The organism is Cellvibrio sp. ATLC23 (assembly GCF_057196725.1).
On sequence record NZ_JBXUOS010000009.1, the window covers coordinates 1 to 57,671 of the forward strand.

General features: G+C 47.7%; 48 protein-coding genes (1 of these 48 running past the window's edge). 35 read left to right on the forward strand and 13 right to left on the reverse strand.

All coding sequences use genetic code 11. The features are described from left to right. Positions 1-129 precede the first annotated feature (129 nt). The gene (locus AC2CG4_RS14350; protein WP_484486917.1) at positions 130-990 is read right to left on the reverse strand and encodes an SDR family oxidoreductase; all 861 of its coding nucleotides are present in this window, start codon (positions 988-990) and stop codon (positions 130-132) included. Between the two features lie 66 nt (positions 991-1,056). Between AC2CG4_RS14350 and AC2CG4_RS14355 the strand changes: the two genes are divergently transcribed. The 5 genes from AC2CG4_RS14355 (at position 1,057) to AC2CG4_RS14375 (ending at position 7,133) form a co-directional block, all read left to right on the forward strand. After that, the gene (locus AC2CG4_RS14355; RefSeq protein WP_062058364.1) at positions 1,057-1,971 is read left to right on the forward strand and encodes a hydrogen peroxide-inducible genes activator; all 915 of its coding nucleotides are present in this window, start codon (positions 1,057-1,059) and stop codon (positions 1,969-1,971) included. A 12-nt stretch (positions 1,972-1,983) separates the two neighbouring features. Beyond that, positions 1,984-4,107 carry an ATP-dependent DNA helicase RecG gene (gene recG, locus AC2CG4_RS14360; RefSeq protein ID WP_484486918.1) on the forward strand — a complete coding sequence of 708 codons (2,124 nt, stop codon included), beginning with the start codon at positions 1,984-1,986 and terminating at the stop codon, positions 4,105-4,107. Between the two features lie 280 nt (positions 4,108-4,387). After that, positions 4,388-5,791 carry an HDOD domain-containing protein gene (locus AC2CG4_RS14365; protein WP_484486919.1) on the forward strand — a complete coding sequence of 468 codons (1,404 nt, stop codon included), beginning with the start codon at positions 4,388-4,390 and terminating at the stop codon, positions 5,789-5,791. Positions 5,792-5,920: 129 nt separating this feature from the next. Then, the gene (locus AC2CG4_RS14370) at positions 5,921-6,709 is read left to right on the forward strand and encodes a 2-keto-4-pentenoate hydratase (RefSeq protein WP_484486920.1); all 789 of its coding nucleotides are present in this window, start codon (positions 5,921-5,923) and stop codon (positions 6,707-6,709) included. Positions 6,710-6,722: 13 nt separating this feature from the next. Then, positions 6,723-7,133 (forward strand): acyl-CoA thioesterase, encoded by a 411-nt coding sequence (locus tag AC2CG4_RS14375; protein WP_062058375.1) that lies wholly within the window; start codon positions 6,723-6,725, stop codon positions 7,131-7,133. Positions 7,134-7,179: 46 nt separating this feature from the next. Here the strand turns inward: AC2CG4_RS14375 and AC2CG4_RS14380 are convergent, their stop codons facing one another. The 5 genes from AC2CG4_RS14380 to AC2CG4_RS14400 all read right to left on the reverse strand — a co-directional run bounded on the left by AC2CG4_RS14380 (position 7,180) and on the right by AC2CG4_RS14400 (position 10,608). Then, positions 7,180-8,043, reverse strand: coding sequence for a UDP-2,3-diacylglucosamine diphosphatase (locus tag AC2CG4_RS14380; protein ID WP_484486921.1), 864 nt, complete (start codon positions 8,041-8,043; stop codon positions 7,180-7,182). A gap of 83 nt (positions 8,044-8,126) precedes the next feature. After that, a complete protein-coding gene (locus AC2CG4_RS14385) occupies positions 8,127-8,360 on the reverse strand; it encodes a hypothetical protein (protein WP_484486922.1) in 234 nt (77 codons plus the stop codon). A gap of 164 nt (positions 8,361-8,524) precedes the next feature. Further along, positions 8,525-9,310 carry a zinc ABC transporter permease subunit ZnuB gene (gene znuB / locus AC2CG4_RS14390; RefSeq protein ID WP_484486923.1) on the reverse strand — a complete coding sequence of 262 codons (786 nt, stop codon included), beginning with the start codon at positions 9,308-9,310 and terminating at the stop codon, positions 8,525-8,527. After that, entirely contained in the window at positions 9,303-10,106 is an 804-nt protein-coding gene (znuC, locus tag AC2CG4_RS14395) for a zinc ABC transporter ATP-binding protein ZnuC (protein ID WP_484486924.1), read from the reverse strand. The genes znuB and znuC overlap by 8 nt, the downstream gene beginning before the upstream one ends. Continuing rightward, on the reverse strand, positions 10,099-10,608 hold the full coding sequence (locus tag AC2CG4_RS14400) for a Fur family transcriptional regulator (protein ID WP_484486925.1): 510 nt from the start codon (positions 10,606-10,608) through the stop codon (positions 10,099-10,101). The genes znuC and AC2CG4_RS14400 overlap by 8 nt, the downstream gene beginning before the upstream one ends. Before the next feature lie 147 nt (positions 10,609-10,755). On the opposite strand from AC2CG4_RS14400, the gene AC2CG4_RS14405 reads away from it, so the two are divergent. Continuing rightward, positions 10,756-11,631 carry a zinc ABC transporter substrate-binding protein gene (locus AC2CG4_RS14405; protein WP_484486926.1) on the forward strand — a complete coding sequence of 292 codons (876 nt, stop codon included), beginning with the start codon at positions 10,756-10,758 and terminating at the stop codon, positions 11,629-11,631. On the opposite strand, the gene AC2CG4_RS14410 is transcribed toward AC2CG4_RS14405, so the two are convergent. Both AC2CG4_RS14410 and AC2CG4_RS14415 read right to left on the reverse strand, forming a co-directional pair. Beyond that, positions 11,599-11,883: a hypothetical protein gene (locus tag AC2CG4_RS14410; RefSeq protein WP_062058393.1), complete on the reverse strand. Its 285-nt coding sequence runs from the start codon at positions 11,881-11,883 to the stop codon at positions 11,599-11,601. The genes AC2CG4_RS14405 and AC2CG4_RS14410 overlap by 33 nt on opposite strands. A 302-nt stretch (positions 11,884-12,185) precedes the next feature. Then, a complete protein-coding gene (locus AC2CG4_RS14415) occupies positions 12,186-12,443 on the reverse strand; it encodes a hypothetical protein (RefSeq protein WP_484486927.1) in 258 nt (85 codons plus the stop codon). Between the two features lie 399 nt (positions 12,444-12,842). Between AC2CG4_RS14415 and polA the strand changes: the two genes are divergently transcribed. Further along, on the forward strand, positions 12,843-15,617 hold the full coding sequence (gene polA, locus AC2CG4_RS14420) for a DNA polymerase I (RefSeq protein ID WP_484486928.1): 2,775 nt from the start codon (positions 12,843-12,845) through the stop codon (positions 15,615-15,617). 70 nt (positions 15,618-15,687) lie between these two features. Next, on the forward strand, positions 15,688-16,587 hold the full coding sequence (locus tag AC2CG4_RS14425; protein ID WP_484486929.1) for a hypothetical protein: 900 nt from the start codon (positions 15,688-15,690) through the stop codon (positions 16,585-16,587). 474 nt (positions 16,588-17,061) lie between these two features. On the opposite strand, the gene yihA is transcribed toward AC2CG4_RS14425, so the two are convergent. After that, the gene (gene yihA / locus AC2CG4_RS14430) at positions 17,062-17,709 is read right to left on the reverse strand and encodes a ribosome biogenesis GTP-binding protein YihA/YsxC (RefSeq protein ID WP_484486930.1); all 648 of its coding nucleotides are present in this window, start codon (positions 17,707-17,709) and stop codon (positions 17,062-17,064) included. Between the two features lie 230 nt (positions 17,710-17,939). Here yihA and AC2CG4_RS14435 point away from each other — a divergent pair, with 230 nt between their 5' ends. The 8 genes from AC2CG4_RS14435 to AC2CG4_RS14470 all read left to right on the forward strand — a co-directional run bounded on the left by AC2CG4_RS14435 (position 17,940) and on the right by AC2CG4_RS14470 (position 28,357). Beyond that, positions 17,940-18,623: a c-type cytochrome gene (locus AC2CG4_RS14435; protein WP_484486931.1), complete on the forward strand. Its 684-nt coding sequence runs from the start codon at positions 17,940-17,942 to the stop codon at positions 18,621-18,623. Positions 18,624-18,837: 214 nt separating this feature from the next. Continuing rightward, entirely contained in the window at positions 18,838-19,488 is a 651-nt protein-coding gene (locus AC2CG4_RS14440) for a thiol:disulfide interchange protein DsbA/DsbL (RefSeq protein ID WP_484486932.1), read from the forward strand. 186 nt (positions 19,489-19,674) lie between these two features. Then, positions 19,675-21,366, forward strand: coding sequence for a GGDEF domain-containing protein (locus tag AC2CG4_RS14445; protein ID WP_484486933.1), 1,692 nt, complete (start codon positions 19,675-19,677; stop codon positions 21,364-21,366). A 13-nt stretch (positions 21,367-21,379) separates the two neighbouring features. Beyond that, the gene (locus tag AC2CG4_RS14450) at positions 21,380-22,012 is read left to right on the forward strand and encodes a methylamine utilization protein (RefSeq protein ID WP_484486934.1); all 633 of its coding nucleotides are present in this window, start codon (positions 21,380-21,382) and stop codon (positions 22,010-22,012) included. 12 nt (positions 22,013-22,024) lie between these two features. Next, positions 22,025-24,349 carry a bifunctional diguanylate cyclase/phosphodiesterase gene (locus tag AC2CG4_RS14455; protein WP_484486935.1) on the forward strand — a complete coding sequence of 775 codons (2,325 nt, stop codon included), beginning with the start codon at positions 22,025-22,027 and terminating at the stop codon, positions 24,347-24,349. Beyond that, on the forward strand, positions 24,349-25,257 hold the full coding sequence (locus tag AC2CG4_RS14460; RefSeq protein ID WP_484486936.1) for a DUF3034 family protein: 909 nt from the start codon (positions 24,349-24,351) through the stop codon (positions 25,255-25,257). The genes AC2CG4_RS14455 and AC2CG4_RS14460 overlap by 1 nt, the downstream gene beginning before the upstream one ends. 2 nt (positions 25,258-25,259) lie before the next feature. Further along, positions 25,260-25,694, forward strand: a complete 435-nt coding sequence (locus AC2CG4_RS14465) for a group I truncated hemoglobin (RefSeq protein ID WP_484486937.1) — start codon at positions 25,260-25,262, stop codon at positions 25,692-25,694. A gap of 167 nt (positions 25,695-25,861) precedes the next feature. Next, positions 25,862-28,357: a glycoside hydrolase family 9 protein gene (locus AC2CG4_RS14470; protein WP_484486938.1), complete on the forward strand. Its 2,496-nt coding sequence runs from the start codon at positions 25,862-25,864 to the stop codon at positions 28,355-28,357. Positions 28,358-28,426: 69 nt separating this feature from the next. On the opposite strand, the gene AC2CG4_RS14475 is transcribed toward AC2CG4_RS14470, so the two are convergent. Further along, positions 28,427-29,932, reverse strand: a complete 1,506-nt coding sequence (locus AC2CG4_RS14475; protein ID WP_484486939.1) for a tryptophan halogenase family protein — start codon at positions 29,930-29,932, stop codon at positions 28,427-28,429. A 205-nt stretch (positions 29,933-30,137) separates the two neighbouring features. Next, positions 30,138-33,149, reverse strand: coding sequence for a TonB-dependent receptor (locus AC2CG4_RS14480; RefSeq protein WP_484486940.1), 3,012 nt, complete (start codon positions 33,147-33,149; stop codon positions 30,138-30,140). 631 nt (positions 33,150-33,780) lie between these two features. Here AC2CG4_RS14480 and AC2CG4_RS14485 point away from each other — a divergent pair. Both AC2CG4_RS14485 and AC2CG4_RS14490 read left to right on the forward strand, forming a co-directional pair. Beyond that, positions 33,781-34,872, forward strand: coding sequence for a CobW family GTP-binding protein (locus tag AC2CG4_RS14485; RefSeq protein ID WP_484486941.1), 1,092 nt, complete (start codon positions 33,781-33,783; stop codon positions 34,870-34,872). Positions 34,873-35,011: 139 nt separating this feature from the next. Next, a complete protein-coding gene (locus AC2CG4_RS14490) occupies positions 35,012-37,432 on the forward strand; it encodes an acyl-CoA dehydrogenase (RefSeq protein WP_484486942.1) in 2,421 nt (806 codons plus the stop codon). Positions 37,433-37,654: 222 nt separating this feature from the next. Here the strand turns inward: AC2CG4_RS14490 and AC2CG4_RS14495 are convergent, their stop codons facing one another. Both AC2CG4_RS14495 and AC2CG4_RS14500 read right to left on the reverse strand, forming a co-directional pair. Continuing rightward, complete coding sequence (locus AC2CG4_RS14495; RefSeq protein WP_484486943.1) at positions 37,655-38,989, reverse strand: GGDEF domain-containing protein; 1,335 nt, start codon at positions 38,987-38,989, stop codon at positions 37,655-37,657. A gap of 80 nt (positions 38,990-39,069) precedes the next feature. After that, the gene (locus tag AC2CG4_RS14500; protein WP_484486944.1) at positions 39,070-39,969 is read right to left on the reverse strand and encodes a glycosyltransferase family 2 protein; all 900 of its coding nucleotides are present in this window, start codon (positions 39,967-39,969) and stop codon (positions 39,070-39,072) included. Positions 39,970-40,190: 221 nt separating this feature from the next. On the opposite strand from AC2CG4_RS14500, the gene AC2CG4_RS14505 reads away from it, so the two are divergent. From AC2CG4_RS14505 to rfbD, 17 genes are all read left to right on the forward strand, one after another. Then, a complete protein-coding gene (locus AC2CG4_RS14505; protein WP_484486945.1) occupies positions 40,191-41,858 on the forward strand; it encodes a GspE/PulE family protein in 1,668 nt (555 codons plus the stop codon). A gap of 2 nt (positions 41,859-41,860) precedes the next feature. Beyond that, the gene (locus tag AC2CG4_RS14510; RefSeq protein WP_484486946.1) at positions 41,861-43,060 is read left to right on the forward strand and encodes a type II secretion system F family protein; all 1,200 of its coding nucleotides are present in this window, start codon (positions 41,861-41,863) and stop codon (positions 43,058-43,060) included. A 26-nt stretch (positions 43,061-43,086) separates the two neighbouring features. Further along, the gene (gspG, locus tag AC2CG4_RS14515; RefSeq protein WP_484486947.1) at positions 43,087-43,521 is read left to right on the forward strand and encodes a type II secretion system major pseudopilin GspG; all 435 of its coding nucleotides are present in this window, start codon (positions 43,087-43,089) and stop codon (positions 43,519-43,521) included. Positions 43,522-43,542: 21 nt separating this feature from the next. Next, positions 43,543-43,941, forward strand: coding sequence for a prepilin-type N-terminal cleavage/methylation domain-containing protein (locus AC2CG4_RS14520; RefSeq protein WP_484486948.1), 399 nt, complete (start codon positions 43,543-43,545; stop codon positions 43,939-43,941). Positions 43,942-43,949: 8 nt separating this feature from the next. Then, complete coding sequence (locus AC2CG4_RS14525) at positions 43,950-44,363, forward strand: PulJ/GspJ family protein (protein ID WP_484486949.1); 414 nt, start codon at positions 43,950-43,952, stop codon at positions 44,361-44,363. Continuing rightward, a complete protein-coding gene (locus AC2CG4_RS14530) occupies positions 44,363-44,992 on the forward strand; it encodes a PulJ/GspJ family protein (protein WP_484486950.1) in 630 nt (209 codons plus the stop codon). The genes AC2CG4_RS14525 and AC2CG4_RS14530 overlap by 1 nt, the downstream gene beginning before the upstream one ends. Next, positions 44,989-46,035, forward strand: coding sequence for a hypothetical protein (locus AC2CG4_RS14535; protein ID WP_484486951.1), 1,047 nt, complete (start codon positions 44,989-44,991; stop codon positions 46,033-46,035). The genes AC2CG4_RS14530 and AC2CG4_RS14535 overlap by 4 nt, the downstream gene beginning before the upstream one ends. Next, positions 45,941-47,068 carry a hypothetical protein gene (locus tag AC2CG4_RS14540; protein ID WP_484486952.1) on the forward strand — a complete coding sequence of 376 codons (1,128 nt, stop codon included), beginning with the start codon at positions 45,941-45,943 and terminating at the stop codon, positions 47,066-47,068. The genes AC2CG4_RS14535 and AC2CG4_RS14540 overlap by 95 nt, the downstream gene beginning before the upstream one ends. A gap of 53 nt (positions 47,069-47,121) precedes the next feature. Then, positions 47,122-47,685 (forward strand): hypothetical protein, encoded by a 564-nt coding sequence (locus tag AC2CG4_RS14545; RefSeq protein WP_484486953.1) that lies wholly within the window; start codon positions 47,122-47,124, stop codon positions 47,683-47,685. 32 nt (positions 47,686-47,717) lie between these two features. Beyond that, a complete protein-coding gene (locus tag AC2CG4_RS14550) occupies positions 47,718-48,161 on the forward strand; it encodes a hypothetical protein (protein ID WP_484486954.1) in 444 nt (147 codons plus the stop codon). Positions 48,162-48,243: 82 nt separating this feature from the next. Beyond that, positions 48,244-50,466, forward strand: a complete 2,223-nt coding sequence (locus tag AC2CG4_RS14555) for a secretin N-terminal domain-containing protein (RefSeq protein ID WP_484486955.1) — start codon at positions 48,244-48,246, stop codon at positions 50,464-50,466. Between the two features lie 427 nt (positions 50,467-50,893). Beyond that, the gene (locus AC2CG4_RS14560) at positions 50,894-52,504 is read left to right on the forward strand and encodes a hypothetical protein (RefSeq protein WP_484486956.1); all 1,611 of its coding nucleotides are present in this window, start codon (positions 50,894-50,896) and stop codon (positions 52,502-52,504) included. Positions 52,505-52,632: 128 nt separating this feature from the next. Further along, entirely contained in the window at positions 52,633-53,442 is an 810-nt protein-coding gene (locus tag AC2CG4_RS14565; RefSeq protein WP_484486957.1) for an ABC transporter permease, read from the forward strand. A gap of 21 nt (positions 53,443-53,463) precedes the next feature. Continuing rightward, positions 53,464-54,717: an ABC transporter ATP-binding protein gene (locus AC2CG4_RS14570; protein WP_484486958.1), complete on the forward strand. Its 1,254-nt coding sequence runs from the start codon at positions 53,464-53,466 to the stop codon at positions 54,715-54,717. Beyond that, positions 54,714-56,381: a sulfotransferase domain-containing protein gene (locus AC2CG4_RS14575; RefSeq protein ID WP_484486959.1), complete on the forward strand. Its 1,668-nt coding sequence runs from the start codon at positions 54,714-54,716 to the stop codon at positions 56,379-56,381. Before AC2CG4_RS14570 ends, AC2CG4_RS14575 begins: the two co-directional genes overlap by 4 nt. 21 nt (positions 56,382-56,402) lie before the next feature. Next, on the forward strand, positions 56,403-57,470 hold the full coding sequence (rfbB, locus tag AC2CG4_RS14580) for a dTDP-glucose 4,6-dehydratase (protein ID WP_484486960.1): 1,068 nt from the start codon (positions 56,403-56,405) through the stop codon (positions 57,468-57,470). Then, a protein-coding gene (rfbD, locus tag AC2CG4_RS14585) for a dTDP-4-dehydrorhamnose reductase (RefSeq protein ID WP_484486961.1) crosses the window boundary here: on the forward strand, positions 57,467-57,671 show its 5' end (the start). It continues 683 nt past the right edge of the window; only the first 205 of its 888 coding nucleotides appear in the window; the start codon lies at positions 57,467-57,469; its stop codon lies off the right edge, out of view. Before rfbB ends, rfbD begins: the two co-directional genes overlap by 4 nt.

The following is a 57,671-nucleotide window of genomic DNA, read 5'->3' on the forward strand; positions in this document are numbered from 1 at the left end:
TGCTCATCGTGGAGCGGGATTCGATCCCAATAGGACTCCGAATACATTAGCGCAAACCACCTCATTGTCACAAAAGTGATTGCAACAATGAGGGGAACCATACATTTTTATCGCTGCTGAATAGGGCAGTTATTGTTTGCTAAGTAGTGTTGCATAGCCGCTGCGAAAATCCGGATAGCGAAAGCGATACCCTGATGCCAGTAGTCGCTGGTTGCTAATCCGTTTATTGCCGCGCTCATTAACTGCATCCACTGCTAGAAAATCCTCAACTCCCAGCTGCTCAGCTATCCAACTCACCACCTCTATCATAGGGGTGGGTGACGAGTCGCTGGCGAGATAAAGCGAATCCAGCGTTTGCTGTTTGCTCTGTTCAATGAAATGAGCCAGCACACCCGCGCAGTCATCCGCATGAATACGATTGGTGAAATACGGGCTGGCAGAGGCGCGCTGCTGTGCGACTTGGTCGATCAAGCGGCGTCTGCCAGGGCCGTAAATTCCGCTAAAACGCAGGATGATATGAGCATAGCCGCTTTGCATGATCAACTGTTCCGCCTGCAAGAGGCGTTTGCCACTGAAACCCTCCGGGGCGGTGGGCGATGTTTCATCTACCCAGCTGCCATCTTGCTGCCCATAGACGGCGGTGCTGGAGACAAACAGGATCAGGCGTGGCTTCTGTTGTTGTAAATCTAAGGCCTGCAGTAGCACTTGGCAGCTATCCACATAGGCCTGTTTATAGCCTGCATCGCTTCGCTCCCCGGGTGTCATGCTGATAACGATGATGTTAAATCCTTCTGCCAACAGCGCGCGCATCTGCTCGAGATTGGTGGCATCACCTGAGCGATAGTTTAGGTAGGGTAAGTGATCACATACCGAGCGGCGCAGGCCGGTGACTTGATAGTCAAATGGGTGCAATTGCTGTGCGAGGCGCTGGCCAATATCGCCACAGCCGATAATCAGGCATTTTTCTGGTGAAGATAGGTTAATTGTCATTTGATAAATGCCTTATATCTGATAGTTTTAGGCTATTCATAAAAGCCAAGCTAATGGAGCTGCATTATGACCCTTACCGAGTTGCGCTATATAGTCACACTTGCTCAAGAACAACATTTTGGCCGCGCGGCGGATCGCTGTTATGTGAGCCAGCCCACCCTGAGTATCGCGGTCAAAAAACTGGAAGACGAGCTGGGGGTAGCCTTGTTTGAGCGCACCAAGTCTCGCGTGCAGCCAACCCCCTTGGGTGAGCAGATTGTGGCTCAGGCGCATTTGGTGCTGGAGCAAACGGCGGCGATTAAAGACCTGGCCGACGCCGGTAAAGACCAGCTCAGTAGTCCCTTATCGGTGGGGGCGATTTTTACTATAGGGCCTTATCTGCTGCCGAAGTTTATCCCTCATTTACAGCAGTTGGCGAGCAAAATGCCGCTCTATGTGGAGGAGGGCTATACCCACAACCTGCGCAAAAAACTGCGCAATGGCGAGTTGGATGTGATTATCGTCGCGCTGCCCTTTGTGGAGCCGGATGTGGTGACCCAAGCGCTGTATGAAGAACCTTTTGTGGTGCTTATGCCGAAGGATCACCCGCTCGCCGCCAAAGAGCAGGTAGATCAAGCGGATCTCAGTCATGAGCAGCTGCTGTTGCTGGGTGAGGGGCACTGCTTCCGCGATCAGGTGTTAACCACTTGCCCCAGTGTGCAGCATGCCAGCGAAGCCAGTGCCAACAGCAGCAATGTGCGCACCGCCGCTGAAGGCAGTTCGCTGGAAACCCTGCGCCATATGGTCGCCTCTGGTTTGGGCTTGACCATTTTGCCCGCCTCGGCTGCCGAGAGTTCGCTCTACAGTTCCGATGTATTGGTCACTCGCCCCTTCACCGAACCATCGCCCAGCCGCACCGTCGCGCTCGCATGGCGCGCCAGCTTCCCGCGCCATAAGGCGATAGATGCATTGCGCACGGCGATTAAAGCCTGTCGACACTAATTACGACGGGTAATGTCTACCTTGGCAGTTGCTGGTGAGAAAACCCTCGATCAAATCCCCGCTAGCGCCTTAAAGGGCGTTGGTGCGGCATTGGCTGCTAAATTGACGAAGATCGGTCTATTTAGCCTGCAAGATGTGCTGTTACATCTTCCTCTGCGCTATATGGATCGCACCCGTATTACCGCGATTGGCGCGCTGCAACCCAATATGAATGCGGTGATTGAGGCGGAAGTGCGCGCCTGCGATGTGGTGTTTGGCAAGCGCCGCAGCTTGGTGTGCAAGGTGCAGGATGGCACCGGTACGATTACGCTGCGTTTTTATCACTTTAACAATGCGCAAAAGCAGCGCTTGGTGAGTGGCACGCGCCTGCGGATTTTTGGCGAAACTCGCCGCGGTGCCTCGGGTTTGGAAATGTATCACCCCGAATACGATGAGTTGAGTACCGCCGCGCCGCTGCCGCTGGAGCAATCGCTCACGCCGATTTACCCCGCCACCGAAGGGCTGACCCAGCCGCGTATGCGTTCACTAGCGCTACAGGCGCTGACCTGGCTCGATAAACACGCGCTGCAAGAGTTGCTGCCGGAGCGTGTGCGCCGCCAACTCAAACAATCCTCCCTCGCCGATGCCCTGCGCTACCTGCACCAACCGCCGACTAACGCCAATATCCAGCAGTTAATTGACGGGGAGCATCCCTACCAGCAGCGTTTGGCGTTTGAAGAATTGCTCGCCCATCACCTGAGTTTGCTGTTACTGCGCCGGGAAACCCAAGCCGATGGCGCTACTCGCCTGAATTTGGATGAGGGTTTGCAAGCGCGTTTTTTGGCGCAACTGGGGTTTAACCTGACCCGCGCCCAGCGCCGTGTTGTGGATGAAATTGCCGCCGATCTGGCCAAGCCGATTCCCATGTTGCGGTTGGTACAGGGTGATGTGGGTTCCGGCAAAACCGTGGTGGCGGCGCTTGCGGCGTTGGCGGCAGTTGCCAGCGGCAAACAGGCGGCGATTATGGCGCCGACCGAAATCCTTGCCGAGCAGCATCGCCTTAACTTTGGCAAATGGTTGGAGCCACTGGGCATTAGCCTCGGTTGGCTGACCGGCAAGTTAAAGGTGGCCGAGCGGCGCACCCAGTTGGCGGCTATCGCCAGCGGCGCGGCGCAAGTGGTGGTGGGTACCCATGCACTGTTTCAAGAGTCGGTGGAATTTGCCAATTTGGGGTTGATAGTGATCGATGAACAGCACCGCTTTGGTGTGCATCAGCGGCTAACCCTATCGGAAAAAGGCACAAGCGGGGATGAAAATCGGCGATTTGGCCTGCTTCGCCCCCATCAACTGATTATGACCGCCACGCCTATCCCACGCACCTTGGCGATGAGTGCTTATGCGGATTTGGACTGCTCGGTGATCGATGAATTGCCGCCGGGGCGAACGCCGATTACGACGGTAGTGATTAGCGATAACCGCCGCGAAGAGGTGATTGAGCGGGTGCGCTTGGCCTGCGAGCAGGGGCGGCAAGCTTACTGGGTGTGTACGCTAATCGAAGAGTCGGAAACTCTGGAGGCGCAGGCGGCGGAGGCAACCGCAGCGAATCTTACGGAATCCCTGCCGCATCTGCGCATCGGGCTGATTCACGGGCGCTTGAAGCCGGCGGAAAAAGAAGCGGTGATGGCGGCTTTCAAAGCCAATGAGTTGGATTTATTAGTCGCCACCACGGTGATTGAAGTGGGGGTGGATGTACCCAACGCCAGTTTGATGATTATTGAAAACCCTGAGCGCCTTGGCCTTGCGCAATTGCACCAGCTGCGCGGGCGGGTCGGGCGCGGTTCGGCGGCGAGTCACTGTGTGCTGCTGTATGGTTCGCCGCTATCGAATAACAGCCGTGAGCGATTGCGGGTAATGCGTGAAAGTAGCGACGGCTTTTATATCGCCGAGCAGGATTTACTGCTGCGCGGCCCCGGCGAGGTGCTGGGCACCCGTCAAACCGGTGAAATGCAATTCAAAATCGCCGATTTACAGCGCGACAGCCATTTGTTGCCCGATGTAAAAGATGCCGCGCTATTGCTAATGAGCGATCACCCTCAACTTTGCAACCAGCTGGTACTGCGCTGGTTGGGTGATAGTCAGCGATATTTGCAGGTGTAATGGTTGGATTGATACGGCTGTGGCGGTTGTTTTTGCATTGAGATGAGAACTGCTCCAATTTTTAGCCAGGTTATTTTTATCTTCTTTCATATTGATCTGTGCACCTTTAAATTTGAACTATGCTTGGTTAGATCCTGTGCTGGGAAACCATGACTGCAGTCGTGATCTGATTCGGCCAAATAAGATTTTTTTTGCTGGATTACACTCATCGAACTAAGATGTTTAGAGTCATTTAACCCTATGCATATCAACCACTTGCAGATATTAAGAGGAGTAGGCCGTGTCAGTCCCTACCAGTGTTCAATCATTGCTCAACAAGCAAAATGTGCATTATCAGGTGTCTGAGGTGCCAGTGACTGAGGATGAAAGAGCGCTCTGGCATGACCAGCATTTACGCACTATGAGCGCAGCCAAATCAGTAATTTTGCAAGACAGTACAGGGCGAGTGCAGGTGATTTTTGCCGCGGACCGATTGCTTGATCTCAAAGCAGTCAACCGCCAATTAAACCGCGAGCTTCACGCCGCCAAGCCGGAAGATATCCAAAAGTTTTGCCTCTCCCATAACCTGCAATCTATTCCTGCATTACCCAAGCTGGCAGGTTTGTTGACGCTTATCGACCGCAGCTTGGTGGAGCGCAACGAATTGCTGGCAGATTCCGGCGATGAAAAACAACTGCTGCGTTTTAGTCGCGCTGAGTTTCAGCAAATTATCGACGACGCGACGATTTGTGATATCGCCGTACCACTTGAGCCCTTGGAAATCGACGATACCAGCACCAGTGATAACGACCAGATTCTCGGTGCTGTGCGCAATTTCACCCAACTCCGCGTCAAACAACGGTTGGAAGAAACCCTCGAATTGCCACCTTTATCGGACACTGCTCAGCGCATTATCAAGCTGCGTGTAAACCCCAATGCCGATATCAGTGATCTCGCCCAAATTGTTGAAACCGACCCGAGCCTTGCTGCACAGGTGGTGAGCTGGGCGGCATCGCCTTACTATTCTGCGCCGGGCAAAATCAAATCCATTCACGATGCCATAGTACGGGTGCTGGGCTTTGATATGGTGCTCAATTTGGCGCTGGGTTTGTCGCTCGGCAAAGCTATGACCATCCCCAAAGAAGGCCCCCATGGTTCGCTACCTTACTGGCAGCAAGCGGTGTATATGGCGGCGACTATTGAAGGTTTGGTGACGGCAATTCCACGCGATCATCGCCCCAGTTTCGGCATGGCCTATCTGTGTGGCTTGCTGCATAACTTTGGCTATCTGATTTTGGCGGAAGTGTTTCCACCTTATTTCCACAACTACTGCCAATTGGCAGACACCAATCCCCATGTTGATCATCAGGCGGTGGAACGCCATCTGCTCGGTGTCACTCGCGAGCAATTAGGTGCTGCCTTGATGTCGCTTTGGTCTATGCCGGAAGAAGTTGTGGTGGGTCTTCGCCACCAAAATAACCCGCATTACCAAGGGGAAAACGCGGTTTATGCCAAGCTGATTTTTGTGGCCCAGCGTTTACTGCACCAACACGATATTGGCCGTGGTCCGAAACTGGCGATTCCTCCGCAAGTATTTGAAGACCTGCATCTGGACCCGGAAAAGGCCTATACCACGGTGGCGAATATTATTGAGTCAAGTGATGATCTCAAACATATCGCCCACGAGCTGTCGCCACATCATTAATGTGGGTTGGTAAATCTGTATTTCACGGTAATTAAAACCCCTTCCATGGGGTTTTTTGTTGTTAGTGTCAGCGATTTTTTTACCGGTATACTGCCGGTTGTTCCCCCCTTAGCGAGAGAGTGATTGTTTATGTCTTCAGATTTCCCTGCATCCGCTGCAGCTGCCATTTTGGTTGAGCGTCGTATCAATGGCATTCAGTCCGAGCGTTTGCCCGACACTTGTCGGCCCCAAAATTTAGACCAAGCGCTGGCGATTCAAGCTGCGGTTACTGCGCATTGGTGTGAGCAGATGGATGACACAGTTGGCGGATGGAAATGCCTGCAGCCGCCCGAGGATAAGTTGATTGTTGGCCCCATATACACCCGCACGATTGATTCTGTCGCACCGGTAAGTCTCTGGCCAAAGGGCGACCGCGCTCGCATTGAGCCGGAACTGGCCTTTATCTTTGGCAGTGATTTGCCCCCGCGTGCAGAGCCTTACACCCCGGCTGATGTCGATGCCGCTATCGCCCGTACTCATATGGCGCTGGAGTTGATCAATAGCCGCTATGCCGATCCAGCCAGCTGCGAGTTCCCGGAAATGCTGGCCGATGGCTTGGTCAATCAGGGTTTGTTTATCGGCCCGGAAGTGGATGCGGAAAATGCCCGTGGCGCGAGTAGTTTTACGATTACTATGACCTGTGCCAACGGCGAAGTTATTGAGCGTCAGGGGCAGCACCCCAATACTCATCCACGTGCACCGCTCTATTGGTTGGCGGAATTCTTGCGCAGCCGGGGCGAGGGTATAGTCGCTGGGCAGGCGGTGATTACCGGTTCCTATGCTGGTGTGATCGAGGTGCCACTCAATACCAATATCCACATTGACTACGCTGGTTTAGGTAGCATGCAAGTAATTTTTAACCCTAAATCTGCCGCTTAAGGAGTAGCAATCAATGAATCACGACGAATCATCGCCATTTTATTCCTGTGAGATCCCGGTTCGCTGGGGCGATATGGACGCCTATGGCCATATCAATAACACGCTTTACTTTCGCTATTTTGAAGAGGCGCGATTCAAGTGGATGCTCGATAAAGGCCTCCCCCTCAAAAGCGATACTCACCCGGTGGTCGTCACGATTGGCTGTACTTTTTTACGCCCGATTTTTCATCCGGAGACCCTGCGTATCGATGTGTTTATCAGCGAGCCAGGGCGCTCCAGTTTTATGGTCAAGTACAAGGTTTACACCTTGTCCCAACCAGAAATGCCCGCGGCAGAGGGTTACTCTAAAGTGGTCTGGGTGAGCAGTGCCGATGGTAAATCGGTACCCTTGCCCGATCCGGTGCGCGCCTGGTTTGACGTTTAACTATGCATAATTAATCAAACACCACAGCCGCTTGGGGGCTGGCTTTTTAAGCTGCCTGCAATAAAGGTTGTTCCAACTCTTGCCAATAAATTTTGTCGCTGTAATGCAGCAGACGCATATGGCCTTGATGATCCTCTACTAGCGCGGTGCAGTTTTCGATCCAATCGCCGCAGTTGGCGTAGCGCAAGCCGCCTTCTTCACGCAGTGCCGGGTAGTGAATATGCCCGCATACAACGCCGTCATAACCGCGCCGCTTAGCTTCAGCCAAGGCTTCTTTTTCATAGGTGGCGATGGCAGCTTTGGCACCTTTGATATTGCTTTTAATTAATCCCGCCAGTGAAAAGTAAGGTTTACCCATCAACTTGCGCAGGCGATCAGACCAGCGGTTAATAAATAACAGCAGTTCATAGCCGTGGTCGCCAATAACCCGCGTTAACCAGCTGTGATTGATGTAGGCGTCCATGGCATCGCCGTGCATGATCAGCAGGCGCTTGCCATCGGCGGCGACATATTCATGCTCTTGCGCTATCTCAATCGGGCCAAATAGCTGGCCGCTAAAATGGCGGATGGGCTCATCGTGGTTGCCGGGTACATAGACAACACGCACGCCTTTGGCCGCCAGTTCGTAAAATTTCAGCATCACTTGATAATGTTTTTGCGGCCAGCAGAAACGGCGTTTGAGCGACCATAAATCCACAATATCGCCCACTAAATAGAGTGTGTCGCAGTGGATGTGGTTGAGAAAGTCGAGCAGATAATCCGCTTTGCAATCGCGAAAGCCCAAATGGATATCCGAGATCCATACAGTGCGCGCGTTAATCAAATGACGGGTGGGTTTGGGGGTGGGTAAATCGCCGCTGTTGGCGAGTTCAGGCAAGGGCGCAGTGAGGGGGCGGGCCGAATAAGTCATAGTGCGTTTCCATGGCTGTTTCACCGCAGTTTGCGGTGAACATGTGACGAAAACACAACATTTTGATGAACTTTGGGTGACAGCTAGCCCACTTGTTGAGCAATATTTGTAGTGCTGGGTTGTTCGTGTACCAACCAATTTAAGACTGCCTGGCGGCTTTCCAGCATTTCTTTATAAGTGTGCAGTACTACTGGGTTGGGGTTGAGCTGCTGTTGTAAGTGTTCAATACGCGCGAGTAAAAAATTGATGTCATGTTGCACTTTTTCAGCAACTTCCGTGCTGTTAAAAGCTTGGTTACCAATGTTTAAAATAGTCATAATGGCGTTTTCCTTGCTGATTTTGCCGCCAATCTTTACGTTGCTGTCAGGGCGGGATATTGACCAGTATCGCTGAATTTAAAATGTGAAAACAGTCGCATTTGTCGCTAAAGCTTGTGAGACATTGCCTACAAAACCATAATCATACTGGTGCAAAACCGGTCTTAGGCCTGCTGTTTTTTCAGCAGGGTCAGGGTAAATAACAGGGTAGATGAGAGCACAATCGCCGGCCCGGCGGGGCTATCCCACCAATAGGAGGCGGCCAATCCGGCCATTACAGAGGCGATGCCGAGCAGGCTGGATACCATCGCCATCTGCTCCGGGGTGTGGGTCAGGCGGCGGCTGGCGGCGGCGGGAATAATCAGCAGCGCAGTAATCAGCAATACCCCGACTACCTTCATCGCAATCGCAATCACCAATGCCATCAGCAGCATCAGTGCGGTGCGCACCCGCGTCACCGGCACACCTTCTACCTGCGCCAATTCTTCGTGCACGGTAATCGCCAACAGTGGCCGCCAGAGCCAGATCAGCGCACCAATCACCGCGACCGCAATTACCCAAATACTCATCACATCGGTTTGGCTGACCGAGAGAATGTCGCCAAATAAATAGGCCATCAGGTCGATGCGATTGTCGCTGAACACGCTGACGCAGATCAGCCCGAGCGCGAGCGTTGAATGAGACAAAATCCCCAGCAATGTATCGGTCGCCAGAAAGCGGTTGTTTTGCAAGGCCACCAGTATCAGCGCTAATAGTAGACAACCAAGTGCGATAGCGAGGTTGAGGTTGATATCCAGCAGCAGGCCAAAGGTCACACCGAGCAGAGCCGAGTGGGCGAGGGTATCGCCAAAATAGGCCATACGGCGCCAGACTGCAAAAGCGCCGAGAGGGCCGGCGACCAGTGCCACGGCGATTCCAGCGAGCAGGGCGAGGAGTAAAAAATCAGGCATGGTGGTGTCCGCAAGAGCTGTCGTGCTTATGTTCATGGCTGCCGGGTTTGGCATTGATCACATTGCCATGGGCATCGTGTTGGTGATCGTGGTGATGGGTATAAATCGCCACCTGCGGCGGATTGCTTGCGCCGACTGCCTCGCCAAATAGGGCGAGATAGGCCGGGTCATTGGTTACCTGCTCCGGGTGGCCTTCGCAACACACATGCTGATTGAGGCAGATTACTGTGTCGGTGGTTGCCATCACCAAGTGTAAGTCGTGGGATACCAATAGCACTCCGCATTGGCGGCGATTGCGGATCTCGTTAATCAGGGCATAGAGCGCCGACTGCCCGGTTATATCTACCCCTTGCACAGGTTCATCCAATACCAGCAATTGCGGGTCGCGCAGCAGCGCGCGCGCCAGTAAAACGCGCTGGGTTTCGCCGCCGGAGAGGGATTGCATCGGCATATGGATCAGTTTATCGATGCCGGTCAGCGCCAGCGTTTCGCTCAAATCTGCGCGCGCCTTGCCACCGAGTGCAAGAAAGCGTGCGACGGTGAGCGGCAGGCTGGCATCGATATGAAGCTTTTGGGGCATATAGCCGATGCGTAAATCCGGCGCCTTTTCGATGGAACCTTCATCGACCTTGATCAAACCCAGTACCGCGCGCACCAATGTGGTTTTACCCGCGCCATTGGGGCCGATCAGGGTGACAATCTTACCGGCCTGCAGGGTTAAATCGGCGCGCTGCAAAATGTGGCGGCCATTGCGGGTTACACCCAAGCCGCGGGCATTAATTAAAAAATCACTCATGGCGATGCTCGCTGTGTTCGGTGTTGCCAGCGCAGTTGGCGCATAAACCAGAGACTTCCAGCGATTGGGTTTCCACTGCAAAACCTGCATCCCGCGCTACGTCGATGATTTGTTGGCTGAGCTCCGGTTGATTCAGCTCAATGGCGATACCGCAGGCGCGGCAAATCAAAAAATGGCTCTGGTGTTTGGTGGTCGGCGAAGGGCAGCCGATAAAAGCATTAAGCACATTGATGCGATGGATCAAGCCCTGTTCAAGCAAGAAGTCCAGCGCGCGATACACCGTCGGCGGTGCCACGCGCCGGGTATTGGCCTTGCCCAACATCTCCATCAGGGTATAGGCACCGAGTGGTTTGTGGTTTTGCCAGATCAGCTCCAGCACTTGCAGGCGCAAATCGGTCAGGCGCACACCGCGCCCCCGGCACAGCTGGCGGGCGGCTTCGAGCGCATCGCTGATGCAGTGATTGTGATCGTGATGGCTACAGGCTATAGGGGTATGTTCCATACGTTACTCAGGCTAAGCACACTCGATTCGAGCAGTGAAAGGGCGATGTAAATTCCCAGCTATGTTACTCTATAACCTATCATCTAGCATGGTTTTCACGGGATCGGTTTGGGTATGGGGTATTGCAGTGTTTCTGTTCGGTGCGGCATGCTGCTCGGTTTGGCATTTGCCTTGGCGCTACCGGCGCAGGCTAAGTTGCAAGTGTTGGCGAGCATCAAACCGCTGGCGCTAATCGCGCAGGAAGTGGTGGGTGATCAGGCGGAGGTGACGATGCTGTTGCCGATTACCGCGTCGCCTCATGATTATCCGCTCAAAATGTCGGATCACCGCAATTTACGCAGTGCCGATCTGGTGTTGTGGATAGGCTCGGAGATGGAAAGTTTTCTCGCCCGCCCGCTGGGCAATTTGCCTGCTGGCAAGGTTCTCACCAGTTATCAGCTGCCGGGATTGTATTGGCCTGCAATAGAGCAGGATGACGAACATCATCACACTAATCATGCACACACCGATAAAGACCCGCATCTGTGGCTCGATCCACGCAATGCGGTGGTGATTGCCCGGGCATTAGCGACACGTTTAGCGCAGTTGCAACCACAATCGGCGGTGAAGTTTCAGGCGAATGCGCAGCGTTTTGCGCTCTCTGTGCAAGCCTTGGATAAACAACTTGCAGCGCAACTAAACCCGGTAAAAGCGGTGGGTTTTGCGGTCTACCATGAAGGTTATGGCCATTTTGTCGGGCGCTATGGTTTGCATCAGGTTGCTTATGTGACTTACACACCGGAGCGTCGCCCGGGTGCAAAACACCTGAAGGAGTTGCGGGAAGTGCTAGCTAAGGAGGGAAGGTGCCTGTTTATGGAGCCCCACTACAAGGTGCAAGGTATGGAGGAGATGGTCACCACACTGAATCTAGGTATTGGTTTGCTGGATCCCATTGGCGATCAACAGGTATCCAGCTATCAACAGTTGTTACAGCAGCTCAGCCAGAGTTTTTTAACCTGCCTTGCGGATCGGCGAGATCACTGAGGCATAGAACGGTTTGCGCATACTTACATCGCGCGCTTCCAGAGCATCCAGCTGGCGCTTGTTTAGCTCCATCACAAATGAATCATAGTAGCGGCCTATATCTCTATCGGCTGATGCGCCTGCCTCCCGCAACAGTGTCAACATCCCCTCTTGCGTTGCCATGCGGTGACGCATTCCGGTTTTGTGATAAACACAGCTCGCGAGTTGTTGCATGCGAAAAATTGCGGTTTGGGAAAAAATTAGGGTGTCCATTGACATCCTCCAGTGCGTTAAAGAGCTGTTGAGCGAAGTTGTTTAGAGATGCTGGCGGTAAATCAGCCTCTTAATTCGATTCTAGGTTAAAAAATAAACGCGGCGAGGGACTCTGGCGCCAAGTCAAAGCAAATTGCAAATTTGTGACTAGTACAAAAAAAGAGCCCCGCAGTGACCAAACAAAAAGTTATAAGGTCAAGTGCAGGGCTAATACACGAGGAGAAAATAAGGGAGATAGTCCAATAAAAACAACAGCTTAAAGAAAGCTCACTGAAGCGGAGACTAACCGCTTCAGCTACAACTTAAAGGGCGAATTCTTGTGCAATCTTGGCTTCCAGTTGCTGCTCGAGTTTGCTGTTAGCCTTCTCGTTCAGTATTTCGGTCTTGTTTGCCAATTCTTCCGTAATGCGTGCTTCTATATCTTCCTGGGTTTCAACCCAAACTGTCTTAACGCCAACATCGGCGACAGCCAGGGTCAATTCGGTATTAGTAGCCTCATCAGCAAATGCGCCGGTGGCGGTCAGTATCAGGGTTGCAAATATCAGTGCGGTCTTTTTCATCGTGGGTTCCTCCGATGGTTTTTAAATCCAGTTGCCTTTTGAGCAACCTTTTTTGTCTTGGGTTAGGTTTACTAGGTACCAAATCAACTTGGGTAGGTTTAATTTGTTACCTTATGTAACGCATGGTAACAGAGTTTTTTAATTTGCCTAGCCCCCAGTACACTTTTTAACTATTTAAATTAGTTAAATGTGAATAAATACCGAAGCTTAGCGGCAAAAGGTGATTTTTATTCGAGATATGGCGCCTGGTAACACATTCTGTCGCCGGTAACACTTTTGGCTTCAATGAGCGATGTATCGTTACTCATCTTGCTGAGGAATCAGGGTTGCGGCTCGGTGAAGATGTCTTTGGTGTATCCTTTGGCCATCAAAAACCGCCTTAATTACAGATGTTTACCTATGACCCAGACTCAAACTGCCGCACCTTTAGTGCTTGTTGACGGATCTTCCTACCTTTATCGCGCCTATCACGCGTTGCCACCATTAACTAACTCCAAGGGGCACCCCACCGGCGCGGTAAAAGGAGTAGTGAATATGATGCGTCGCCTGCTCAAGGATTATCCCCAGAGCCCAATTGCCGTCATCTTTGATGCCAAAGGCAAAACCTTCCGTGATGAAATGTTCGCCGAGTACAAAGCTAATCGCCCGCCCATGCCCGATGATTTGCGTCCGCAGGTACAGCCGATTCACGACATAGTGCAGGCCATGGGTTTGCCGCTCTTTGTGATCGACGGTGTGGAGGCGGACGATGTGATTGGTACGCTTGCGCGCCAAGCCACCGAGAAGCAAATGCCGGTGGTTATCTCCACCGGCGATAAAGACATGGCGCAGTTGGTGAATGACCACGTCACGCTGGTTAACACCATGACCGAAACTGTATTGGATATTCCCGGTGTCAATGCAAAATACGGTTTCGGTCCTGAGTTGATGATCGACTACCTCGCGCTCATGGGTGACAAGGTCGATAACATTCCCGGTGTGCCCGGCGTAGGTGAAAAAACCGCGCAGGGTTTAATTCAGGGTATGGGCGGCTTGGATGCGATTTACGCCGATCTGGAAAAAGTGCGCACCCTGTCATTTCGCGGCGCGAAAACCATGCCGGAAAAATTAATTGAGCATCGCGAGATGGCTTATTTGTCCTATCGCCTCGCCACCATTAAAGTCGATGTGGAATTGGCGATTGCACCTGAATCCATTCAGCGCGGCGCGCCAGACAATCAGCGTCTGCGCGAATTATTTGAAGAGTTGGAATTTAAAAATTGGGTAAAAGATTTAGGTGATGACAAAACCGATGCGTCTGCCGCTGCCACATCGGTTGTGAACGACGCGCAACAGGCGGAGCCAGTCTTACCCGCTGCGCCAATTGAAATTCGTTACGACATTATCACCGACAAAAAAATGTTTGCCGATTGGCTGGTCTTATTGCAACAAGCTGCGCAATTTTCGTTTGATACTGAAACCACTGCATTGGAAATTATGGATGCAAAAATTGTCGGTGTGAATTTTGCGATTGAAGCGGGCATTGCCGCCTATGTTCCCTGTGGTCACGACTACATGGGCGCACCGGAACAATTGCCGCTGGAGTGGGTGCTCGAACAATTAAAACCGATTCTGGAAGATGCCAGCAAAATAAAAATTGGCCAAAATTTAAAATACGATCGCAGTGTGCTGCTCAATTACGGTATTGAATTGCGCGGTATTAAATTCGATACCATGCTCGAATCCTATGTGTGGAATTCCATTGGCAGTCGCCACAACATGGATGACCTTGCCAAAAATTACCTGGATTATAAAACCGTCACCTTTGAAGAAATTGCGGGCAAGGGTGTAAAACAACTCAGCTTTAATCAATTAAAAGTGGAAGAGGCAGGGCATTACGCCGCGGAAGATGCGGATATCACTTTGCGCTTGCATCAATTTTTTTGGCCGCAGCTGGAGCAGATCCCTTCGCTAAAATCGGTTTTTGACACAATTGAAATGCCGCTGGTGCCGGTGCTCTCGCGCATCGAGCGCAATGGTGCGCTGGTTGATGCAAAATTACTCGGCCAACAAAGTATTGAATTGGGCGAACGTTTAGTTCAGCTTGAGCGCAAAGCCTATGAGATCGCCGGGCAAGAATTTAATTTAAGTTCGCCCAAACAACTCGGTGTGATTTTATTTGAGCAACAAAAATTACCTGTGTTGAAAAAAACTCCTACTGGTACACCCTCTACCGCAGAAGAAGTGTTGCAAGAGCTAGCGCTGGATTATCCGCTGCCAAAAGTGCTGATGGAATATCGCGGTCTGGCGAAATTAAAATCAACTTACACCGATAAATTACCGCTGGTAATTAATCCTCGCACTGGCCGCATCCACACCAGTTATCACCAAGCAGTAGCGGCAACTGGGCGCTTATCCTCGCAAGACCCGAACCTGCAAAATATCCCAATTAAAACCGAAGAGGGGCGCCGCATTCGTCAGGCATTTGTTGCACCTGCTGGATATAAATTAGTCGCAGCGGATTATTCGCAAATTGAATTGCGCATTATGGCGCATTTGTCCGATGACGTTGGTTTGCTCAGCGCGTTTGAAAAAGGTTTGGATGTGCACCGCGCTACCGCCGCTGAAGTATTTGGTGTGAGCCTTGATGGCGTTACACCTGAGATGCGCCGCAGCGCTAAAGCCATCAACTTCGGTTTGATTTATGGCATGTCCGCGTTTGGTCTCGCCAAACAATTGCATGTTGGCCGCAATGAAGCGCAGCAATATATTGATCGCTACTTTGAACGCTATCCCGGCGTGCAGCGCTATATGAATAATATTCGTGCGCTCGCACACGAGCAGGGTTATGTCGAAACTATTTTTGGTCGCCGTTTGTACCTGCCGGAAATCAACGCGAAAAATAAAAATCTGCAGATGGCGGCCGAGCGCACGGCGATCAATGCGCCAATGCAAGGTACTGCCGCCGATATTATTAAAACCGCGATGATCAAAGTGCAGGCCTGGCTGGATTCGGCGCAGCTCGATGCGCAAATCATCATGCAGGTACACGATGAACTAGTGCTGGAAGTGGCCGAGTCACAGTTAGATCAAGTGCGTGAGGGTTTGATCGAGCATATGTCTGCAGCTGCTACACTCAAAGTACCGCTGTTGGTTGAGGCGGGCGTTGGCAACAATTGGGACGAGGCGCATTAGCGGTACACTTGCCGTGTATTTAAGGTTTATTACACGGCTGGCGATTGGTGAGTCTGCAGAGGTTACACAAATGGTCAAGGCAGTGCGGCGCTTTATATTGGCGCTCTTACTATTTGCATCACCTTGGGTGAGCGCGGAGTTTGTGGTGAGTCATCGCTCGCCCTATGCTCCCGGCGACACTCATCACGAGTACAGCACCGCGCTGTTGCGGTTAGCCCTGGAAAAAACGCGCCCTGAATATGGCGATTATCGCTTACAGCCTATGCCGCCGCGCAATTACGCCCGCTCATTAAAAGCGGTGGTGGATAATGCCTATCCCAATTTAGTGGTTGAGACGAGTTATGAACAAGTCTTAACCCATCATGCGCAATTGGACTATATAAATTTCCCCGTAGATTTGGGCGTGTTGGGGTATAGAGTCTGTTTTATTAACCCAAAGTTAAAAGCGGCAGGCGTAAAAATTGAAACATTGGCACAGCTGCAGCAGTACAGTTTTGTTCATGGTGTGGGTTGGGCGGATACTGAAATATTCCGTCACAACGGTTTAAAAGTGCAGGAAATAGAAAACTACGATGGTATTTTTTTGATGATCATCGGCGGGCGGGTCGATTTTTTTTGTCGCGGTGTCAATGAGATCTTGGGGGAGACAGAGCAGTTCAAGCATTTGTCAAAATTAACGATAGATGATCACTTTATGCTGGTTTATCCCCTGCCACGCTTTTTTTACTTTAATAAAGCCAACCAGCTTGCCAAAAAGCGTATTAGCTTGGGGTTGGATAGGGCTTATGCCGATGGTTCGTTGCAGCAGCTGTGGCTGGTTCACCATCGCCCCAGTTTGGACTCGGTCAACTTGGGAGCGCGCAAGGTGATCTATTTGGAAAATCCTTTGGTCAAGGGGCTTGAACTAAAAGTACAGCCTGATTTTCTGTCATTGCTGCAAGCGAAGATGAGCGTAGCAATAAAAAAATAGCTGTTTTTTGGTTTTAGGTGACTTGTAAGTACATGTATTTAAATGATTTTTCCAAATTAACAAAAAATTGTGCAAGTTTTTTAAAAATAGTTTGAACTAATTTGGAAAAGGGTAGGTCTCAGTTATGTGTGTTTTACGATCATGAGCTAACTCCTCCCCTAATGGCTTTTAAGCCAGCTGAGCGAAAAGTATTAATGCTAAGCAAACCCCGATTTTATCGGGGTTTTTTTTGCCTGTCGTTTGGGGAAAGAGTGAGGGCAATTGTGCAAAAATTGTTGCAGTTACAATGCTTTACGATTTTGTTTGAACTTTTTTGGCCTAGCTTGCGTCCTAGTTGCAACTAGTTTGATGGAGCCTTTCTCTGTTTAGCCTGTTGTTTCTAGTGATGTGTTGTTCTTTGTGACTTAGCCCATCTGGCATCACCCCAAGGGTGCCAGTTTTTATCCGATGATTTAGTTAAATCATCGGATTTTTTTATTGGGGCGGTAATTTTTCTGCAGTCTCAGCTGCTTCTGGTTGTTCGGGCGCTAACCAGGATTGCAATTTCGCTTTGAGTTGGTCAAGCCCGGCGTATTTCAATGCAGAAAAGCATTGGATGCTCACTAACTGATCAAGACGAGTTTGTTTAAGCTGTTTTTGTACGGCAAATAATGAATTGTTGGCTTGCATGCGGCTCAGCTTATCGGCCTTGGTTAGCAGTATATGAACTGGCATATTGCCTCTGATCGCCCAGTCGAGCATGGTCGTATCAAATTCCTGTAACGGGTGGCGGATATCCATCAACAGCACCAATCCTTTAAGGCATTGGCGTTTCTGCAAGTATTCCGACAAATCGCGCTGCCATTTTTCTTTTTGATCGCGCGATACCTTGGCATAACCATAGCCAGGTAGATCGACGAGACGCTGGTCTTCGCCAACATTGAAAAAGTTGATCAGCTGGGTGCGACCGGGTGTTTTACTGGTGCGCGCCAGCTTTTGATTGGTTAAGGCATTGATAGCGCTGGATTTACCTGCATTGGAGCGCCCGGCAAAGGCAACTTCATAGCCGGTTTCCGGTGGGCATTCGCGAATACTGGGAGCGCTTTTGGTAAAATAAGCCTTGGTAAAAACGATATCGGTCAAGATAATAACCCTTCAAAATAGTGTGTTATTAGCGCGTTGGTAATATAATGCCGCCGCTTTTACCAGCCGCCGTGCGCGCCAAAAGCAGGATTCATGCGGAATCAAGTGGAATTAAAAGTGCGATTGTAGCTTGTTGACCTGTCATTAAGCGAACCATCAGCTAAATTCTATACTCAACAGTCGAAGACGCACGCATAACAATCAGATTCATCGATCAATCGGATTAGCCAATGAAACATATCGTAAGAAATGCACTTTTATCGCTCGGATTGGTAACCATTGCACAAGGCGCTATGGCGGCGGGAGATGCTGCCGCTGGTGCGACCAAGGCTGCTGTGTGCGGCGCATGTCACGGTGCTGACGGCAATAGCATGCTGGGAACCTTCCCCAAACTTGCAGGTTTGGGTGAGCGCTACCTATTGAAGCAACTGGTCGATATCCAAGCGTGGGATCTGGAAAAAGATGCGGCCAAAAAAGAGAAGACTGGCCGTGCAATCCCTGAGATGACTGGTCAGCTCGCTAATATGAGCAAGCAGGATCTGGCGGACATAGCGGCACATTATGCTAGCCAAACTACCCAGTTGTCCGGCTCCAAGAAAATTGAAGTGCAAGTAAACTCAGGTATTAAAGTTGATGGCCTGGAGTTGGGTGAGCGCATCTACCGCGCTGGCAATCCAACCACTGGCGTTCCCGCCTGTACCGGTTGTCACGCACCGGATGGCAAAGGCAACATCCCTGCCGGTTTCCCACGCTTGAGTGGCCAACACCCTGAGTATATCGAGAAGCAATTACGCGCATTCCGCGCTGGTGATCGCACTAACGATGGCGATCAAATGATTATGCGTTCGATTGCCGACAAAATGAGCGATGCGGAAATCATTGCATTGGCTAACTACATCGCTGGATTAAATTAATTATTTGATTTTGTTGATGATTGATTAAGATACAAAAAAGGCGACTCTGGTCGCCTTTTTTGTATCTTTGCTTTACAGATCCGGCTGAGCGCAGCAGAATCCGGCTCCAGATTGGGAACTTGGATGACATTTGCGAGACTAATGCCGCAGATATCCGATCGAATGTAGAGTTACACGATTATCTATTCACAATAAAAGTACTGAGGAGCGATGTATGCGTATTTTGGCTGCCCTGATGGGCCTGGTTTTTTCCTTGAGCGCCTGTGCTCAAGAAGCGTCTAGCGAGTATCTGGAAGGTCAGCACTATGTGTTGCTGGAGCAGCCTGTGCGCACGTCCGACCCCAGTAAAATAGAAGTGGCTGAAGTATTTGCCTATTCCTGCCCACATTGTTTTGATTTTGAACCGTTGCTGCAAGCTTGGGAAAAGAAACAACCTAAAGATGTATATCTGTCTCAAACCCATGCAATGTGGAACCCGCAAATGGAGCCTCTGGTACGCGGTTTCTACACCTCAATCGCACTGAAGGTAAAAGAAAAAACCCATATGGATGTATTTAAAGCAATGCATTTGGAGCGTAAACAAATCATTACAGCAGAGCAGTGGGCCGATTTTTTTGCTGTCTATGGTGTGGATAAAGCCAAAGCCTTAAGCACCTTTAACTCATTTGGTGTGACCAGCCAAATCAAACAAGCTGAGGCGCGCGCGCGCGGTTACAAAGTCACCGGTACACCTGAAATGGTGGTTGAAGGCAAATACCGTGTCAGTGCCAGTCTGGCCGGTGGTCATGCGGAAATGTTAAAAGTAGTGGATTTCCTGGTTGCCAAAGCGCGCACTGAGCGCGGTACCAAAGTGCCTGCCCAGTAAACTACTAGACTTTACTTGTTACAAAAGCCCGCACCGGGAAATCGGTGCGGGCTTTTTATTGGCTGTAAGTTAATTGGAGTAGGGTGATATTTTGTGTCGTTGGAAAGGTGAATCGGCATTGACTGGCTATACTCAGGAGTAGTTTTTTCCTTTCCTCTCTCTGATCCGGCAGGTTACAAGCGTGTTATGACAGTCAATTCTGGCGATAAAAACAACTGGCGAGAAAAATATCTCAATGCGTTGGATGAACAAGAGCAATTAGAAAAGCAGTGTGCCGAACAGCAGGAAATGCTGCGTAGCGCCTTAGTGAGAGTGAGTGTTGCCGCCGATGGACAGGATGAAACCCTAGATCAGATTATGGCGAATTTGCGCGAGCAACTGCGTGGCAAAATGAACTCAATAGATTTCAATCGTACGCTGGCACAATTGGAATCGGCTGCTCTGGCATTCGAGAAGCACCGCGAACAAGGGGTGCAGGATGTTCAGCAGGCGCTTGTGGATACCGCCAAGCCTCTGCAAGCTTTCAAGCTATCGCGCAGTGTAAAAAAAGAGCTCAACACTTACCTTGCGCAACTGCCTCAGCGCAGCAAAAAAGTGCGCTTGTACCCGGCACTGCTGCAGCAATTGGCTCGCATTCAACAACAGGTACTAAGCGAAATTGAACAACCCAAACGTGGTTTGCTTGACAAAATCCTGGGCAACAAAGCCAACGCTAAACTAGCTGCACCTGAACAGCCCGAGGATTTGAGCACTCATTTACCTGAGATGCTGCATGAATCTGCATCAGTGGGAACCTCTTCTTTTCCAATTCAGGCAGAAACGCGGGGCAATTATTTAACCGACGATTATTCCGCGCAAATTAGTCGCGTACTCAACCAATTTTTTACCAGTCTTGAAAATGAATCTGTGATTGCAAATAAAGTAGCGGCAATGCGCTTGCGATTAGAGCAGGGCGTCAGTGTTGATAACCTTGTTCCACTGCTTGATAACGTGCGCGATCTGGTGATGGAAGCTTATCTTGCCGCTAATCAGGCTTTTGTCACTTATTTAAATAACGTAAATCAGGAATTGGCCGAGATTTATATGTTGCTTGGCGGTGCGGTAAAAAATACGCAAGATGAACGAGCCGCATCGCGCAAGCTGCAAGCGGATGTAATGCGTGAAATGAGTGATCTGGAAACGACTGCTGCCAGCGCTACCGATATTAATCAGCTTAAAGATACAGTGAAATCCCAATTGGGTAATATTCGTCAGGTGATCGATCACTATCAGCAAACCGATAAAACCCAACAATTGTTGGCGGAGCAATTGCAAACGCTCGGTGCAAAAATAAAAACCATGGAAGCTGAAGCAGAGAATAATCGTACGATTCTGGAAACCCATCGGCAAAAGGCCCTGCATGATCCGCTCACCGAGTTACCTAACCGTGAAGCCTACAACGAGCGCGCAGCAGCAGAAGTGCAGCGCTGGCAACGCTATGGTCGGCCACTGACAATTGCGATATTCGATATAGATCATTTCAAACGCATTAACGATACCTACGGCCATCAAGCGGGTGATAGAGTGATTAAAGTGATTGGCCGCTCTATTGCAAAACGGTTGCGTGAGGTCGATTTTTTCTGTCGTTACGGCGGTGAAGAATTTGTCGCGTTGATGCCGGAAACGGATAGTGCAACCGCGTTGGAGGTGTTGGAGACTGTTCGCAAAGCAATCGCCAATGCAGCGTTTAATTATAAAGATCAACCTCTGTCGATTACCTTATCGGTAGGCTTAACCGAATTTAAAGTAAATGACGTATTAGAGATGGCATTTGAACGTGCGGATCAAGCGCTCTATAGTGCAAAATCCTCGGGCAGAAATCGCTGTCAACTAATCTAATGGGAACAGCTGTATGGTCGTTATCCGAATTTTATCCTGTATTTTTCTATTGTTTTCGGTACCTGCGTTATCGGCGCAACTGTTATTAACAGTGACCAATCAACATGGCGAAGTCATTCCCAATGCAGTTGCCGCACTGGTGCCAACACAAGCAACTGATTTCACCTCTGTGCCACCTGCGATTATGGATCAGCGCGATAATATGTTTGTGCCAGGTGTATTAGCGATTCGTGTAAATACGCTGGTGCGCTTTCCCAATAGCGACGATGTTCGTCATCATGTCTATTCGTTTTCACCGGCCAAAAAATTTGAACTGCGTTTGTACCATGGCATGACTGCTGAGCCAGTGCTATTTGATCAGCCTGGTACTGTAGTATTGGGCTGTAATATTCACGACTCCATGGTGGCCTACATCTATGTAGTGGAAACGGATTTTTTTGCACTCAGTGATCAGCAGGGAAATATTCAGCTCAACGCGCCAGTAGGAGAGTATCAATTGCAAATATACCATCCTCAAATGCGAGAAAATTTTCCCGCGTCTCGCCTAGTGTTGGGTGATTCGACTAAACAAAAATCCATTGTATTAAATAACTTATCGCCGCCTACGGCGACTGAACCTACCGATGAATTTTCCGATCTATTTTAGGCGGGCCAACTAATGCCTCGCTTTAGCTACCTGCTCAAACTACTCGCCTTTTTAATCGGGCTAGTGGTAGTGCTGGAAACTATTTCCTATCTCGCAACTCGTCTGGTTATTAATAAAGCGGTAACCCAAAATGCGCGCACTGAACTGCTTGCGGGAGGTGAGCTATTTACCCGCATTATGCAAAATAAAGTGGAACAATTAGCGCTCTCGGTAAAGGTGCTTACCGACGATTTTGGTTTTAAAGATGCGGTTGCCACACGGGATGAAAAAACCATTGCCTCCGCACTCATTAATCACTCCGCGCGAGTAAAAGCCGATATAGGTGTACTAATTACCAACGATGGAAAATTTATTGCCAGCGATGAAATGTTTGGGTTGCAAATCCTTGATGAATTTAACAGCCTCAAAGAGCAGGCACAAAATCGCGGCCAAGCCTATGACATCATTATTGTGGATGGCCGCGCCTACCAATTTGTAATGTTTGCGGTAAAAGCACCGGTCATTATCGGCCTTGCCGGTATGGGTTTTGAAATTAAACAGGAATTTAGTGCCGAGTTGCAGCGCTTGACGGGCTTGGAAGTGTCTTTTGTGATTCACGATGGGAAACAATTTCATTATTTGAATGGCACACAAGGCGAGCAGCAGCGCGAAAACTTGGTAGAACAATTAGAGGCTACGAAAACCCTGGGCGAGGTATTTGTTTACGATGAAATTATTTCGTTAGCGGTACCTGCAGCGCGGAAAAATAATCATCTGTTGGCTGTATTGCAAGTTCCATTAAGTCAGGTGTTGGCGCCCTTCTCACGGTTAAATGTACAGTTATTTTTATTGGCACTAGTATTTGCTGCACTAGCGGGTATTGCGGCATTATTTTTGGCGCGCAGTGTGACACGCCCGGTAAGGCTGCTGGCTGATATAGCGCGCAAAATCGCCAGCGGCTTTTATGCGACGCCGATTTCAGTCAATTCCAATGATGAGTTGGGTGATCTCGCCCGCGCATTTATTAGCATGCAAGATGCAATTGGTGAGCGCGAACAACAAGTGCTGTTTCAATCGGAACACGATTCGCTGACGGGCTTACCCAATCGCCTGCGTATCTTCCCCGAGCTAAAAGATGCCATTTCCCGCTCTCGTCCGCTTAAGCAATCGGTCTTTCTCTTAGTCATCGATATTAAAAATTTTACCCAGATTAATGATGAATTGAGCCATGAAATTGGCGACGCCGTATTGCGTGAAGTTGGGCAAAAAATTGCCCGTATTCTCACTTATGGTGAAGTATTGCGTTTTGGCAGTGATGAATTTCTGGCGATTTTAATGTCGCCCGCCAGAGAGACCATTGTTGAGTTAACAGAGTTAATTCACTCCGCGTTTAAAAATCCTCTGCTCGTGAGTGGTTTACAGGTCAGTGTCGAGGTCAATATCGGCATAGCGACTTTCCCTGGAGACGCCGATTCCGCCGAGACCTTATTGCGTCGGGCAAATTTAGCGATTAATGAAGGGCGCGGTAGCGAGCAGAGTACTTGTTGGTATCAACAGGGTTGGGATGAAAAACATTTGCGTCGGTTACATTTGTTTCGCGAATTTGAAAGCTCGCTGCGCGATGGCCATATTAGCTTGTACTACCAACCCAAAATTAATTTGGAGCAGCCGAAGATATTGGGGGCGGAAGCGCTGGTGCGCTGGCGCCATCCAGAAATGGGCTTTGTCAGTCCCGACGAGTTTATTGGGATTATTGAAAGTTCGGGGCAAATTACGATTTTAACTCGCTGGGTATTAAAGACAGCGATAGCGCATTTACGTCGGCTGCTCGACGAGAATTTAGATATTACCTGCTCAGTTAATTTGTCGGCGTTGGATCTGTTAATCGATGATTTGCCAGCCTATGTGGCAGAGCTGCTGCAATCACATAAAGTGCCTGCTGAAAATTTATATTTGGAAATTACTGAAAGCGCGATAATGCGCGAAGCGGATAAATGCTTGCATAATTTGCGGCGTTTGCGCGATTTAGGTATCACGCTATCAATTGATGATTTTGGTACAGGTTATTCATCGCTCTCGCAATTAAAAAAACTGCCCGTGTCAGAACTGAAAATTGACAAATCCTTTATTTTAAATCTGGACACCAGCGCGGATGATCAGCTAATTGTGCGCTCCACGATTGATCTAGGGCACACCCTCGGGTTGAGTGTAACAGCTGAAGGAGTTGAATCAGAGGCAATTAAAACGCTGTTAAAAACCTACGGCTGCGATACCGCACAGGGATATCTCTACAGTAAACCGCTACCGGAAAATGATTTTATCCAATGGGTGCACAGCTATCTCGCGGAGCTTCAATAATGCTCGGAAAAAATACGCTTGTTATTTTGGTGATGGTTTTAGTATTTGCGTTGCAAGCCACTGTGGCCGCAGCGGTAACTGAAACAGATCTCGCCAGTGATAGCAAAATCAAACGCAGCCGCTTGCTCGCTACCGGTGGTGCAACAAGTATTGAAGGCGCTGCAGGTGGCGGCATAGTGCCTATGGCAGTGATTGCTGGCTACGGTGCGCAAGAGGAACAAAGTGCAGTGGCGTTTGCCAGCCATGTAGATACAGGCGATTACCAATTAGACGTTATCGGTGGCAGTTGGAGTTGGCGCAATCGGTTAGAGCTATCTATCGCACAACAAAAACTAAGCCATGACTCGCTCACTGCAGCATTAAGTTTGCCAACGGATTCGATTAGTCAGCGTATTATTGCCGCCAAGGTGCGAGTGGCTGGCGATTTGATTTATACCCCTATGCCGCAAATCAGTATTGCTGTGCAGCATAAAAAAAATCTGGATTTTTTAGTGCCGAGCGCAGTGGGAGCAAAAAATGATTCGGGTACAGATCTCAATATCACTGCAACAAAATTAATTCTCGGTGGATTTTTAAATCGCAATCTATTGCTTAATGCCAACATGCGCTACACCAATGCAAACCAAACCGGGTTGGTTGGTTTTGGCGGCGATAAAAATACCCGCAAAGAGTGGCTGCCGGAAGTTTCCGCTGGAGTGTTGCTCAATCGTCACTGGTTAGTTGGCTCTGAGTATCGGCAGAAACCCAATAATTTATCGTTTATTAAAGAAGATGATTGGCACACGGCGTTTGTCGGTTGGTTTCCTAATAAGCGCATCGCACTGGTAGCAGCCTATGTCGATTTAGGTGAGGTAGCGACATTTAAAAATCAGACTGGTTGGTACCTATCGTTGCAGGGGAGTTTTTAACAATGAATTTGCGCATTAGAAAGATATTCGTCGGCATTGTGTTGTGTGTGTGTTTTTCTGCCTGTTCCAATCTATCTAAACAGCAATCGCTCTATGATGCGCTTGGGCAATATGAAGGTATTAACAAAATTACCCATCAATTAATTTTGAATATCGCCAAAGATGAACGGGTTAAACATCGCTATAAAGGCGTGAACATGAGCAAGTTTAAAAAAGGCATGTCGGATTATGTTTGTGCCGTGGTTGAGGGACCCTGTACCTATGGCGGAGATAATATGAAATTGGTGCATGCAGGTTACAACTATACCAATACCGAATTTAACGCGATTGTGGACGATTTAATTTTGGCAATGGAGCAGTGCGGAATTCCGGTGCCCACGCAAAATCGCTTATTGGCAAAATTGGCGCCTACCTACAAAGATGTGGTGTATCACTAAGCCTAATTCTGCGGCTTTACACCATTAACATTATTTAACCTATATCGACAAATTTATTATCACCTCTGCGCTCGCATAGGTTTATGCTTTTGTGCTCTCTGACCATAAGAGTTCTTCACTCACCGCTCGCACAAATATCAATACGGCATTCACCTATGAAGAGACCTATGAAAACCTCTATTAAAAAATATTTTGTTCATCGCAGTATGCTCGCTGCCGCGATTGCATTTTCCGCACTGAGTTTTGCTGATGAATTAACAATTAACGATAAAGATTATTTTGAAATGCAGGGGCTGAATGTCACTGTGTTTAGCGATATTTATCCTGATGGCCATCAGACTGGCGTAACCGTTATTCAGCACGGTAGTCGCGTTGCTGCCAACGGCGATCTGCGCTTGGAAATTTCACCGGGGCAATGGTCGCCAGTGCCAGTAGGTGGCAAACAAACTGTCGATAAAAAAACACAAACGATTACCCAGTCACTCTCTTATCCCGATCCCAGCAAGGATCGCAAAGGCTTTAACCCGATTATTTATCCCGACTTGAAGTTTACCTATGATGTAAAAGTTACTGCGCTCGACAATAATCAATTCAAAATTACGGTCGATTTGAAAAAACCTTTACCGGCAGAGTGGGTGGGAAAAATCGGCTTTAATTTTGAAATATTCCCCGGTGAATTTTTTGGCAAGTCTTGGTTGTTGGATGAGCATGCCGGAATTTTTCCGCAGCAGCCCAATGGCCCGCTGGTAAATCCGCACGGTGAATTTTTAACAGCACCGCTGGCGACTGGTAAAAAATTAATTGTGGCACCCGATGCCGATAAACAGCGCATGACGATTGAAAGCAAAACCGGTTCGCTGGAGCTGTGGGATGGCCGCGCCAATCACAATAACGGTTGGTACATAGTGCGCGGTGCAATTCCCGCCGACAAAACTGCAGCGGCGCTGGAGTGGATTGTCACACCCCATGTGATTAAAAACTGGCTTTACGAGCCGGTCATTCAAGTATCGCAATTAGGTTATGGCTCGCAGCAACCTAAAAAAGTGGTAATCGAACAAGACAAGCGCGACACCAAAGCCTCGGAAATTAAAATTTTCAAATTGAGTGAAGCAGGCAAAACTCTGGTGAAAAAAACCAAGGTGAAACCTTGGGGTAATTTCCTGCGCTATCAATATATGACTCATGATTTCTCGGATATAAAAGAACCGGGCATGTATCAAATAAGCTATCGCGATAAAACCTCGCACGCATTTAAAATTGGTGACGATGTGTTTTCGCGTCACGCATGGCAACCGACACTTGAATATTTTTTACCGGTACAAATGTGTCACATGCGCGTGAATGAAAAATATCGTGTCTGGCATGGGTTGGATCATCAGGATGACGCCATCATGATGCCGCTCAATTTTAACCATATTGACGGCTATATTTCTGACGATACCACGCGCACCAAATTCAAACCGGGTGAACGAGTGCCGGGCTTAAATGCCGGTGGTTGGCATGATGCGGGCGATTACGATCTGCGTGTGGAATCGCAAATGGGCACTGTTTGGCTGCTTGCTACCATGGTGGAAGAATTTGGTTTAAATCACGATGCAACCTTGATCGATCAAGAAAAGAAATTGGTTGAAATTCATGTTGCCGATGGTAAAAACGATGCGCTGCAACAAATTGAGCACGGCTTGTTGAGTGTGCTCGGCGGTTACAAAGCCATGGGGCGTTTGTATCGCGGCATTATCGAACCGACCATTCGCCAATATGTATTGCTCGGCGATGCCATGGTACAAACCGATAATCTATCCTATGACCCATCGCTAAAAGATGGTGAAGTAAAAAATGGCAAATCTGGTACACCGGATGATCGCTGGGTTTTTACCGAAGATAATCCCGAGCGTGAATTAGATGCAGCAGCGGGTCTGGCAGCTGCTGCCCGAGTATTGAAAACCTACAATCCAAAAATGGCACAAGAGGTGCTCGCGGCGGCACAAGATCTTTACAAAATCGCCGCCCCCAAAACTAAGCGGCAAGATGTGCGCATTTTTGCCTTAGCAGAACTAATCTTGGCGACGGGGGATGATCAATACCGCGCTGAATTAATTAGCCTGCAGCAACAAGTTGTTGCTGAAATTGATAAAACAGGTTGGGCGATCGGTCGGGTAATGCCATCAATTGGCGATGCAAAATTTGTCGCGGCGGTAAACGCGGCCGTCGACACTTACCAGCAGCAAGTGCGTGAGCGCGCCAAGACAGAATCACCCTACGGTGTGCCCTACAAACCCAACATATGGGGCGCTGGTTGGAGTATTCAGGAGTTTGGTGTTAAACAATATTTCTTTCATAAATCCTGGCCGGAGTTAACCGGCACAGACTCTTATGTAAACGCACTTAATTTTGTTTTGGGTGTGCACCCCGGCGACAATACACAAAGTTTTGCTTCGGGTGTAGGTGCTAATTCAGCGCTGGTTGCTTACGGTGTGAACCGTGCCGATTGGTCCTATATTCCCGGTGGTGTTATCTCTGGCACAGCATTAATTCGCCCGGATTTGCCGGAATTAAAAATCTGGCCGTTCTTTTGGCAGCAAACCGAATATGTGATGGGCGGCGGCGAAGCTAATTATATGTTTTTGGCGCTGGCAGTAGATCGGTTGAACCAAGCCAAATAATAGCGACGCAAAAAGCGATTAAACAGATGATGCAATTATTCTTCTGTTCAATCGTTCGCATTGCTGTTATTACCCGGGTGAAATATTTCGTTTGATAAAGTTAAGATGATCGGGTAAATCTCTAACGGTATTGGCAATGCTTGCAGCGATTGCTTTTAATTCCTGTTCGACGAGTTGCACATCAAAATCATCTACCACCGGGTGGTAGTGCTGCGCGTGAATATTGAACCCAGAAAACATCGCCAGCCAGCTGTTAGTGCCAAAAAAATCCAGCTCGTCCACTTGGGGTTGCCCGGTGGCTTTAAAGTGTTCGATGCGCGCGCTGAGTGTAGTGGGAATTGTCATGTTGCGGCATTCATCCCAAAAGGCTTGGCCGTGACGCTGGTTGGCGCAGTAGTGCAAGATTAAAAAATCGCGCAATTTCTCCTGCCGTATACGCAAGTTGTTGTTCACCGTGTTGACCAGGGTTTGATTGAATTGATTATTAGGGAAATGATTAAGCAGCAGGGTAAGACTTGATTGGATTAAATAGATGCTGGTGGATTCGAGTGGCTCCATAAAACCACTGGCCAAGCCTAAACAAAATACATTTTTATGCCACGCTTGTTTGCGCATGCCGGTAGTGAAGCGGATAAATTTTGGCTCGGCAAGTGCATCACCTTGCAGATTTTCCTGTAATTTTTCAGCGGCGAGTTCATCGGAAATAAAATCACTGCAATAGACAGAACCATTGCCAACACGGTGTTGCAGAGGAATTCGCCACTGCCAACCAGCTTCCATTGCGAGGGCGCGGGTGGCGGATTGGGGGGCAAGTGTGCTCGCACAGGGCATTGCTACTGCGCGATCGCAGCGTAGCCATTGACTCCAGCTTTCGTAACCCGTTTTTAGTGTCTGCTCAATTAACAAACCGTTAAATCCCGAGCAATCGATAAAAAATTCACCTTCGATTTTTTCGCCATTACTCAGTGTTAGCGATTGAATAAAACCGGTATCCGGATGTTGAATAACTTGTTCAACATTGGCTTCAATACGATTAACGCCCATGCCTTGCACGAGTGATGATAAATATTGGGCAAATAAACCTGCGTCAAAATGAAATGCATAATTAAAACTGGATAATTCAACATCATTATTGGCTTTGGGCAGTGCGAATTTATTGTGTCGTGCCATTTGTACTGCGAGACAATAAGCATCCAGTGCCTGCGCTTTGTTTTGCGCGCGCAATTTTGTCCAGTAGTGATGAAAGGGAATGCGAGCGATACGCGCGCCGTATCCGGCAAAAGGATGGATAAATTTTTCGCTGGGTTTATACCAGCCATCAAAATCGATGCCGAGTTTATAAGTCGCTTGGGTGGCGCGCATAAAATCGACTTCATTAATATTCAGGTCTTGCAGAAATTCTTTGATATAGGGAACGGTGGCTTCACCTACACCGATAGTGCCGATCTCAGCTGATTCAACTAAGGTAATCTTGGTGACGCCTTGTTTAAAACGATTGGCGAGGGCTGCCGCTGCCATCCAGCCAGCAGTGCCGCCACCGAGAATAACAATAGAGCGAATGCGTGTATCGGTCATAACTATGCCTGTAAAATCAGAAATCTGGATACCCGCACGCGGGTATGACGACAAGGTTTTGCGGACACTAAAACTGAAAAGGAGCAGATTTGCATCTGCTCCTTTTACGAATGCCCTTTAAGAAGGGAATCGTCATCCTCGCGTAGCGGGGATCCATTTATCTAAACTAATCTACAATTTCAATTAAATTCAAAGCAGCAAATTACTAAAACTTGTAGTTCACCCCCGCAGTAATACGACGCTCAAAAATATTGTAGGAATCAACAAAATCTTCCCATTGGGTATAGGTGATGTTGTTTTCTTCCGTCAGGTTATTTACCGCCAGTGTAATCTGCAGTTCTTCGGTAATGTTGTACGCCGTGGTGACGTCAACAAATAAAGTTTCTTTCATGTAACGCGGCATACCTTTGTCGGTGTTGGTTGGGTTCCACATCCAGCCAGAGGTTTTACCTTGATATTGATCACCCAAATAGTTGGCGGCAATACGCGCTTCAAATTTATCATCTTGATACCAGAGCACCAAGTTCGCTTGATCTTCAGCGGTATTGTTAAATGGCGCAACGCTGCCATTGGGTAACAATTCGCTGGAAGGGCTCTCGGTCGGTGAATAGGTATAGTTGAAGGTCATACCGGTATTGCCAAACAAACCGGGTAAGAAATCGAAACTTTGTTGGTAAGAAAATTCCCAACCTTTAATCGTTCCGCCTGAACCATTGGTAACGGTTTGCTCTTCACCACCGCGACGCACTACACCATCGCTATCTGCCAGTGTGGGATTTTTTTCAACTTTGGTGTAGGTAAAACTATCTACTTCAATATTGAAATAACCCAGCGACACAATGGCATTGTCGGTTGGATACCATTCACCGGCAATGTTAAATACATTGGCAGACCAGGGTTTGAGATAAGGGTTGCCGTTGTTCTGGCGTGAACTAACCCGTTGGAATGGCTCTTTAACCGATTCGCCGGTGACTGGATCTGTAACGGTTTCTTCTGAACTCAAATAAGTGATAGAGCCTTGACCCAAGCGATCCAAATCTTGCAGTGTCATGCGTTTATCAAACGCTAAGCGCACTTTGAAATCATCGGCAATGCCAATGTTTAAATTTAAACTGGGCAAAAAGTGATTGTAAGAGACGTTGGTAATCTTATCGCCAAGATCCGTATAGGTGGTGTGGTTCGGATCTGTGCCCGCCAAAATTAACGGATTCAGTTTTTGCGGATCAGTAATATTTTGCGTGACGGTTAAATCGGTTTTTACATAGCGCACACCAGTGTTACCACTGACGGTGAACGTATCGTTTAGCGCTTTATCAAAGTTAGCTTGGAAATGAAAACTTTGTTTGCTGTCGGTAATCGCGTAAGAGCGATCCGGGTTGACTATGCGTTGGCCTTTGCCGTAAATCATATCGTTAAACGCAATCGGGTCATCAATTTTGCGTGTATCGATCATGGGAATCGTTACGTCAAAACCTTTTAAGGCTTCGCCGAAATTACTCACATTGCCGATGTAACCATTGAGTTTTGCATCGGTAATTTCAACCACGGGCAGCGGATCGTAAGTTAAACCAGCGGCGGTGCCGGTGCTGCCTGCTTGGCCGGTGGCGTAACCCACTTCGTGATATTTATTGAGCAGTTCCACGCCGTCTTTTACGACACCAGAAGGTGAGAAGAATGACATGTTTTTGAAGCTGGTATTGCGATCGGCAAACCGGTAACCGAAATCAACCGAAGTCAAACCTTCATCAGCAAATTTAAAATTTCCGTCAAAACGCAGTACATCAAAATCGGATTCGGCGTAAGTACTTTCAATCCAACCAGAGTGCAAATACCAGGCTTCCGGATTGGCCATTTTGCTGATCATTGCCGGATCAAGTTTTGCCAAAACATTTTCGCTGTTGACTTGAACATGCATGGGGTAAATCAAGCCGTCATCAATAGCGCCAGGGTTGATGTTAACTGGATCAGTTGTTGGTGAACGCTTCACCATCATCGCATTGCTGACTTGGGCGAGGGTGAGATTGTTGTTGTCGTTATCGGCATTGCCCGATACCCAGCGCGCGCTACCGGTAAATGCGCCACCGTTATCGTATTTCAATTCCACGTTAGAGTTGAGCGCGGAGCTTTCGCGGTAATCGCCGAGCACACCGGCGCGGAAACCGGACACCATCATATTCATGTCGGTGGCGTAAAACGGTTGACCGCCGAGTGAGCCATCACCTGGGTTTACAATCGCTGGTTTACCAGTCACTAAAGTGTATTCATGGAAACCGGCGCGGCCGCCAATTTGGTTGCCCAAATAAATAAATTGGCCTGCGGCTTTTTCATCCATTGCGGTATAAAAAATATCGGCATTTAATTCGAGTGCATCACTTACCGCTAAATTAAAGTTGTACGCTAAACCTAAACGCTCGCGCTCAATTTCACGGGCTGAAAATTCCGGGCTGTTCCAACTCATCGGGTTGATGAAATCGCCATTGGTATTGCCGTTGCCATCCAGATCTGCGCAGCTACTGCTGCAACCCCAGCTTTCGGCAACCCGGTCGGCGCGCAGACGACCCTGATTTTCCGCGAGGGTAGATTCACCGTAGGAAAAAGCCAAGGACATGGCGGCTACATCATCAAAATTCCAACCGACCAAGCCGCTTAATTCCGGATCAGTCGTTTCAGTGATGCTGCCGCTGCTGCCTTGCAGGCGCACTGAACCGCTGAAGCCTTCATCCAATGTCAGTGAACGACGGGTGAGTACATCGATACTGCCGCCAATGCCGCCTTCCAACTGCGCTGCCGATTGGGATTTGGACACATTCAAACCAGAAACCAGACTTGCGGGAACATCGGTAAAGTTCACGCCGTTAGTGGTCATGCTGGCGGGCGTTAGAAAATATTCGCCGTTCATGGTGCTCAGCACCTGACCCATGCCGCGCACGCTCACCAGGCTACCTTGGCCGCCGCTGCGCTGGATTTGAATACCGGTAATACGCTGGAGCGAGTCGGCGATGGTGGTGTCCGGTAGCTTGCCTATATCTTCAGCGGCAACGGAATCGACAATTTGTGCGGAGTTGCGTTTCACATCAATCGCTTTTTCCTGTGCGCCGCGCACACCGGTGACAACAACTTCTTCGACTGAATCGCCCTGTGCATAAGCACCAGTGGCAATGCAGGCGGCGATCATAGTGGAGAGCAGTTTTCGATTAAAACTTGTAGAACTGTTCATGTGGCGTCCTCTAGTTTTGACTTTTTATGTGGCTTGTTTTGAGTGATCTTGTCCCTGCGGGGTTGGGTTGGCAGGTACTCAGTCGGGACGATGGCGCTAGGGAGTTGTGTCGCCGTCCTCCACTGAGATGGCGGAATCCTAGATGTAATCGTTTACATTTTCAAACATTTTGTGTGGAAAAAAATTATGTAAGCCGTATTTTATACATTAAAAAATGATTATTATTGCGCCAGAATAATATGAGAATAAAATATCTTTCGGTGATATGTTTATGATTATAATGAAGATTTTATCGCCATTTTAATGACGGCGTTAGTTTTTACAGGTAAGGTCGGATTGTTTGTTGGTTTTTGTTTATAAGGTAAATTTTCTGTAAACGGTTACAGTTTGTGTAACCTAAGGTGACAGGAAAAGCATAAAAAAATCGACAATTGCTGCTGGCAATTGCCGATTTTTGGTGTCACGCGGGATAGATCAATTACACAACTGGATGGCTTGTTTGGCTCTGCTGCTCCAGGTTTTGCAGGCAAAGTAAATGTGCAGGATATAAGCATCACCCGCTAAGGTTTAGGCTTGGCCGCGCACCGCAGCTGTGTAGAATGCTTGCACTCTGTTGACCAAGGCTAGCCCTATGATTACTGAACACCTCTCTGCGCCCGATGCTGCTGTCGGGCGCAAACTTATCCCCACTAATATCATCACCGGCTTTTTAGGTGTGGGTAAAACCACGGCAATTACCCATCTGCTCAGCACTAAACCGGTCGATGAAGTCTGGTCGGTGCTGGTTAATGAATTTGGTGAAATTGGTATCGATGGCGCACTGCTAAAAAATACCAATGCCCATGTGCGCGAAGTGCCTGGCGGTTGTATTTGCTGTGTGGCGGGGCTGCCAATGAAAATTGCGTTGAATATGCTGATCGCCAAAACTAAACCCGACCGCATCATTATTGAACCTACTGGCCTCGGTCATCCGGAAGAAATTATCAACACCCTGACCGGTGAATATTACGATACGGTGTTGGACCTGCGCGCCACCTTGACGCTGGTTGATCCGCGCAAGCTTGACGATAAACGCTACGCTGAAAATGCCAATTTCAAAGATCAAATTGCGGTGGCCGATGTGTTGGTCGCCAATAAAATCGATTTGTGTTCGCAGGATGATCGCGCGAATTTTGATGCCCTGGTAGCGCAATTTAATCCACCCAAACAGGCCGCGTTTAGTGTGCAGCAGGGGCAACTTGAGCTGGCTTGGCTGGATTATCCGCGCACCGCACACACCCTTAATAACCCCCAGCTCCATGCCGTGCAGCGCAACAATCGCCTGCAGCCCCAGCGCGAACTCTACAATGCCGCGATTCAATTGCCCGAGGGGCAGGATTACTTGCGCCGCGAAAATCAGGGGCAGGGTTTCTATTCCTGTGGCTGGATGTTCCAGCCCACAATCCGGTTTGATTTCAACCAGCTGTTTGGCTGGATGACCGGGTTAAACATGGTGCGCGCCAAAGCGGTGATGAATACTGACCAAGGTGTGTATATGTTTAATGCGGAAAATGGCGTGCTCAGTGTTAAGCCACTGATGCTGGAGAGCGAACCGGATGCGGAACCCTCCCGTGAACCAGAGCTGCTCGATAGCCGTATTGAATTAATCGATGACGCCGCGCTGGCGATTGATTCGCTGGAAGTTGAGTTATTCCGCTGCCGCTTGCCAATCTCACCCGAATGAAGTGTTCTGGCGCACTAACGAGACTATTAGAGCCAAATGTAGGCAGGAAATCTCACCAACTTAACGGTATTGAGCTAAGGTTAAGGGTAGAGTTCTCACCGGAAACTCACCAAAACAAAACCTTTCAGGGGTCAAAAAAATGATGTTATTGCTTTCGTTGCTGGCGATATGGGTGCTGATCGCCGTATTAACCTATCATCAAGTAGCGTTGATTGTTTCGTCCTGTCTTGTGATTATCGCTTGGCTGGGGCTGGGTTTACTGGTCACTCCGTATTTGTTATCGCCCTGGTTGGTCGTGCCTTTTGTGGCTGTACTTGTGGTGTTGAATGTCGGCACGGTACGCCGCGCCCTGCTCACCAAACCCGTGTTTGCCATGTTAAAAAAATCCATGCCGCCGATTAGCTCAACCGAGCGCGATGCATTGGAGGCTGGCACCACCTGGTGGGAAAAGGACTTGTTTAGCGGCAATCCTGATTGGAATGAGTTTGCCCAAATCAGCTTGCCGCAACTGACGGCGGAAGAGCAGTCTTTTTTGGACAACGAAGTCAACGAGCTGTGTGAGTTATTGGATGAGTGGGATATCCAAAACAATCGTAAAGACCTATCGCCTGAAGCTTGGCAATATCTTAAAGATAAAAACTTCTTTGGTTTGATCATCCCCAAAGAATACGGCGGGCGCGATTTTAGCCCCTACGCGCAAAGCCGCATTATGAGCAAAATCGCCAGCCGCTCGGGCACTGCAGCGGTGACCGCCATGGTGCCTAACTCCCTCGGCCCAGGTGAACTGCTGGTGAAATACGGCACCGAAGAACAGCGCCAGCGCTGGCTGCCGGGGTTGGCTAATGGCACGGAGATTCCCTGTTTCGGGTTAACTGGGCCAGAAGCTGGCTCAGATGCAGGCTCGATTCCCGACACCGGCATAGTTTGTAAGGGCATGCACGATGGCCAAGAAGTAATCGGCTTGAAGCTCACCTTTAGCAAACGCTGGATCACCCTTGCGCCAGTGGCAACAGTGGTGGGCTTGGCGTTCAAAGTCTACGACCCTGAAGGCCTGCTTGGCGATCCCAATAAAAAAGAATACGGCATTACTTGCGCGTTGATTCCGGCCAAACATCCCGGTGTCGAGATCGGCAAACGTCACAACCCAGGTTCGCCATTTATGAATGGGCCGATTTACGGCACCGATGTGTTTATTCCCGCAGATTGGATTATTGGCGGTGCTGCCATGGCCGGTAAGGGCTGGCGCATGCTGATTGAATGCCTTGGCGCTGGTCGCGGCGTGTCCTTGCCCGCGTTGTCTACTGCCAGCGGTGAGATGAATTACCGCATGGTGGGTGCTTACGCCAAAATTCGCCGTCAATTCAACATGGAAATTGGTAAGTTTGAAGGGGTGCAGGAGGCAACAGCCGAGATCGCGGCGAGTGGTTACGCGCTTGAAGCTATGCGGCAATTTGTGACTAAAGGTCTGGAAACCGGCGCGCCATCGGTGATGACGGCAATGGCGAAATACCACGCCACTGAACTGATGCGTAAATCCGTTGAACACTCAATGGATGTTGTGGGTGGCCGCGCCATTCAAAAAGGTCCGCGCAACTTTCTGGTTGCATCCTATCATTCGGTGCCGGTAGCCATTACCGTAGAGGGCGCCAATATCCTCACTCGCTCGCTGATGATTTTTGGGCAGGGGGCAATGCGTTGTCATCCATTCCTGTTTGAAGAAATGCTCACCATGCAGCTAGAGGATTCTGCTGCAGGATTGAAAAAATTCGATCAGCTTTTTTCGCGGCATTTGGGGCATATTTTCAGCAATTTGTTGCGCACCAAATTATTAGGCTTTACCGGTGGTCGGATGAGCAATGTACCGGCTAATGCAGATAGCTTTAGTAGACGCTGGTATCAACGTATTAATTTGTTGAGTGCGGCACTTGCATCAATGTCGGATATTGCCTTAGGTGTTTTGGGCGGCAATTTAAAACGTCGTGAGTTATTGTCGGCGCGTTTGGGTGATGTGCACAGTCAATTATTTATTGCCAGTTCAATTTTGAAGTTTCACTCAGCGCATCAGCGTTCACGTGCGGAAGATGCACACGCAGAATATGCGCTCACCCGCTCGCTGTTTATTGCGCAAGAAGCGCTGCGTGATTTTGCCGATAACTTCCCGCTTAAATGGCTCGCTAAAATGATCCGTTTTATCGCTATGCCTCTAGGCAATGTGGTTAACAAACCCAATGATGATTTAATCCGTGAATTGGGTGATTTGATAATGGAAGAAAATCCGGTGCGCCAGATGCTCGGCCAGTATCTCTATGTTAGCCATAATCCTGAAGATGCATTTGGCCGTGTGGAAAGTACTTATCAACTACTGTTGGCCTTGGGGCCTGTGTGGAATGCATTTATCAAAGCGAAAAATAGCGGAAAAATTTCGGGTGAAAATACCGAGGCGCTGGCTAAAGATGCGGCAGAGAAAAATATTATTCAGCCGCACGATGTTGCAAAAGTAGTGGAATACGATGCTCGTCGCTTCGATTGTTTGATAACGGATTCGTTTGATAAGTTGTAATCACCAAGCCTGAACCTTAAAAAACCCGCTGCGGCGGGTTTTTTTATTGGGCTTATCTTAGTAAGTCTGTTCGGGACTTTATTGTTCGGAATGGAATCGTCATCCCCGCTTGCTGTCATAGGTCTAAATTAAAAACCGGACTCCCGCAAGCGGGAGTGACGAAGAGAGATATAATTTAACGGGAGTATTTAAGTCGTAATGGATATGAACGGCGCAATACAATCACAAAAGCAATTCATCATCCGCTATCACACAACAATTTCTTCCCTGAGCTTTAGCTTCATAAAGTGCTTTATCAGCGCGCTTGAAGGTGGTTGCAAAATCCTCATCGCCCAGTTTATCGCTAACGCCAAAACTGGCAGTAACGGCAAGTGGGTTGTCTGGCTCAAACACTGTGTCGTGGATCATCAGGCGAATTTTTTCGGCCAGTGCGATGGCAAATTCTTTGCGCGTATTGGGCATAATGACGAGGAACTCTTCGCCACCCCAGCGCCCGAGAAAATCTTGTTTGCGTATTCCTTTGCTGATAATCGCTGATATGTTTTGCAATACCCGGTCGCCAGTGTCGTGGCCACGCCGGTCGTTGATGCGTTTAAAGTGGTCTATATCCACAATCATCAATGCAAAATCGGGTGAGTTTTTATCCTCATTTTTTCCTTTATTGAAACTCATCAGAGTTGCGATAATTTGGTCTATGCCAAAACGATTGTAAGCTTGAGTGAGAGGGTCAACCGTAGACAGACGGCGAAATTTATCTGTCTCTAATTGTAACTGGGCGTTGTTGTCGCTGAGTTGGTTGATGATTTGCACATCGTGTTTGGTCTGTTGGTGTAGTTGCACCAAGCGCACAATGGCGTATGAAAATATGCCTAACATCCAGCAGGCGAGAATAAACAGATACCAATGCTCCTCGCTGATCCACTCACCTACAAATTCAATTTTTTCGATTTGCATATCGTGGAAGCCCGGTTGTTGGCCTTCTAAAAAATCGATTCCCACAGAGACGCTTTGAGTAAATTCCGGGCGCGATAAATTGCGCGGAATGTTGTATTGCCCGAGCCACCAGTCAGCGACAAAAAATTCATCCAGATTGAGTTGTATTTTCTGATTTAAGTCTTTGGTGTGCAGTGTTACAGCATGGAATTTAGTGCTGTTTGCGTCATCCGGGTTGGAGTACGCCGGGTTGTAGTTGCGCATGTACATCCGTAGCTTGTTGGCGCTACCCGTATAATTTAGCTTCAGGTTGATGTGTTTATACCCAGACAAATCCTCAGCGCCAGCTTTCTCAAGGGTGCCAAACAAAAAGTTAAAGCTACAGGCAAAGTATTCACTTTTATCATCTTCAGGGTAGACGCAGCGCCATAGATTTTGCTCTTGGTCCAACCAAAAGGCTGCAGGAGTGCCATCGGCCTGATTGGATGCATAAAAATAGGAAATAAAATTAGCATTGGGCCAAGCCAGCAGGCGTTTTTTTGGGAAATACTGCGGTGCAAAAACGGCCAGTAAGGTCGCTAAAATTGCCAATAACAGTATTGAGTTAAAACTCTTTTCATTCATAGGGGGGAGTAACATCCGTACTGGCAAAAACTCCCTTAAGTATTGGCTATATCGCCGAAATTACCATATTTAGCCGCCAGTTAATTGCGTTGGGCTAGGTTTTTGAAAAATCTGGTTGCTGCGATTAATCCAAATCTGCCCCAAATCGCCGCAATCACCAACCACAGCAGTGACAGCGAATAAGATTCGCGAAAAAATTTGCGATAAAACCGCGTCATGCCTTTGTGTTTATGCCACTCCACAAACAGCGGGCGGCTTTTGCTGCACACACCCTGTGCATGGGTGATGGGTGCAGCGGGCACAAACAGAATTTCCCAACCGGCGCGCACAAACCGCATACACCAATCCAGATCTTCGCAGTGCAGAAAATACTCATCGTCCCACAGGCCAACTTGAGTCACTGCTTCGGGCTTCACCAGCATGCAGGCGCCGGAGATGGCCTCTACACTGACCGGCACATCCGGCAATGGCTGTTGGTGCAAATTAAAATCCACTAATAATGTTGGCCAGCGCTTGGCAAAACGTCGCAAGCCAAAAGCGCTTACCAATGTTCGGCTCGGCGTGGGCGTTAAACGGCGCCCGCCGGCCTGCTCGCTGCCATCGAGGTTGAGCAATAAGCCACCCACCATGCCGGCTTTTGGGTTGGCGGTGAGTACGCGATACAGCTCCGCTACACTGCCAGCGGCACACAGGCAATCGGGATTGAGAAAAAACCAGTAGGGATGCTGCGCCGCACGCGCACCTATATTGCAGGCAGCAGCGAAGCCCAGATTAGTGTCATTGCGGATAATGCGCAGGCGCCCATCGCCCGAAAACTGTGTTTCCACCAGCGCGATGCTGTTATCGCGCGAGGCGTTATCCACCAAAATCACTTCGCCCACTTGGTCGATAACCGATTGAATGCAGCTCACCAGGCCTGCTCCGGCGTTGTAATTGACAATAATGGTGGATATTTTCACTGGCCGAATGCGCTTGTCCATGGTAGGGGGTAGTCGTTGGGTGAAGTAGTAATGCTATGGTAGGCATGCGAGAATGCGCGCCTATCATCTCTTTGGTGCTAAGTGACTAAGTTGACTTTGTTTGCTCTGTGTCGGTAGCGTTGAGAGTTGTGCTCATCGCGATGTATATGGGGTGTGAATTTTCATAATTTTAGTCATGTCACTTGTTGGTTTGAGCATAACAAAATTTTAGTGAGTTTTCTGTGGATCTTAAATCGCCATTAATAACTGAATTGCTTCAGCGTAGTTTGATTACCCCTGTCGATGTTGATCGCATTACACCTGTCTTAGGTGGTGCGAAGGTTCGAGTAGATAGTGTGCTGCTGCGTTTAGGTGCTATTTCAGAAGATAAGCTTTTGCCAGTACTTGCAGATGTTTATGATTTTACTCTGCTAACCCAAGAGCAGCTGCCTCAAGATCCATATACTTATATCGCAACTATTGAGAAAACTGGGATACCAAAAAACTGGTGGCTTGCGCAGGAGGTCTTGGCTTGGGAGGAGTCTGAAGGGAAGTATCGCTGCCTTATTCGTGACCCTTTTAATATTGCTTCATTTGAAGTTATTGAGCGCGCATTGCCGGATGTGGAGATAGAGCAGTGCATTGTTAAAAACTATGACTTTGAAAGAGCGTTTGAGGCCGTAGCGCAAATACACAACAGTAATATGAGCAACATATATGCAGATAAGCATTTGCGTGAATTGGCTGAGGCTGCGCCTGTTGTGGAGTTTGTGCAAAGCATTATGAGCCAAGGCTATGAGCAACGAGCCTCTGATATACATATTGAGCCATCTGAGCTGAATTTCGCAATTCGCTACCGTATAGATGGTGTTCTGCACTCCAAATTTGTTTTGCCTAGTGAGAGATACCCCGCAATTGTTTCGAGAATTAAACTTATTTCAGGGATGGATATTTCTGAGCGTCGATTGCCGCAAGATGGCCGTTTTAGTATCCGTCTTGGTGGCGATGAAGTGGATGTTCGTGTATCGAGTGCTCCAGGGGTGCATGGAGAGTCGGTTGTCATGCGTCTACTTGCTAAAACGCGACAGTCCTTTGACTTGCAATATCTTGGTTTGGAAGCCGATCATGAAGCGGAACTAAAAAAATGGTTACATCAGCCGCATGGGATTATTTTGGTCACTGGCCCTACTGGTTCAGGTAAATCAACCACGCTTTATTCAGCTTTGAATTATATTGATAAGGAGGAGAATAAAGTCATAACAGTAGAGGATCCAGTTGAGTATCAGCTAAAAGGTGTAACTCAAATTCAGGCTCATAGTGAAATCGGCTATACCTTTGCGCATGCCTTGAGGTCCATTTTGCGGCAGGATCCGGACATCATCATGCTGGGGGAGGTTCGCGATACGGAAACGGCAGAAATTGCGATTCAGGCGGCCTTGACTGGCCATCTGGTTTTGTCGACATTGCATACTAATGATGCGATTAGCGCGTTCAATCGCTTAATTGATATGGGTATAGAGCCATTTTTGGTTGCAACGCCTATGCATGCCGTCATGGCGCAACGGCTATTGCGCCGCTTGTGTGATGTATGTAAAGAGCCTGCAGATACTAGCGGCTTGGCAGCAGAGGTAATTATGCCCAAAGGGTATGAAGTATCCTCCGGGACTTGGATGAAACCAGTAGGATGCAATAAGTGCCAACACACTGGGTATTCTGGGCGAGTGGGCATCTACGAGCTTGTTCCTGTCGATCAAACTTTGCAAAAAATGATAGTTAACCGCAGTAGTAATGCGGAGATGAAAGAGTATGTAAACTCAATGAATCATCGTACTTTACGTGGCGATGGTCTAATAAAAGCTTGGCGTGGTGTTACGAGTCTCGAAGAAGTTATCAGGGTTACAGCGGTCTGATTATGCGTTATGAATATAAGGCTTTAAACGCGGAGGGCGGCATTATTCACAGTATTGTGGATGCCCCAAGCCAGTTGGATGCACTCAATCAGCTTCAAAGACAAGGGCTAAAGCCGCTTGCTCTGGAGGAGGTGATTCCCCGTGCTAACTCTAAATCCCGCTATAAGCGTATCAGAGAAAGTGACCTAGTAATCTACATGCATCAACTGGCAACTTTGTTAGAGTCTGATGTGTCTTTGCGGGAGTCAGTTCAATCATTAGCTGAGTCTGAAGGGCATCCAGCAATTGCGGAAAAATTTTCCCGGGTCTTGGATGCTATTACGCGCGGTGATTCATTTCTGAACGCAGTGGTAGAGGCCGAGATGGATCTTCCTCGATATTTTCCCCCCTTAATTGAAGCTGGTGAGATGGCTGGCAATATGGCTCAGGCTATGCGTAATGGAGTGGAGCAATGGGAGTATGAATTGCAGGTTTCCAGAGAGCTTAAAAGTGCGCTCACATATCCGGCAATTTTGATAATGACGGGGGTAGGCGCAATCGTTACGATTTTTATCATGGTTGTGCCAAAGTTCGTAAATCTATTGGATAAAGCCGATGCTAACCTTCCTTTTTTGGCATTCATGGTGCTTGGTGCAGGAAGATTATTTAATGATTATTGGTATCTCTGTTTGTTGTTACTAATTATTGCCGTAGCATTTGGGGTATCTTTTTTTTCTAGCGAACTAAAGCGTCAGCAGTTATATGATTTTCTTGGCCGAATACCCATCGTAGGTGACTGGTTGCTAGAGGTAAATATAGCAAGATGGGGTGCTCTGCTTGCCACTCTGCTCGACAATAGAGTTTCACTTATCAAGTCTTTGGATATGGCGGCTAAAGGTGTTCATCTGTCGCGTGTGAAAGCGCGTCTTGTGCATGTGACCCAATTGGTTCAGGGCGGAAGTCCGTTGGCTGCTGCATTAAAGGATACCCATGCCATTACAACTACAGGGTACAATTTAATTAGCGCAGGAGAACGGGCAGGGCAGCTGCCTAAAATGCTTCATTCATTGGCAAAAGTATATTCCGAAAGTAGTAAAACAAAAATGAAGCGTGTGTTGTCTTTGGTGGAGCCTATTGCCATCCTATTTATCGGTTTGGTAGCAGGAACAATTATGATGGGGATTATTCTTGCCATCACCAGTGTAAACGATATCGCAATTTAAGCATTTGTAACGTGAGGCTATATTTAATGAAGCACAGTAAATCCAAAGGTTTTACATTACTGGAGATGTTAGTTGTTTTGGTAATTCTTGGATTGTTGATGGGGCTTGTCGGCCCGCGTATGTTCGGTAAAGTGGACTCATCAAAAGTGAAGACGGCACAAACCCAAATCAAAATGATCCGTGGTGCGCTGGAGACCTATCGTCTAGATATGGGCAGTTTTCCTGATGATAAAATTGCGCTTAAGTATTTGTATGCCAAACCAACGGAAGCAAGTTTGGCAAGTCGTTGGCAGGGGCCATATTTAGATGACGAGGTTCCACTTGACCCTTGGGGAAATAGTTACCTCTTTAGCACCCGTGGTCGTGAAGGGCAGCCGTTCGCACTCTATTCCTTAGGAGCGGATGGTCAGGTCGGTGGTGAGGGTGTGAATGAGGATATTGGGTATCTTCCTGCTCAATAAGCCAGAGCAGTAATCAGAATTATGAAATCACCAGTTTTTTACGCCAAGGGGTTTACTCTTTTGGAGCTAATGGTTGTATTGGTTCTAATGGGGCTTGTGGCTGGTGTGGTACTGCCCAGAATGAGTAAATTGTACGACCGCACGCAAGCAGCGTTTGAGTTGGAGGATGTAAGGCTTAGCTTGGCGCGGATTCCTTTGCAAGCATTCAGTTCGAATATCAGATATGAGTTGATCTCACTTCCTTCCAATGTAAATCAATCGTTGTTTATTTCTATTCCCGATGGGTGGGTTGTCCAAGCAGATGCCCCCATTGTTTATCAGCCTAATGGCATATGTTTAGGTGGTAACTTGGTCGCTTCTTATGGAGAAGTGAGTTACAAGTTTGTGCTTCTCCCTCCGAACTGTGTTCCCAAACTTTAGGACTCTCTATGCGGTTGCGCCACCGAGGCTTTAGTTTGTTGGAGGCCATAGTAGCCATAGTGTTGCTATCGACAACAGGAATTGCATTGTATAGCTGGATGAACAGTTCATTAATGTCGGTGAACCGGGTTCACGATGTTATGGTGCAGCAGCAGATCGTGCGAGAAACTCTGCCCTACATTGAAACTATTAATCCAATGCTTGTAAGTAGTGGCCGAAATCGCTTGGGGCAATACGAAATAAAATGGGATTCACAATTACTCGAAAACATTAGGGATGGCGTTGAATATCCAGATGGGGTAAGTGTCTACCAGCTGGGGTTATATAAAGTACAAGTGCAAGTTTTTCGTGGCGAAGACGTGTTTTCATATAGCGTGCGACAAGTTGGATTTAAAAAAGTAAGAGAGTTTCCGGAGACTTAATGATGGCTAGAGCTCCGCGTGAACAAGGTTTTACTCTGATAGAAATAATAGTAGTGATTGTTTTATTCAGCCTTATAACCACTCTATCTATTCAAGGGATTGGCTACGTGCTGGGGCAGCGAGCGCGCATGGCGCAATTTCAGCAAGAGATGGTAAATACCACTTTGCACCATCAGTGGTTCGTGGAATCTGTTGCAAGTTTAGCAGTCCCTCCTGAGGATAACGACTACCGTTTTATTGGTAGTGCCCGAGAGTTCAAAGGCTTTAGTTTGTCACCTTTGATAAGCCCAGATCGACCAGGGGTCTATATATCATGGCGGATTTTAACTGAGCGAGGTTTGCAATCATTGGCTTACTATCAATTTGACTCAATAGCTAACACAGGAACCTCCGTTGAGAGTATTCCCATTGTTAATGAAATAGTAGGTGAGGCTTACTTTAAGTATTTGGATGAGGCGGGTGATTTGCATTCAGAATGGCCCCCTCATAATCGTGCCATAAATACGAACAAAATTAATACCCTGCCAGAGGCCATTTTCTTATATATGGGAAGGGCGGGAGAAATAAGTTGGCTGGCTCGCTTGGGTAATGCAAAAAATGTCAAAACAACTGAGCGGTTTATTGAATGAAACGAAGTAGTGGGTTTGTGCTGGCCACGGTATTGGTTGTTCTGGCGGTGATAGCCGTAGGGGCTACCTTTATTGCGTTGTGGGTACAGAATTTACGAGCAAGCGCGCAGCTGATTCAGGCTCAAACTCAAGGTAGTCTGGATGTTCAATCCACCAAAGCAACCCTCTTGTATCTAGTAGCTACTCAAGGGATGACATATGGTGGTTTACGATCAGATGGCTCGTCCGGTATATCGGCAAACCCTGATGAGATGGGTTCTTTGCAGCTTGCCCCTATAGGCAATGAAATTAAATTAGATGACTCCCCCTACAAGGGGATCGGTAGTGCAGTATTTTCGATTCAGGACGAGGGCGGATTGTTCAATGTGAACTATTTTTCCTCATCTGGCATGCGTAGGTTTTTAAACTATTTTGGTGTTGCCACACCTCAAGCGACTTCAATGGCAGACAAGCTGCTGGACTTTACGGACTCAGATAATATCAGTCGCCTTCACGGTGCTGAACGAGGACTATATGCGCAAAAGGGCCTGGGGGGGCCTGCAAACCGTCCTTTGGCTACGCCCCTAGAAGCTCGGCGTGTGATGGAATGGACGGATGTTAAACAGCTATGGCGCCGGAGTTTATTTCAGCGTTACACCACGACTCAGGCGCGCGGGTATCCCAATGTGAACACAGCTCCTTTAGGCGTGCTTATGTCAATCGATGGGATAAGTGAAAAGGCGGCTGGACTTTTATTGGCAGCACGAAAGGAGCGTGTAATTACGTTGGCTGAGCAGGTTGGTCAAATTGCTGGTGAGGGTTTTGGTATACCTTTGGATAATGTAAATCGCTTCAGCTCTCGTTATTTAAGAGTATCGATTTGGTATCAAGATTGGGGAGCCGTAAAGCAAATACATTTAGAATTGACGCCCAAATCACCTATGAATTTAAAACCTTGGTTAATCGCCTATGAAAACAAAGTCCAAGCTTGGCCTGAACTTATTAACCTGGCTCCAGGGGCGCTGGAAGGCTCTCTCGCTAAAGCGTTACTATCTACAGACTGATAAACAAATATTTTTACCTGCAGAGGTCGGTTCTGGTTCCGTTTCGGGTAGTCCGGTATGGGTTCTTGCTCGCAGCCTATGCAGCTATCGTCATTTTGCATTAGAGGGAATACCACTAAATGACTGGATGGGTGCGTTACATCTAAGTATTACTCAGTGGTCGCCTTATACGAAAACCGGCCGTTATATAGTTTTTGGTCCCACTGGGGCGATGGTTTGGATATGGGATCAAGAAAACATAGAATCGTGTTTGGCTGCGCAGTCGCTGCCACCTGAGACCGTTATTGTTCCAGAGCCCCTTTTCTATCCTGCCCTTGGTGACGGTGCACGTTTACTGAAAACAAAAGCAGAATTTGATGTACAAATATGGGTGAATGGGGAGCTTCTTGAGTCAATTGGTTTAACATCACTACCTACTAGGCGCCAAATTTCTATCTTACAGGCTAGTTTTCCAATGCTCGATATGACGGGCTTGGATACGCAAATCGAGACCTCTTTTACAGAAGAGGTGTGGGGGAAAAACCGCGCTCACAAAGAGATAAAACTGAGCCAACAAGCTTGGGCTGGAATTATTGCTGTGACTGCTGTGTATTTCATTGCACTTTCATGGCAATTGCTCAATATTGCAATGGTGATGTTTGCAACCAGCAGCATTAAAACCGAAGTTGCGAACTATGAGTCTCAAATAAGTGAGGTGATCGAGGCTCGCGAGGCAGCTTATAAAGATGTGGCTATAGCAAACGCACTGAATGCCCGTCTCAATGCGATTCCTCAGACACAAGTACTTGCAGGGGTTTTGGATAAAATCCCGCGAAATGGAACGGTATTGGAGCGATGGTCCTATCAGGATGGCGACTTGAATATAACGTTAAAAGGTACCTCTTTTGACCCTCGCTACTATGTCCAAGCATTTGAGTCCATCCCCTATATTTCATCTGTATCGACTCAGGCTGATCAAGCCAGAGGCCATCTCACTATAAAAGCTAAGGTGGTGGCTGAGGAAGAAATGGAGTTTTCTGATATGAAACCATAGCCAGTGCGTATATTATCGCCACCTTTGATTATTTTTCGCTAAAGGCTTAAGTCGTGACGGTTAAACAACTTCTTGCTCAACTGGTTTCAGAGTTTCAGGCTAATCCTCGGCTTAGATTAGGTGTTGTTCTAATTATTCCCATTTTGCTGATTTATATTGTATTGGTGTTGGCGGATTACAGGGATGAGTTACTGAACTCTTATGAGGTTCAGACGGCAAACTTAAAAAAGATAAAAGCCCTTGCAAATGAAACAGGTTGGGTTGAGCGTGCGGCTCAGAGTAGTGAATTACGTGCAAAAACACAGGCGCAGTTGTGGGTTAGCGCTAGTCAAGGGCTTGCAAAAGCGGATGCACAGGCTTGGTTGGAGCAGATGGCAACTGGTTTAAATATTGAAGAGTTCCGCATAGTTGCAAATGATGAAGTGGCCGTAATTGATGGGATGCTGTGGATCGTTGAAATGAATATGCAAGGAAAATTTAATCCTCAAGCCTACACTCAGTTGCTTGGTCAAATAGAGTCAAACTCAAAATCGACGACAGTTGTGTTAGCGGAGTTTGCCAGAGAATCCCTCCCTTTTTTCCGGATAAGGATTCGCTTCTATTTTCAGGCGCTTTGATAGCATATTAATTCTTGATCCGGATCTTATAGATGGAGCAGTTCAATAAAACGTGGATTCGTTGGGGGGTTGGGTTTGTCGTGGCGGTCATCGTAATTGAAGCTGCCATGCTACAGGTTCCATCTGTCTCAACCGTAAAAAAATCATCTGATCAGACATGGCGTTTGCCGGTTCTGGTTGATCGCTCGCAGCTGCTGACTTTATCTGAGGCGGCGGCAAATCATCCTGCTTGGGGGTTGGTTGAAGGCAACAGCGAGGCAGTCTCTCAGGCTTCGAGCTGGCAACTAAAAGGTGTTATAAAAGTGGGCTCTAGGCTGCTTGCCTTGGTTGCAGTTGATAATAAAATCTCCCGACTTGCCGTTGGTGATAAGGTTTTAGGTGACAAAATCATTAAGGTTGAAGAGACTGGTGTAACAGTTTCGGGTTCTGGTGATAAAGGTGAATCGCAAGCGCGGTTTGTGAAAATTCATCGTTAGTCCATCGTTTATTTTGCATTAATCCCCCCTTGGTTTCTTGTGCGCCACATGTGTCTCAGGAGTGGGGGCAATCGGAGTCATAATGTTAGCAAGTGTAGCCCGTCTAAAATCAAGCATTATTCAAACAGGGCGTTTGATTATCGGCATGTGTGCAGTAGGTGTTTTGCTCAGTTGTGCCAACCAAAAGTCACCTATTGATAAAGACATTACTCCTGAGATAAGCAAGCAGGGCTTGGTTTTACCTGGGGCTCTTCGGGTAAAGAAGGCGCCGCTATCTAATGATGATCTAGTATTAATTGATCAACAAGAAAACCAGCGCGCGCAAAGGCGAGCTACTGAATTCAAAACTATGCCTCAACCGGGCGTCAGTAAAACGAATATGGTGGGGAACAATGCTAGTGGTCAGTTCGATGCATTAACGGGTGACTCGGTACAAGTCAATTTAAGTGGCCTGACTGTGGCGGCATTTATTGATGAAGTCTTTGGAAATATTCTCAAGCAATCTTACGAAATAGATTCCGCACTGCAACAAAAAACAGATTTAGTGACTTTGCGCATTGAAGGAGAGCAGGAGCCTGCCGCTTTAGCCAAAATGGCGGTACAAGTGTTGGCTCGCTATGGAATTGAGTCTTCAAATGTAGGCGGCATTATTCGTTTTAGTCTTTCTATGAACCCTCAGGGGGGCAGTGGTGAGCCACCTCTATTAATTAGTGGTAGCGCGCTGCCAGAGGTGCCTGCATCGCACCGTACCGTTTTTCAGTATGTTCCTATTAAAGTGGTAGATGCTCGCTACGCTCAACGCTGGTTGATGATGGCCTACGAAGGTCTTGGCGTAAAAGTGGATTTCGATCCAGATGGTAACGGTTTGATTTTAATGGGGCCTCAACCCAAAGTGCGACAGCTTGCCGAAGCGGTGAAATTGTTTGACCAGCCTGCTTTTCAAGGGCAGAACAGCATTTCTATTGCGCCTGTATACCTTACGGTTAAAGAGCTAGAGGAGCAGCTGGCCCAAGTGCTGGAGGCGCAAGGTTTCAAAGTCAGCAAGGGTATGCGTGGGGGGAGCATCATACTTATTCCGTTAGAGGCTGCGCATCGTGTGATAGCTTTTGCTGCGGATCGCAATGTATTGGCTAATGTGAAAGCTTGGGCCGCTGAGCTTGATCGAGCACCGCATACGGCCGACTCTGCGGGTCTGTTTGTTTATAAAATGCAAAACACCCAAGCAGAGGAGGTGGCTGGGGTGCTTAACCAGTTATATGGGGGAGGCTCTAGTGATGGTGGTGTGAGTGCAGAAGCAGAAGCGCCAAAGAACTCGGGTGTCGGGGTATTCAGGAACACGCCAGCAGCAGGTGTTAATAGTGCTGATCGATCTACTGGTTCTGCAGGTTCAGGTACGCATTTTGTAGTTGATAAGGTCCGCAACTCCATTATTTATAAAGGCTCCGCGGCCGAATGGGCTAGGCTTCTAATTATCATAAAGGAAATGGATATACCGCCTAAGCAAGTGTTAATACAGGTTACGATTGCGGAGGTGACTTTATCGGATAATTTTGCGCTGGGTATTGAGGGCTTCGCCCAAGAGGTGGGGTTGGCAGGTAAAAAGTCTGCTTTCACTACAGAGGGGGGGTTGGGTGAACTACCGGCTTCAGGATTGTTTACCTTTGTTAATAATGCGGGTGACGTTCGTGCCAAGTTAAGCGCCTATGCCGGCGAGTCGCGCGTTCGCCTGATCTCGACGCCAAGTGTGTTAGTGAAAAGCGGCGCGGCAGCTACGGTCAATGTAAGCACGCAGTTTTCGGTGGTCACGGGGGATACCGTGAGCGATGAAGTGACTAACGGTTCAAGTGGTAGTCGCCAAACCTATTCCTATGTTGAGGCGGGTACTGTGCTCAGTGTGACGCCGACTATTCATGCGGGAAATCGGGTCGAACTAGAAATTAGTCAAGAGGTCAGTGAGCCGGGAGCGGCAGATGGCAGCGGAAATCCGCCAATATCCACCCGCTCAGTGCAAACGGTCTTGTCGCTCAAAGACGGTGGTTCAGTGCTGCTAGGGGGGATGATTCGCACCAAGCGTTCAGATGGCGAAACCAGTGTTCCGGTGCTCGGTAAAATTCCTTTGCTGGGGCACCTCTTTCGAGCCAACTCAGACAATAAAGAGCGCACTGAGTTGCTCATTATGGTTGTGCCTTATGTATTGAATGATTCTGAAGAAGCTGAGTCAATTACTAATCAGTTTCGCGATCAGCTTTCGATAGAAAGTATAGGGTCTGTAATTGGAGGGGCAGAGCGCCCACGCACGGAGTAATTTACGAGTCTGTTGTCTGCTCGTGCCGGCTATCGCGCTGGACGCTAGTGTAAATTTAATGTACATTTGCTTGCGCTTTTTAATGGGGTGACCCTGAGGGCTGTTGAGCGTCCCCTTGTTTCAACTATGTTAGGCCTGTCTGCATTTTTATTAGTGTCGGGTCTAAGCAAGCTTGGCTTGGCTCTAGTGTTGATCTAAGGATGATTGTTCGGCAAAAACACAAAAAAAAGGCCGATAAAGGAAAATCTAAAATGAAAAGTGTTGAACTTTTCGGATTACCTAACTAATATCGGTCGCGGCTCTGCTGTGTTGGCTATCGTTTTCGCCTGTCATTCAGAGGAAATTGTGGTAAACATAAGCATCCTAGCTATGTTTTACACGTGTAATAAAATATGTACATATTAGTTTTCAACGGAGCAATCTAAGCATGAAAAACAAAAAGCTTTTAGCCGTAGCTATCGCTGCGACCCTGTCAGCTGGTGCAGCGCAAGCTGGTACTTTGGCAGTTAATAACATTGCAGGTAAGTCTTCTCAGTTCGCAACGCACATTTTCGGCGAAGGCTCTGAAGCTCAAGCAGTATACCTGCCAGACTTGGTTTACAAGGCAGCAGCAGCAATTCCAGCTGGCACTGAAATTCGTTTCAACCTGTTGGACAACGCTGTATTCAACGACACTATCACCATCAACCACTTTGCTGTTAACCGTGCTGCTAACCCAGGTTTGGCTACCGGTGGTAACGCTGGTTCTTTGGTTCAAATCGTTTCTGGCGGTGTTAATGGTTCGTTCCACGTAACTGTTAAGCTGGGCGTAGCTTTGGCTGCTGGCGATACCTTGAACTTGTTGGCTCGTGGTTCAGCTGCAGATTCTCTGTACGCGAACGAAGCTGCTCTGGTTGCTGCTACTGCTGTAAACACCAACATTGAAGTAAGAAATGTTAAGCCTTTGGGTGTTGCTGGTACTGCAATCAAGGCTTCTGTGTCTATTCAAGGTGGTCTTGACCTGACTCCTTCAACTGTTATCGCTATTTCTGCTGATCCGTTGAAGTTGACTGCTACTGGTACTTTGGCTGCTGCAAACCCAAATACCATCAACATGGCTAACTCAGACCTGAAATTCTCTGCTGGTGCATATTCCAACAATGGGTTGAATGACGGTCAAACCTTTAACCATGCTGGTACTCTGCAGTTTGTTGTAACAACTAATACTGACAGCAAATTCCAGTCATACAACGGTTTGGATGTTGCTCTGCCAGCAGTTGCCGCAGCAGCAAACGTGCAAGCAGGTCAAATTTCTGACCCAGCTGGTAACCAATACGCTCCAGACGGTGCGGATACTGTTAGCCTGACTGTTACTTCTAGCAGCGAAACTGGCTTCAATTCAATTAAAGAAGCTGACTTCGTTTCTGGTGGTACTTGTTCAAGTGCAACTTTGAGCTCTAACAAGTTCACTTTGGGTGCTAAAACTGCAACCATTAACTGGACTACTAACGACTACCTGACTGCATACACCGTTTGTGCTGTTGCTAAAGGTACCGCAGCTATTGAGCCACAAAGCTTCTCAGCTTCTGCTACTTACAACAACGCAGAGCCAACTTATCAAGATCCATCTTACAAAGCTGATAACTATGGTTCATGGGTTCGCAATGGTTGTGCTGCAGCCTTCTTCAACGTTACTGCTGCAAACGGTACTGCTGCTGACGAAACCTTCTTGCGTTTGACTAACACCACTGGCTCAGCTGGTCCAGTACGTGTTCGTGCTTGGGCTCAAGACGGTACTCGTTTGGGTACTGACGGTGCCTTGTTGTCTACCGAGCTGAAAGGTCACGCAACTCAAGTGTTCACTCCTGAGCAAGTACAGGCTGCTTTGGGTGTACCTGCTTGGACCGGTCGCGCACGTGTTGTGTTGTTCGGTGGTTTCCAAAATTGCGTAGGTCAAAACATGACTCGCGCTGGTGGTGTGTTGATCAACTCAACTGCAACTACCGATGGCAACAACGATGGCATCACTCCTTCTACTTCAACTAACTCTGGCAACTAATTTATTAGTGCTTATGTGTTATGTTGAGTAGGCGGTAGATATATCGCTGAAAGCCAAGAAAAGGGCAGCTTAGGCTGCCCTTTTCTTTTATATGAAATGTAACAAAAGTAATCTGTTGAGACGTTGAGATGGTGCTGTGCATAATTCGCCCAATTGCTATTGCATTTCAGTATAGAGCATTGCTGATTCAGTTGGTAAAGCGTGAGTTGGGCAATAAATATCAGGGCACTCTATTGGGTGGGTTGTGGTCATTGTTAAATCCACTGCTAATGCTGGCGCTCTACACATTTGTATTTAAAGTCATTTTCAAGGCCCGCTGGCCTGATGTGTCCAATACCAACGTCGAGTTTGCCTCAGTGCTGTTCGTTGGTTTGCTTTTGCACGGCTTTTTGGCGGAAGTGTTGGCGCGTTCAAGCACAATAATTATTGAAAATAGTAACTATGTAAAAAAAATAGTATTTCCATTGCCGCTACTTGCATGGAACATAGTGTCAACCGCATTTTTAAACATGTTAATAGGCTTCATAGTTTTACTGGTTTTTATGTTGCTAAGCGCTAAACCCATTTCTTCTACTCTATTACTGTTTCCCTTGGTGTTTATTCCGTTCCTAATTTTGGGTCTGGGCTTGAGCTGGATTCTATCGGCGCTTGCGGTCTATTTTCGCGATTTGACCTTAATTGTTCCGCCGTTGTCGACTCTCATGTTGTTTTCCAGCACCACGTTTTTTCCGCTGGAGTTTGCACCCAGTATAATTCAACCTGTTTTACGCTTTAACCCTCTCACTATTGTCATAGATTCAATGCGTGATTTATTGATCTATGGGCGTTTGCCGGACTTTGGTTTATTGGCCATTTACAGCGCTTTTGCGTTGCTACTGTGCTGGATTGGTTACTATCTGTTTAAGAAGCTGTCTCGAGGTTTTTCTGATGTGCTTTAGTCTGTTGCGTCGGTACAAAAGATGAATACAAATTTTAAAAAATCACCAGAAAATGTAGTCATAGAGGTAGATCGCCTCTGTAAAGAATTTAATTTATTTTTCTCACCTGGTGATCGTTTTAAGTCGCTCATAGTGAGTAGTTGGGGCCGGCGTGAGAGGTTTGCTGCCCTTGATTCAGTTAGCTTTAATGTTGATCGTGGTGAGATAGTTGGTGTGGTTGGAGCAAATGGAGCGGGCAAATCAACTTTGCTACAAATTATTTGTGGAACTCTTGCGCCGACATCCGGGAGCGTGAAAATTAATGGGCGCATCTCAGCTCTATTAGAACTGGGTGCGGGTTTTAATTTTGAATATACCGGAATTGAAAACGTAAAATTTTACTGTGCTCTGAATGGTATTTCTGGTTCGGAGCTTGAACATATATTGCCCCAAATTTTAGATTTTGCAGATATAGGCGAGCATGTTCATCAGCCGGTTAAAACCTATTCGTCCGGTATGTATGTACGTCTTGCATTTGCCGCAGCGATTCATATTAAGCCTGACATATTGATTGTTGATGAGGCGCTCTCTGTGGGTGATGTTAGTTTTCAAGCAAAATGCCTTGAGCGTATGGAAAGCTTAATACAGCGGGGTACAACAATATTGTTAGTTACTCATGATGTGCAAATGGTGAAGCAGTACTGCGACCGCGTGTTATATCTAAAACAAGGGGCGCTAGTCTATGATGGCGCAGCAGAAGAAGGAACTGAAGTCTATTTGAATGAAACGCGAGAGAAGAGTTTGCACGATCATCAGCTTGAAAGGGAGAGTGCAGAGGCGAAGGGAGCAAAATTAAGCTTTGGTTCAGAGTTTGGCTCAATAACATCTGCGGTATTAGTAACTGGAAAAGGTAGCGGCAAGTCGGTGCTAGTCGATCAGGGAGATCGAGTAGAGTTGGAGGTGACTGCTCGAATTGCGAGAGTTGTTCAGTATCCAAAAATACAAATGACGATTAGAGACCGGCGAGGTTTTAATCTGTTTGGGTTTAATGAGCGCTATGCAATGAAAAAGCTACAGCCAAATGAAGAAGGTATAATAAAAGTTAGATTTGGCTTTGATGCTGCTTTGCAGCTGGGCGATTACGCAATTACTTTGCGTTTGGATGATAGCCCATCCCCACACGAGGTAAAAATGCTCGATAAACAGGTGGGAATTGCTGACTTTACCATTATTGCTGCAGAAAAACGTTTTGATGCTGTAGTAGATTTAAATGGAAGCTGCGAGATTTTAACATGAACGTGGTGTTTGTATGCCAAAAAGGCGAGCTGGAAATAAAATCACTTTTGTTAGCATGGTCGCTACGAAACACACACGGAGAAAATATTCGCTTAATTGCGGCGCTGCCAAAATACAAAGATTGGCAAGAAATTTCCGATGCAACGACTAGTCTATTTACAACGTTAGGTGTCGAATTACGTTATTTTATTCCCGTTTTTGGTGATGAATATCCAATAGGAAATAAAATTTCTGCGCTGGCGTTATTGCCGCAAAATGAGATGGGCTGTTTTCTTGATTCGGATATGCTTTCATTGTCTAAGTGGAGTATCGCCGATGCGCTGCAGAATAGAGACTCCGCAGCAAAACCTGCAGATCTGGGAACTTGGGGAACGGAAGACAGCTGGCAAAAAATATATCAGTTATTGAATGTACCTACTCCTGTGCGCAGAGTGCGATTAACGGTCAATAATGTTCTTTCCTATCCGTACTTTAATGCTGGTTTCATCGTCACGAATAAGCCGGAAGTGCTATCGGAGCACTGGCAGGAGATCGCCAAAAAATTAAATGAAAGGGAGTTGGGCTTAGAAAATAAATATCCTTGGCTTGATCAGATTGCTTTGCCAGTTGCAATGGAAAAAACCGGCGATTGGGCTCTGGTGTCAGAATTCTATAATTATCCTGCACATCTTCGTTCGTTGGGAGATATCGATATTGGTATGGTGCATTACCATACGCCGGGCGTTATTCTAAGAGAGCCAAGACTGCATGGCCTGTTTCAAAAGGCTATATCAGAGCATCCGGATTTTCTAAAGATTATAAGTGCAAACCCACAGTGGTCAGTGCTTATAAATAAGCGGACTCCTTCACTTGAGTATAAAAAGAAAGAAAGAAATTTTATTATTACTGGGATTCCGCGCAGCGGCACTAGCTATTTAACAAGCGTTCTTGATTCTCAAGTGGAATGGCTGGTTCTAAACGAACCTCGTGAGATTTTTAATCATTTACAAAGTAGAACAGATGCTTCTGGCATTGATCTATATTATGCCGAATGCCGCGAACGCATTTTATCGGGGCAACCCATCCTTAATAAAATTAAAGATGGAAAAGTGATTGAGGATACGGCCATTATTGATCAGCAGGTGTCATATCATCCGGAGATTTCGCGTAGTGATTTTTGGTTGGGGTCAAAAAATACGTTAGCATATATAGCTTCAATGGAATATCTCATCAAGTTGAATTGGCCTATTGTTGCAATGATTCGTAATCCGTTGGATACGCTAGCTTCATGGCGCAATACGTTTAGCCATCTTGCGGAAGCAAAAGTAGCAAATCTTCCGATCGCTAACCCAGATTTTCCTGCATGGTCTACATGGCAGCGCCAGTCACTGTTAGAAATAGATTTACAATCTAATGCTGCATTACGGCGAGTTCTATTATGGCGGCTATTGGCGCGAACTCTTCTGCACTATCAAAGTCATCTCCTTTTATGGCGTTATGAAGACCTGACGGATAACCCGACACAGCTCATTAATAAGCTAAATGCACAGCTAAAGTATGATGGTGGGCTTGGAGCTATTGTCGCGCGTTCGAGGAAAAGAACAAATGATTATGATAATGAGGAGCGCGATATGCTGATGGATCTTTGTGCCACGGAATTAACCGAATTCAAATACATAATTTAAATTACTTACGTAGGTCTGAATATGATTTTGGTAACAGGTGGTGCAGGTTTTATCGGCGCTAATTTTGTATTGGATTGGTTGGTCGTTAATGATGAGCCCATAGTTAATTTAGATAAGTTAACCTATGCAGGAAATATTGACACGTTATCAGGGTTGAGGAATGACGCCCGCCATATATTTGTGCATGGTGATATTGGCGATTCGCAATTGGTGGTTGATTTGTTAGAGCAATACCAGCCGCGCGCGATAATTAATTTTGCCGCCGAGAGTCATGTTGATAGATCCATTCATGAGCCTGATGCATTTATTCAAACAAATGTGGTGGGGACTTTCAATCTATTGGAAGCAGCTAAAAAATATTGGCATAGTATCTCCGTTGAAAGGCAAGGTAACTTTAGATTTTTACATGTCTCGACCGATGAAGTGTATGGCTCATTGACTCCCTCGCAGGCGCCCTTCACTGAAAATAACAAATATGAACCCAATAGCCCTTATTCCGCCAGTAAAGCCGCAAGTGATCATCTAGTTAGAGCTTATCATCACACCTATGGGCTTCCTGTATTAACGACTAATTGCTCTAATAATTACGGGCCATATCACTTCCCAGAAAAACTAATTCCCTTAATGATTGTTAATGCATTGGCAGGGAAAGCATTGCCTATTTATGGTGACGGGCAACAAGTTCGTGATTGGCTATATGTTAAAGATCATTGTAGTGCTATTCGTCGGGTGCTTGATGCAGGCCGCGTAGGTGAAACCTACAACATAGGTGGGTGGAATGAAAAACCTAACATCGAGATCGTAAAAACAATTTGCAACTTATTGGATGAACTTAATCCTCGCGCAGACAAAAAATCGTATGCAGAGCAAATTCACTATGTCACTGATAGGCCGGGTCATGATCGTCGTTACGCGATAGATGCGGGTAAAATCGAGCGCGATTTAGGCTGGCGCCCAGCCGAAACATTTGCAAGTGGGATTAGAAAAACCGTTGAGTGGTATTTGAATAATGTATCTTGGGTTGAAAATGTACAAACTGGTGCGTACCGCAATTGGGTCAGTAAAAATTATTCGGATCGCAGTGAATGAAGATTCTCTTATTTGGAAGAAATGGGCAGCTAGGTTGGGAGTTGCAGCGTAGTCTTGCAGCATTGGGAGAGTTAACTGCACTTGATCGCCATTCAGCGGACTATTGCGGAGATCTAACCGACCTTGCAGGTTTGAGCGATACAATTATAAAAATAAATCCAGACATAATTGTAAATGCTGCAGCCTATACGGCGGTGGATA

Bases quoted from the DNA above. Each gene is read 5' to 3' on its own strand.
- AC2CG4_RS14350 (WP_484486917.1), bottom strand. From the start codon at position 990: ATGACAATTAACCTATCTTCACCAGAAAAATGCCTGATTATCGGCTGT.
- AC2CG4_RS14355 (WP_062058364.1), top strand. From the start codon at position 1,057: ATGACCCTTACCGAGTTGCGCTATATAGTCACACTTGCTCAAGAACAA.
- recG (WP_484486918.1), top strand. From the start codon at position 1,984: ATGTCTACCTTGGCAGTTGCTGGTGAGAAAACCCTCGATCAAATCCCC.
- AC2CG4_RS14370 (WP_484486920.1), top strand. From the start codon at position 5,921: ATGTCTTCAGATTTCCCTGCATCCGCTGCAGCTGCCATTTTGGTTGAG.
- AC2CG4_RS14375 (WP_062058375.1), top strand. From the start codon at position 6,723: ATGAATCACGACGAATCATCGCCATTTTATTCCTGTGAGATCCCGGTT.
- AC2CG4_RS14380 (WP_484486921.1), bottom strand. From the start codon at position 8,043: ATGACTTATTCGGCCCGCCCCCTCACTGCGCCCTTGCCTGAACTCGCC.
- AC2CG4_RS14385 (WP_484486922.1), bottom strand. From the start codon at position 8,360: ATGACTATTTTAAACATTGGTAACCAAGCTTTTAACAGCACGGAAGTT.
- znuB (WP_484486923.1), bottom strand. From the start codon at position 9,310: ATGCCTGATTTTTTACTCCTCGCCCTGCTCGCTGGAATCGCCGTGGCA.
- znuC (WP_484486924.1), bottom strand. From the start codon at position 10,106: ATGAGTGATTTTTTAATTAATGCCCGCGGCTTGGGTGTAACCCGCAAT.
- AC2CG4_RS14400 (WP_484486925.1), bottom strand. From the start codon at position 10,608: ATGGAACATACCCCTATAGCCTGTAGCCATCACGATCACAATCACTGC.
- AC2CG4_RS14405 (WP_484486926.1), top strand. From the start codon at position 10,756: ATGCTGCTCGGTTTGGCATTTGCCTTGGCGCTACCGGCGCAGGCTAAG.
- AC2CG4_RS14410 (WP_062058393.1), bottom strand. From the start codon at position 11,883: ATGGACACCCTAATTTTTTCCCAAACCGCAATTTTTCGCATGCAACAA.
- AC2CG4_RS14415 (WP_484486927.1), bottom strand. From the start codon at position 12,443: ATGAAAAAGACCGCACTGATATTTGCAACCCTGATACTGACCGCCACC.
- polA (WP_484486928.1), top strand. From the start codon at position 12,843: ATGACCCAGACTCAAACTGCCGCACCTTTAGTGCTTGTTGACGGATCT.
- AC2CG4_RS14425 (WP_484486929.1), top strand. From the start codon at position 15,688: ATGGTCAAGGCAGTGCGGCGCTTTATATTGGCGCTCTTACTATTTGCA.
- AC2CG4_RS14435 (WP_484486931.1), top strand. From the start codon at position 17,940: ATGAAACATATCGTAAGAAATGCACTTTTATCGCTCGGATTGGTAACC.
- AC2CG4_RS14440 (WP_484486932.1), top strand. From the start codon at position 18,838: ATGCGTATTTTGGCTGCCCTGATGGGCCTGGTTTTTTCCTTGAGCGCC.
- AC2CG4_RS14445 (WP_484486933.1), top strand. From the start codon at position 19,675: ATGACAGTCAATTCTGGCGATAAAAACAACTGGCGAGAAAAATATCTC.
- AC2CG4_RS14450 (WP_484486934.1), top strand. From the start codon at position 21,380: ATGGTCGTTATCCGAATTTTATCCTGTATTTTTCTATTGTTTTCGGTA.
- AC2CG4_RS14455 (WP_484486935.1), top strand. From the start codon at position 22,025: ATGCCTCGCTTTAGCTACCTGCTCAAACTACTCGCCTTTTTAATCGGG.
- AC2CG4_RS14460 (WP_484486936.1), top strand. From the start codon at position 24,349: ATGCTCGGAAAAAATACGCTTGTTATTTTGGTGATGGTTTTAGTATTT.
- AC2CG4_RS14465 (WP_484486937.1), top strand. From the start codon at position 25,260: ATGAATTTGCGCATTAGAAAGATATTCGTCGGCATTGTGTTGTGTGTG.
- AC2CG4_RS14470 (WP_484486938.1), top strand. From the start codon at position 25,862: ATGAAAACCTCTATTAAAAAATATTTTGTTCATCGCAGTATGCTCGCT.
- AC2CG4_RS14475 (WP_484486939.1), bottom strand. From the start codon at position 29,932: ATGACCGATACACGCATTCGCTCTATTGTTATTCTCGGTGGCGGCACT.
- AC2CG4_RS14480 (WP_484486940.1), bottom strand. From the start codon at position 33,149: ATGAACAGTTCTACAAGTTTTAATCGAAAACTGCTCTCCACTATGATC.
- AC2CG4_RS14485 (WP_484486941.1), top strand. From the start codon at position 33,781: ATGATTACTGAACACCTCTCTGCGCCCGATGCTGCTGTCGGGCGCAAA.
- AC2CG4_RS14490 (WP_484486942.1), top strand. From the start codon at position 35,012: ATGATGTTATTGCTTTCGTTGCTGGCGATATGGGTGCTGATCGCCGTA.
- AC2CG4_RS14495 (WP_484486943.1), bottom strand. From the start codon at position 38,989: ATGAATGAAAAGAGTTTTAACTCAATACTGTTATTGGCAATTTTAGCG.
- AC2CG4_RS14500 (WP_484486944.1), bottom strand. From the start codon at position 39,969: ATGGACAAGCGCATTCGGCCAGTGAAAATATCCACCATTATTGTCAAT.
- AC2CG4_RS14510 (WP_484486946.1), top strand. From the start codon at position 41,861: ATGCGTTATGAATATAAGGCTTTAAACGCGGAGGGCGGCATTATTCAC.
- gspG (WP_484486947.1), top strand. From the start codon at position 43,087: ATGAAGCACAGTAAATCCAAAGGTTTTACATTACTGGAGATGTTAGTT.
- AC2CG4_RS14520 (WP_484486948.1), top strand. From the start codon at position 43,543: ATGAAATCACCAGTTTTTTACGCCAAGGGGTTTACTCTTTTGGAGCTA.
- AC2CG4_RS14525 (WP_484486949.1), top strand. From the start codon at position 43,950: ATGCGGTTGCGCCACCGAGGCTTTAGTTTGTTGGAGGCCATAGTAGCC.
- AC2CG4_RS14530 (WP_484486950.1), top strand. From the start codon at position 44,363: ATGATGGCTAGAGCTCCGCGTGAACAAGGTTTTACTCTGATAGAAATA.
- AC2CG4_RS14535 (WP_484486951.1), top strand. From the start codon at position 44,989: ATGAAACGAAGTAGTGGGTTTGTGCTGGCCACGGTATTGGTTGTTCTG.
- AC2CG4_RS14540 (WP_484486952.1), top strand. From the start codon at position 45,941: ATGAAAACAAAGTCCAAGCTTGGCCTGAACTTATTAACCTGGCTCCAG.
- AC2CG4_RS14550 (WP_484486954.1), top strand. From the start codon at position 47,718: ATGGAGCAGTTCAATAAAACGTGGATTCGTTGGGGGGTTGGGTTTGTC.
- AC2CG4_RS14555 (WP_484486955.1), top strand. From the start codon at position 48,244: ATGTTAGCAAGTGTAGCCCGTCTAAAATCAAGCATTATTCAAACAGGG.
- AC2CG4_RS14560 (WP_484486956.1), top strand. From the start codon at position 50,894: ATGAAAAACAAAAAGCTTTTAGCCGTAGCTATCGCTGCGACCCTGTCA.
- AC2CG4_RS14565 (WP_484486957.1), top strand. From the start codon at position 52,633: ATGGTGCTGTGCATAATTCGCCCAATTGCTATTGCATTTCAGTATAGA.
- AC2CG4_RS14570 (WP_484486958.1), top strand. From the start codon at position 53,464: ATGAATACAAATTTTAAAAAATCACCAGAAAATGTAGTCATAGAGGTA.
- AC2CG4_RS14575 (WP_484486959.1), top strand. From the start codon at position 54,714: ATGAACGTGGTGTTTGTATGCCAAAAAGGCGAGCTGGAAATAAAATCA.
- rfbB (WP_484486960.1), top strand. From the start codon at position 56,403: ATGATTTTGGTAACAGGTGGTGCAGGTTTTATCGGCGCTAATTTTGTA.